Consider the following 51,332-nt stretch of genomic DNA (forward strand, 5'->3'; position numbering starts at 1 on the left):
CCTTGTGCTTGTTAACTCCTACTGCCTTTAGGGGCATGGAAATTATAGCTCCTTCTGGGAAATTTTGGATGGCTATACCAAGGGCTAGAACCATAGCTCCTGCCATTGTTACACTTCCGTGGCCATAGATTGCGCCTGCAAAGGATACTCCAACTGCCATTCCCTCTGGTATATTATGTATCACAACTGCAAGAACCATCATGGTTGTTTTTCTCAAGCTTTCGCTTTTCATACCTTCTGGTGCATCTGAGTCTATATGTTGGTGAGGGATTACTGAGTCTAAGAATAAAAGGAAGATTATTCCACCTATAAAGCCAATACTAGCTGGAAGCCAGGCCATCCTTTTCATTGCCTCTACCATATCCATGGCAGGAATTAATAAGGACCAAACGCTTGCTGCAACCATTACTCCTGCCGCAAAGCCCGATAGTCCTTTTTGTAGCTTATGATTTAATTCATCACGCATTATATAGACACAAGCCGCTCCCAGACTTGTGCCTATAAATGGTATCATAAGACCTAAAATACTTTTAGCGTCCATTTTTAATCCTATTGTTTGTCAATTTTCCAAATGTCATCTGCATAGTCTAAGATAGTTCTATCTGATGAGAAGAAACCAGCGTTAGCTATGTTGATTAGGCATTTTCTTGACCATTCTAGTTTGTTTCTATATTCCTTGTTGAGCTTTTCGTGTGCTTGAGCATATGATTTGAAGTCCTTTAGGAGGAAGTAGGTGTCCCCTCTTTGACCTTCTTGTGGCTTGATTAGTTCGTTGTAGATGTCAAGGAACATGTATGATTCGTTGTCCTTAAATTCTCCACTTACTAGGCTATCTACCACATCTTTGATGTCAGCATCTTTTGAGTAGAATTCAACTGGGTTGTAGGTATCCATTATTTCGTTTAACTCTTCTACTGTTGCACCGAACCTATAGTTGTTTTCTTCACCAGCATGCTCAAAGATTTCGATATTTGCTCCGTCAAGTGTTCCAAGAGTTAGAGCTCCATTTAGCATGAACTTCATATTTCCTGTACCAGATGCTTCCTTACCAGCGGTTGAGATTTGCTCAGATACGTCTGCTGCTGGGAAGAGTTTTTCTGCGTAAGTTACCCTGTAGTTTTCTACAAAGATTACCTTGAGCTTTTTGTTTACATCTGGGTCAGCATTTACTACCCTTGCTACTTCGTTGGCAAGTTTAATCATACCCTTAGCTCTGAAATATCCTGGTGCGGCCTTTCCACCAAAGATAAAGGTTGTTGGTGTGAAGTCCATGTCAGGATTTTTCTTTAGTTTGTGGTAGAGGTAGATTATGTGAAGGATGTTAAGGTGTTGTCTCTTGTATTCGTGGATTCTCTTGATTTGAATGTCGAATATTGATGTTGGGTCGATCTTAACACCTTCTTTTTCTAGGATATATCTAGCAAGTTCATTTTTCTTTGTTTGTTTGATATTCCACAATTCTTCTAGGACTTTCTCATCATCAGCGTATTTTTCAAGGCCTTTTAATAGGTCTAGTTGATATTTCCAATCTTCTGTGCCAAGTTTTTCTGTTATGAAGTTTGTTAGCTCTCTGTTTGAGTAAACTAGCCATCTTCTTGGGGTGATACCGTTAGTTTTGTTGTTAAACATTTCTGGTCTTAGTTTGTACCAGTGGCTAAAGGTGTCTGCTTTTAGGATATCTGTGTGAAGGGCTGCTACACCATTTACTGAAAATCCAACATAAATAGCGAGGTTGGCCATATGAATTTGTTCAAATCTATCAATCCTGTATGGGTCGATTTGATCTTCTGAATAGCCTTTTGCCTTAAATTCATCAACCAAAATATCGTTGATTTTTTCGATTATTTCAAGACATCTTGGGTTTACTTCAAGCATAATGTCCTTATCCCATCTTTCTAGGGCTTCTTGGAGGACTGTGTGGTTGGTAAAGGCAAAGACCTTTCTTGCTATGGCAAGAGCATCTTCAAAGAAGATTCCATTTTCGTCAACTAGAACTCTGATTAGCTCTGGGATAGCTATGATTGGGTGGGTGTCGTTAAGTTGAATAACGTGGTACTTGCTGAAATTTTCAAACTTTAAGTCTTCTGGGTAGTCGTTCTTGTATTTTTCTACCATATCTTGGATAGATGCTGAACAGAAGAAGTATTGTTGTTTAAGTCTTAAAACCTTACCAGCTCTTTGCATATCATTTGGATATAAAACTCTGGTAATATCTTCTGCACGGTTTTTCTCACTTACTGCCTCATCGTATTCGTAGTTGTTAAACTTAGCAAAATCAAACTCTTCAAATGGTTCTGATTGCCAAAGTCTTAGGGTATTTACAACGCCATTTTCAAAACCAACTACTGGCATATCGAATGGAACAGCCTTAACTTGTTGATCTCTAAATCTAACGATTTTTGCATCAGAATCAACCCTGATTGACCAGCCATCTCCATCCTTAATCCAGCTATCGCCTCTTTCAACTTGGAAGCCTTCTTCTATCTTTTGTTTGAAGATTCCTTCTCTATATCTAACTCCATAGCCAACTAGGTTAAGGCCTTGGGTTGCTGCTGAATCCATAAAGCAAGCTGCAAGCCTACCAAGTCCACCATTTCCTAGAGCTGCATCGTCTTCGTAGTTTTCAATTGCTTCAAAGTCGATGCCAATTCCGTTAAGAAGTTCCTTGACTTCGTCATAGATACCTAGGTTAATTAGGTTATTTCCTAGGGATCTTCCTACAAGAAATTCTGCTGAAAGGTAGTAAGCCTTTCTTTGGTTACGAGTTTTTCTCTTACAATCTCTCCACTCTTCATTAATCAATTCCATAATTGAATCGCAAAGAGCATCATATCTGTCCTTATCAGATGTATCTTCAAAAGATTTTAAGGTAATTCTTTGTAGGTTTTCGATATAGTTTTCGATAAACTTATTCTTTTTCAATTTGTCCATTATCATATCTCCCATATACTTTTGACATTTCTTTTATTCTTTTCGCCAACATTCCATCAAAATCTGCGTCAACCATTCTCCACTTCCAGTTTATTCCTATAGTTGAAGGGCTGTTTATCTTCGCCTCATTACCATAACCCAAGAAGTCCTGAATTTCAAACATGGCTATATCAGAAACAGAAGCCATGAGGGCTCTATTTATCTCCCAAAGCTTGTCATCATAATCTTTTAAGCCAAAATATTTGTCAATTAACTTTGTTAAATCTTCGTCAGCCACATCCAAAAATCCTTGGAGGGTATCGGAATCGTGGGTTGATGAATATACGACCGAATTTCTCGCATAGTTGTGAGGAAGGTAGTTACTGTCGAAATTTTCTCCAAAGGCGAATTGGATTACATTCATCCCTGGGAAGTTGTAGTGATTTTTCAAATCGTCAACTTCCTTGGTGATATAGCCTAAGTCTTCTGCTATAAAAAGGGCTTGTGGATAGGTTTCAATAATCTTATCGAATAATTCGTAAGGACGTCCCAACTGCCAAGTGCCATATCTTGCATTGTCATCACTAGCCGGTATTGCATAGTAGGCTTCAAAACCTCTAAAGTGGTCTAGTCTTAAAATATCGTAAAGCCTTAGGCAAGCCCCGATTCTTTTTACCCAAAAGTCGTAATCGCTTGCTGCCACCTTGTCCCAATCATAGACAGGATTGCCCCAAAGTTGACCATCTTCTGAGTAAGCATCTGGTGGAGCTCCTCCAACTATGATAGGCTCTTTTGTTTGTGGGTCAAGCTTTAGGATGTCGGAGTTGACCCAAGCATCACAGGAATCCATAGCCACATAGATTGGCAAATCTCCTATGATTTTGATTTTCTTCCTATTGGCATATTCTTTGAGTTTCTTCCATTGTTTGAAAAATTCATATTGGATGAAGATATAAAAGCCTATTAAATCTTCATTTTTTTCCTTAAATTCTTCAAGTGCCTTTGGGTCACGTCTTTTGAGTTCTTCGTCCCATTCTAGCCAGCTTACATCAAATTTCTCTCTTTTGATTGCCATAAAGAGGGCGTAGTCCTCAACCCAATAGCTTTCTTCTTGCCTAAAAGCCTCAATCTCTGGGCCTTTTTGCTCCTTGGCTCTTTCGTAAGCCTTCTCCAAGATTCTGTAGCGAAGGTTGTATTGGATGCCGTAGTCGACATATCTTTCATTGTCGCCAAAATTAAGGTTCTCAAGCTCCTCTTTTTCCAAAAGCCCTTCTTCTATCAACATATCTAGGTCGATAAAGTAGGGATTTCCTGCAAAAGATGAGAATGATTGGTAGGGGCTATCCCCATAGGATGTTTGTCCTAGTGGGAGGATTTGCCAATATTTAATCGCTGCATCTGATATAAAGTCGACTGCCTGATAGGCCTTTTTGCCGAAAGTGCCTATACCATAATTGGAAGGGATGGAAAATATTGGTAGAATAACACCATTTCCCCTTGCTAATCTTTTTTGTCTTTGCATATTACCTCTCTGTGAAATAAATTAATCCGCTATAAGTTCTAAACTGTCTTTGAAAATCTTCTAGGAAAAACCTATATATCCTGCCCCAGCTGGATACTACTAGTTCATGTTTGTTACCGACCCTATTAAGTTCTGTAATACAAACTCCGTGGTGACGAATAACATCAATATCGGTCGATAGCCAATTTATGAGTATAGGTGGGCTATCCTTTGCTAGAGCTTCTTCTATGAAGTCGATTTTCCTTGCCAAGGGTCTTTTGTTTATTAGGGTTTCAGTAAGGGTCTTACTCTTTAGGTCAAGTCCCATATCGCCCCTTACTCTATCAAGCCTCCTATCAAGGCTTTTGACTGTTGGAACACCATTGGCCCATGGTCTTAGCCTTTTAAAAAAATAGTATTGGTAATCATTATATAAGTCCATATCAATTTCTCCACCCTTATAGAAAAGGTAGAAATAAACATTGGTAAAGGCTGTAACCACACAAGACCTGTCCCTATAAAACTTGCTAACATTTTTTTGCTCAAGGGAATTTTGATAGCCCCCGTAGTGGGTAAGATTTCCCTCAACCACTGGCACAAATTCTCCAAAGCTTGACCTAGTTAACTTCATGATTGTCTATATCCTCTATTGTATATACCTTGTTTTTCTTTTTTTCTATTGTATCTTCTCCAATATTTTTCTCCCTTAGCCTATTATCAATAAACTCGTGGAAGAGGGTGTAGATAATAGAAGCTACTGGAATTGAAATTAGCATCCCCCAGATTCCAAACAAAGACCCACCAAGGGTAATGGATGCCAAAACCCAGACAGCAGGAAGCCCAATCTTATCTCCAGCCATGGCTGGATAAATAATATTTTCTTGGATTTGTTGGATTACTAGATCATAAATTATGAAAATCAAAGCCTTGGCAGGACTTTCCAAAAATATGATAAGAGCTGAAACCCCAGCTCCAGCTATTGGTCCAAATATTGGAATTAAGTCCGATACTCCAACAAAGATTGAAATAATCCCAGCGTTTGGAAGTCTAAGGACAAACATCCCAATAAAGGTTAGGACTGAGAGGGTTACTACAGCTATAAGTCTTGAATAAATGTAGTCCTTGAAAGTGTTATAAGATAGGGAAAAGACCTTGTTTAGGTAGTCCGCCCTCTTCTCACTCAAAAGAGCATACATAATCCTTGTCCCATTAGTCTTTAACATTGCCTTATACACCAAAACAAAAATTGAAAATACAAGGATAGTAAAGAAAGTAACAAGACTTGAACCAATTGAGTTTATGATATTGGTAGTAAAGCTAAAAATATTTGTCTTATCCCCTGATAAAAAATCTATAGCCGCACTTCTTATCTCATACCAGCCAAAAGAGTTCACATAATCATAAAATTTGCTAGCATAAGGACGACTTAGGGCATACTTGTTCATAGTTTCATAAGTTTCCCTCACAAACTCTGGCCACCTATTCAAGAAAGAGAAAATAACTGTGATAATCTTTGGTATAAAAATATTCAAGAAAAGAACAAAACCAGCTATTATCAAAACCCAACTTATAAATAAGGACAAGCCTACAAGCAGATGCTCATGCTTCTTGTCGGGGAAAAGGCGAGTCAATTTTCTTTCAAAAAAATTCATAGGTATACTTACTACATAAGCAATCATAGCTCCGATAATTAATGGCTGGAAGACATCCAAAACTTTGCTAATACCTTGTTTGATAATAGGGAAATACCATAAGGCAAAAAATAGGAAAACTCCGTAGCTGATAACCTTCAACAAATCTTGTGATTTTTTATCCATCTTTCCCATAACTTCCTCCATAAATATATCGTACAAGTATATTTTACCACAAAAATAACAAATAGGGGCAAGTTTAAAAATATTGCTTAAAAAAGCGATTTGTAATAAACTTAAGCTAAGGAGCTTATATGAAAACTTGTTATATAATTGGAGGAGGAGCCTTTGATGGTTTCTTTGATAAAATAGAAGAAAAGGACTTGGTACTTGCTGCTGATAAGGGCTACACCCTTGCCCAAAAGCAAGCAATCAAAGTGGACTATATTATTGGAGATTTTGATTCATCCAAAAAGCCAGAAGGTGTCAAGGTAATTGCCCTAAACCCAATCAAGGACTTCACAGACACAGTTGCAGCCATAGAGATGGCAAAAGATTTAGGCTATAAGAAAATCATCATCTATGGTGGTCTTGGTGGTAGGGAAAGCCACACGATTTCTAATATCAGAACCCTTTATAGGTACAAAAAACAGGGGATTGATATAAGACTAAGGTCCAAGAAAAAAGAAATTTTTGTCCTCAAAGAAGATTTTTTCTACAAATATCAGGGCAGTGACTTCTATGTTTCAATATTTTCCCTAGATAACGAAACCAAAATAAGCCTAGAAGGTCTTTTCTACGAACTAGACTCCTACCCTATGTCAATAGATGATTCCCTCGGTGTTTCCAACGAAACAGCCAAAGCTGATTTCAAAATAAAAGTCCACCAAGGTGCCGTTATTGTTGTCTTTGAGGATAAATCTTGTTAGGAAACTTTAGAATAATTAAAAACTCCCTCCAACAACTAATTTTTACTTATTAACCACTGAATTTATCATCCATAATGATGGTCTTGTATGTCAGTTATAGCATAAATTATTGATCAATTGCGTAAAAAGGAGCAAAGATAGTTTTAAGTAATTCAGATCCCAAAAATTCAGATGAAGCAGATGATTTCTTTGATGATATCTACTCGGATCATAAGATAAGAAGGGTTGCTGCCAGCAGAATGATAAACCGCAAGGCCGACTCTAGGGGAAAGATCAAAGAACTACTTATATCTAATTTTTAGCCTGCCTTCTCCCATGAGGGAATATAGACACAATTATTAGGAGAAAATATTTGAAAAGAGATTTTGACACTTGGCTATCAAATTTTAGACAAAGCATAGCAGATTATAAGTATTATATTGACTTTGACAAAGTCCATAGGAATGTTTCTAATATAAAGATCGAACTTAACATTTTAAATTCAATCATCGCTTCTAAAAATATTGAGGATGACTTTGAACACCTAATTTCTAAATATCCAGAAGTTATTAAATGCATCCCCATCCTTCTTGCAGTAAGGAGCCATGAAATTTACTGCCAAGATGCAAATGGTGGTATTTTGTATGACTTCAATTTAGCTAAAGCTTCCTCCATAAATCCTGATACTTACAAGTCTTATAGCTATTTTATGAAACAAACTGGTTTATTCGACCTATTAGAAAATCACATAATAAATAATCTTGTTGACTATGTAACAGGAGTTGAGACAGGGCTTGATTCCAAGGGACGTAAGAATAGAGGAGGCCATCTTATGGAAGATTTGGTTGAGGCTTTCATTATAAAAGCTGGATTTAAGAAGGATTATACTTATTTTAAAGAAATGTATATTCATGAAATCACCGATAAGTGGGGGATAGATTTATCGTCAATTTCTAACAAGGGAAAAACTGAAAAGCGTTTTGATTTTGTTGTGAAAACTCCCCAGATGATTTATGGCCTTGAAACTAATTTTTATGCGGGTTAGTGGTAGCAAACTGAATGAGACTGCAATAGGTTACAAAACTCTTGCCCTAGAAGCTTATGAAATCGATGGTTTTACCTTTGTTTGGTCTACGGATGGTAAGGGGTGGAAGGGTGCCCGTAATAACCTAGAAGAAACTTTTGATGTTATGGACCATATTTATAATATTAAAGACTTAGAAGATGAAATAATTGGTGAGGTTTTCTAATAATGACAAAAAAATTACCAAACGGGAGCCAGATGATTTCCAGTTAGAAATGACAACCATGTGGTCTTTTCCCAAACGTGGCAACTAGGCAACTCATGATGCAAAGTGGAGAGGGAATTGGTCGCCCTATATCCCCCGTAATATCTTACTAAGGTATTCTAAGGAAGGCGATCTAGTCCTTGACCAGTTTGTTGGTGGCGGAACTAGCCTTGTAGAGGCAAAGTTACTAAATAGAAATATAATTGGCGTTGATGTAAATGAGATTGCACTGGATAGGTGTAGGGAGAAAATAAATTTTGTTCACGAAGGAGCTAATGGAAGGGTCTATCTCCATAAGGCAGATGCCAGAAAGTTAAATTTTATTTCCGACTCCTCCATTGACCTGATATGTACTCATCCGCCCTATGCTAATATAATTTCTTACAGTGAAGATATAAAAGAAGACCTATCCTTATTGAAGGTAACAGACTTTCTTGAAGAAATGAAAAAAGTCGCTAGCGAAAGCTATCGAGTTTTGAAAGCAGATAAATTCTGTGCTATCCTTATGGGAGATACTCGCCAAAAAGGCCATATGATCCCTATGTCTTTTGAGGTTATGAAAATATTTCAAGATGCTGGTTTTAAACTTAAAGAATTAATAATAAAACACCAGCATAATTGTAGGGCTACAGTTTATTGGAAAACAAATAGTATAAAATATAACTTTCTTTTGATTGCTCATGAGTATTTGTTTATTTTTAGGAAATAAAATCTGCTCTTGAAAGTAGCACCATACCTATCTCAATTTTAAAAGAGGAGCTGGTAGCCTAGTTAAAGCTAAGCTATCAACTCCTTTTTTTCTTATTTTATTTTTTCCTTGTCCAGACTTTCAAGGTATTCTGTTAATTGTGGAATTATTTCTTCTATTGTGCCTGCTTCGAAGGGGCTTTTTATTCCTACTTTTTCGAGAGCCTCTTTGGTTGGGAGGCTGGCACTGATTTTGCAGAGGTCTAGGTAGGACTTCCAAGCTTTCTCGTGATCTTTTCTGTCTTTTATGAAGTATTGGAAAGCATTTACTTGGGCTATGGTGTAGTCGATGTAATAGAAAGGATTTGTGAAAACGTGGAGTTGTCTTTGCCACCTACCTCCATTTTCTAAGTATTCGTTACCATCATAGTCTAGGTGTGGGAGGTATTTTTTCTCAATCTCCCTATATTTTGCCCTTCTTTCAGAAGGAGTGGCTTGAGGATTTTCGTAGACAAATTCTTGAAATTCATCTATGCTTGCTCCATAAGGGATGAATTTGATGGCAGCTGCCACATGGTCGTAGTAGTATTTCTCGGAATCTTTGCCGAAGAAGTCCTCCATCCAAGGATGGGTGAAAAATTCCATGCTCATGGAATGAGTTTCAGCAATTTCCATGGTTAGGTCGTTGTTTTCTTCTGGATACATATCTCTTGTGAGATAGCCTTGGAAGGCGTGGCCTGCCTCGTGGGTTAGAACATCCACATCCCCACTTGTGCCGTTGAAGTTTGAGAAGATAAAGGGCATCTTTGTGATTGGAAGGCTTGTCATGTAGCCACCTGGAGCCTTGCCCTCCTTGCTTGTCAAGTCCATCATTGCCTTTTCTACCATGGCGTCGAAAAATTCCCCAGTTTCTTTTGAAAGTTCCCTATACATTTTTTGAGCCTTGGCTACAAGAACTTCCTCTCCTCCAACAGGTTTTGGATTTCCTGAAAGAAAACTTAAGGGTAGGTCGTAATATTTCATGTGGTCTATGCCGATTCTCTTGGCTTGGTCGGCATAGATTTTTTGGCTAAGGGGAACTAGGTGTTTTACTATTTGCTCCCTATATTTTTTTGCATCTGTAGCGTCCCAATCTAGCCTACCCATAACCTTATAGGCAACTGGAGTGTAGGTAGAAAAGCCGAGCTTTTGGGCAATTCTTGTTCTTATTTCTACCAAGTCATCATAAATTCTATCAAGCTCTTCAACGTGGTCGCTAAACCAAGCATTTAGGGCCTCAAAGGCCTCCTTGCGAGTTTGTCTGTCCTTATCTTGGGTGATGGCAGTAAGGGCTGGTATGTTTTTAATCTCACCCCTAAAGGAAATCTCTGCCCCACCAATCAACTTATAATATTCATTGACAAGCTTTGACTCACTTACCCTATCTTCCATGATTTATGGATCAAAGATGTCCGCTTGAAGCTTGTCCCTTTGGGTTATAGTCTTGCCATATTTTTCCTCAAAGGCAGGTCTATAGGCACTTTTTAGCCTTATAGTTTGTAGACGATGGTTAAGCTCGGTGATGCGAGGAAGGTTCTCATTGAATGAAGCAATCTCCTCTTCATAGAAGCTATCCTTGGTGTTTATGGTGTTTCTGATGTGGGCTATTGTATAGAGTTCGTTGAATTTTGCAAACTCTTGTTCAATTTTTTTGTGAAGGTCAAAAAACTCTTCCTCACTTGCTGAATTTTCAAGTTCATCTAGGAAGGTAGAAATCTTTTCGACAATCTCATCAAAATCCGGTCTTTTATATGCTAAATCTTTAAATTTCATAATTACTCCTTTTTTTATATATTATACACCTTCTTTGCTTTTCCTAGTATAGAAATCTTGATTTAGCTTGTTTATCATATCTTGCTTTATCCTTAATTAAATGTTTTAAGCTAATCAAAAAAGACCAGAACTTTCGATTCTAGTCTTTCTATTCCTCCCCCTTGCTGTCGAGAGCTTTGAGGGTGTCATCGTGCATTTTTTCCTTAGTTTTCTTATCTTCTTCTACAAATTGGGAGTAGAGAAGGTCGACTGTTATTGAGATTGGAAATTGGGGGCTTATGGCGTTACCGTGGTTGAGGTGCTTGAGGGAAGGGACTAGGACGATTTCATGGCAAAACTCCTTGTAGGATTCCCTAAATTGGGAGGTAATTAGGATAGTCTTTGCCCCTCTCTTGTAGGCTTCTTTGAGAAAATAGAGGACTTCCTTGGTTTCTCCACTGATGCTCATGCCGACAACTAGGCTATTTTCCTTATGAAAGACTGCCCTCATTTTCATTTGGTCGGTGTCGGTAACTGAGTCTATGTTTACCCCTATCCTCATAAATCTCAGTTCCATTTCATTGGCGGCAAGACCCGAAGACCCTTTGCCACAAACAAAGACCTTGCTCGACTCATCTAGGTAGCCCAAGATTCTTTTTATCTGATTTTCATCTACTAGGGAATAAGTTTTATTTAGCAATTCTTGGTAGGTTTTCAGAACTTGACTTACGCTATCTGTTATGTCCTCTTGCTTTTCAACAAAACTTTCCTTATATTGGTAAATAAATTCTCGGTAGCCCCTGAAGCCACACTTTTGGGCAAAACGAGAAAGGCTGGCTTCTGATACAAAAAGCTTTTCTGCTAGGACTTTGCCCGCAAAATCTCCCAACTTGTCATTGTGGATAAAAAAATCTGCTATGGTTTTCTCGACTGCCGTGAAATTTTCATAGTTGGATTCTATGGTTTCGACCACTGACTTTATATAGTAGGCCATCAGCAAAGTCCTTCTTTAATCTTAAAGTTATAAAAGGCTCCCATCATTCCAGCAGTGTTTTTGTGGTAGGCAAATTCTAGGCGAAGCTTATCAAAAATAGGTTTTTGCAAGAATTTCTCCAAAGGCTTTTCAATTCTTTCTCGCAAAAATTCTCCTTGGGCCATGATACCTCCACCAAGGACTATGGTGTCAGGATTTAGGACGTAGGCGATGTTGGCAAGACCTTGAGCCAAATATTCGCACATCTTGTCTATCTCTTCAAGGCAAATCACATCGCCATTTTTTGCCAAGTCAAAAATCATCTTGCCATTAATCTTGCTTACATCCTCTCCCTTTCTCCTTGCAATATTTTCAAGCAAAATCCTAGTTGAGGCTAGGTTTTCAAACCTTTCATCTCCGATTCTCATATAGCCTACTTCCATGGCAGAGCCACCAACTCCTTCGAGAACCTTGCCCTCTATTATGGCACATCCTCCAATCCCTGTTCCTATTGTAAGCATGACCATGATTTTGCTAGCCTTGGCAGACCCTGACCTATATTCAGCAAGACCCGCACAATTCACATCATTTTCAACTTGACAAGGCAAGGCGAACTTCTCCCTAATGGCCTTTTTGAAATTGATGCCTGTGTAGGCAGGGATCAGGTCAGAAGCGTAGGCTATCGACCCATTTTTTGTATCAACCATGCCAGCAGTTGAAATGGCAACTCCTCCACACTCTAAAGGCTTAAGCTTTGATGTGTAGGTTGCTACAAGGTCTATGACCTTCTTTAGGATAGCCTCTCCACCTCTATGGGCCTCAGTTTTCATCTCGTGTTTTTCTATGATTTTTCCTTCTTCATCCACCAGCCCATATTTGATGGCAGTTCCGCCTATATCAATTACTATGTATTTTTTCATAACTTCCTCTTCATATGGCAAAAGGGTCTTTAACCAGACCCTTGATTTTGCTTAAATTTTAATTTTGAAAATAGCCTTTTTTATCTTCTCTTCCTTGCCATGAGCAAGGGCTGTCATATGGCCATCGTTTGGAAAACAAATTAGGAAATCTCCTTCTTCTAAGGTAACTAGGGAATTTTTCTCACCCTCTAGCTTTTGGTAGTCATCTTCTTTGATATAATCGCCTAGGTTCATGTTCCCGATGAAATTTAGGGCTATATCTTCCCTACCATCTAGCATTATGTGCAAATCCAAGTAGTCCTTGTGGGCTTCCCAAAACCTATTTTCAGGGCTTGTAGTTTCATATTCAACTATGTTTACAAAAAGCTCATCTCCCCTTATAGGATGACTGCCCTTGGCGAAGTCTTTTAGGTCGTTTTCTTTATAATAATCAAAACACTCTTTTATTTTTTTATCTAAAAATGAGTATTCTTCAAGATTAGATATATTTGCAAATATCATTTTCTTCTCCTATTTCAAGTTGTAGATAGTAGAGTTATTAGGTACATCTGGATTGATGCCTTTAACTTTATTATAAATTATTGAGGCCAAAAGTCCAACTACTAGGGATACTGCTATTGAGATTATTGAGTAAGACCAGAAGGAAATCTTGGCTGGGTCTACAAAGTATTTGATATAAACCATCACGCATGAGGCTGCGACAAAGGCAAGGCTTGCTCCAAACTTGTTGGCAACTTTTGTAAAGACTCCTAAGATGAAGGTTCCTACAAGGATACCTAGTACAAGTCCCATAAAGCCGTTGAACCATTCATAGGCTGATTTTACACCACCTTGAGCCAATACCATAGCAACAACTATGGCAAAAATTCCTACTATGAGTGAAACATTTTGTCCTATCTTTGTTTGTTTTTCAAGGCTTATTTCTTTCTTGTTAAGTCTTGCTTGAATATCCATTGTCCAGCTTGATGCAACTGAGTTAAGACCTGTTGATAGGGTTGATTGGGCAGCTGCATAGATGGCTGCAAGGAGCAAGCCAGTGATTCCAACTGGTAGCTCGAAGGCTATCCATGAGGCAAAAATTTGATCTTGTTGGGCTGCTGGTGGTAGAGGGTTGCCTTGAACTTGGTAGAAGACATAAAGACCTGTACCTATGAGATAGAAAACTGTTGCTATAAAGATTGACAAGCATCCATTAGCTATCATCATCTTATTTAGTTGTTTGGTGTCTGTGGTTGTTGTAAATCTTTGAACAATATCTTGGCTTGAAACATAGGAACCGATTGTATTAAGGCCTGCCCCAAATATCAAGAGGAAGATTGAATCTCTAAAAATATTTGCGTCAAATACTGGTTGATCCGCTGCCAAGAACTTACTGCTAGAGCTTAGCTCGTGGATTACTGCTCCAAAACCACCATTTATATGGCAAAGAAGATATATTAGACCAAAGCTTACTCCAATTAGAAGCACTGAACCTTGGATGAAGTCTGTCCACAAAACAGATTTCAAGCCCCCAGTATAAGAGTAAATTATAGCTATCACTCCCATTATAATAATCAAAATGTTAACGTTTATTCCCATAAGTCTAGAAAGCACCATACATGGTAGGTACATAATAATTGACATACGACCTACTTGATAGATTATAAACATTATAGCACCAAGAACCCTTAGCCCCTTGCTTTTAAACCTAATTTCTAGGTAGTGGTAGGCAGTATCTATATCAAGCTTGCTATAAATTGGCAAGAAATACTTGATAGTAAAAGGAATGGCTATAAGCATACCTAGTTGGGCAAACCACATTATCCACGTTCCTGCATAAGAGTTTCCTGCAAGAGATAGGAAAGAAATTGGACTTAGGAGGGTTGCAAAGATAGAAACAGAAGTTACCCACCATGGCACTGTTCCATCACCCTTAAAGTACTCCTTGCCCTTCATTTCTTTTTTGGAGAAATGAAGGCCTGCAAAGAGAACTGCTGCCAGATATACAACAAGTATAACTAAATCAATATTTGTAAATCCCTGCATATAGGTCTCCTTCTTATCCTAGAAACTTGCTTTTAGCATCTCTAATCATTGCCGCGGCTTCTTTAACTATCTTATCATCAGCATCAATTAGGCTAGCTAGTGGCTTTCTTACTCCACCTATATCCAAGTTTTCATTTTCCCTTAGGATTGCCTTGATAACTGCATACATATTTCCATGAGCTGAACACATCTTATAGATTATCTCATCAACTGCATATTGGACTTTTTGAGCCTTATCCCAGTCTTTTTCCTTTAGGCACTTATCCATCTCTAGGATTAACTCAGGCATAGCTCCATAAGTTCCTCCGATAGCACCCTCAGCTCCTATAAGTCTACCAGAAATAAATTGTTCGTCTGGGCCATTAAAGATAATGTAGTCCTCTCCTGCTTGTTGCTTGAACATTTGGATATCTTGAACTGGCATTGAAGAGTTTTTAACTCCTATAACCCTAGGATTTTTTCTCATTTCTTCAAATAGAGAAGCTGTTAGGGCAACCCCTGCTAGTTGAGGAATGTTATAGATTACAAAATCAGTATTTGGGGCAGCAGATGAAATATCATTCCAATAGTCTGCTATGGCATATTCTGGAAGTCTGAAATATATAGGTGGGATTGCTGCAATAGCGTCAACTCCGAGGCTTTCAGCGTGTCTTGCAAGCTCCATAGAATCCTTAGTGTTGTTGCAAGCAACGTGAGCAATAACTGTAAGTTTGCCCTTAGCTTCCTTCATAACATTTTCTAAAACGATTTTCTTATCTTCAACACTTTGGTAAATACATTCACCTGAAGATCCGTTTACATAAACTCCCTTAACTTTCTTATCAATAAAATATCTAGTTAAGTTTCTAACTCTTTCTGGGCTAATTTCTCCATTTTCATCGTAGCAAGCATAAAATGCTGGAATAACTCCCTTGTATTTGTCTAAATTTCTCATAATTTCCCTTCCTTAGCTTAAATTTCTTCAATCTTATCAACAAACAACTTGGTAATAACTTGAGGTCTTGTAATAATAGAACCTACTACCACACTATAACAACCCAATTCTAGGACTCTTTTCGCCTTTTCTGGAGTTGAAATATTACCCTCAGCTATGACCCTTGCTCTAACCTTTTTGAGAATTTTCCTAATTATCTCAAAATCATTTGCCTCTATCTTATCCCCCCTAGATTGGTCAGTGTAGCCAACTAGAGTAGTCCCAACAAAATCAAACCCAAGCTCATCAGCATGGATTGCCTCATCGACTGTCGAACAATCTGCCATAAAAAGTTGGTCTGGATACTTTGCCTTAACTTCCCTAAAGAAATCATCAAGGCTAAGGCCAGCTGGTCTTAGGTCTTTTGTAGCATCCATAGCTATAATATCAACTCCTGTAGCAACAAGCTCATCAACTTCCTTCATAGTTGGAGTTATGTAAACCTTTGAATCGTCGTAGTCTTTCTTGACAATTCCAATTATCGGAAGGTCGACTTCCTTTTGGATTTCTTTTATATCGGCACTTGTATTTGCTCTAATGCCCCTTGCTCCTCCAAGCTTGGCGGCTCTTGCCATCCTTCCCATAATGAACGAAGAATGGAGAGGTTCATCTGCTAGAGCCTGACAAGAAACTATAAGTTTGCCCTTGATAGTTTCCACTTTATTTTCCTTGGTCATTGTAACCTCCTTGTTGGTTAGAGTATATATCATTTTGAATTATATTTCAATGATTGTAGCTTATATAGAAACTACTTTCATAAAGTGCCAAGTAATGATATTGTTTTCCTGTTTTCCTTTTAATTTCTATCCTAAGTTTTGAAAGTAGTTTTAGAAAAAAATCTCAACTGAAATTTTTCCGAAGAAATTTTCACAAAAAAAATATCCCTCAACCAAGCTAAGTTGGGAGGGATATTTGTCCTAAACATCGAAAAAGCCTTTTTTGTATTTTCTCCTTGCTAAAAGGTAGAAGATTAGGCTTAGACCTAGGATTAGACAATAACATCCAAGGCTTGCAATAATTACATTTCCTTCTGTAAGTTTGGCTAGGAGGATAAAAAGTCCAACTAAAAGTCCAATAAAAATCATGGACAGGAAGTAGAAGCCTAAAAACTTTAAGTTGCCTTGGCTTAGGTCTTTCGGATTCTTCCAATCGGTTTTTATACCTAGGGTTGATAAGTAAAGCCCAACAATTGTGCCACTTAGGCTTGCTAGGAAAAGTCCCCCAAAAATACAAAGGCTATTGACCAGACCTAGTTCTAGGACGTAGCCTACAAGGAGTGCCAAAACAAGGTTTGTGATGGTTGCTACAGTCATAGCCGCCATAAATCTCGCCCTCATGTGGCTTTTGTAATCAATCGGCATGGTTTGAAAAAGGTAGAAACCCTTGCCTTCCCTAGATAGGGCATTTGTTGCTGTTGACCCATTTATCCAAACTATTAAGCCGAAGGGAAAAGCACCAGCAAGGCACATTATCCTAGTCCAAGGTGCATAGAGCATAGACTTATCCATTTCTGTTAGGATTTGCTTACCAACAGAAAAACTCATCATTCCAAAAATCATAAGCATGAGGATTGGCGTGTAGAGAAACATTATATTACTGGTCAGAATCTTTAAATCTCTTTTGTAGATTGCCTTAAATTGGCTAGAACTCTTAAAGCTAGTTTTTCTTGCTTTCTTAGGATTTTCTTGACCGATTTTTGCTTCCATCTTGTCAAAGACCGCTTGGTAGTAGCATTTGTCGGCGAGCTTGTAGGATATATAAATTATTACTCCTGCCATAAGCCACAAGCCTAAACTTGCCCCGAGTCTTTGACCTATACTTCCACTGAGGGATAGGCCAAAAAGTTTGGCGTTAAGAAAAATCGTACTCACCTTGCCCACCTTAATGAGACTTTCTGAAAGACCGCTTGTAAAATTCCCCCTGCCAGAGCCCGCCATGCTTCCTGCATTGAAGGATAGGTAGTAAATCATACCAATTACAGCTAACATTACTACATATCCAAGATTTTTGAAAAATTTCTTGTACTTGTTAGCTCTTGTAAACCTCTTAATAATCAGGATAAGGAGAGCGAGCAGAGTGTAGGAAATTGCAAGCATGGGAAAGAAATTTACAAGTCCCAAAATAAGGGTAGGAAGGTCGAAAGAATTTTCTCCAAAATATACTAGCAAAGTAAGGATAAAGAACAAGAAATAGTCGATAAATCCTAAGACTCCACCAAAAATTTTGCCAACAAAAAGTTCCCCTTGATTTATAGGAAGGCTTTGATAGTTAGCCACAAGCTTGTCTGTGAAAAAATCTCCCATAATTCTTGGTCCATAGAGGGAAATCGTAATAAGACTTGTGAGAATACCAAAACTTGTAAAAAACATCTCTATTTGTCCACTCGCAAAATAGGCTTTTCCAGCAATTTTCATCACATAATAGTATATACCACCAAAAACTAGGTAAGAATAAAGGATAAGAAGCAACCTAAAGAGGTAGTTTTTGGGAAGGTTGGCGACAGTCTTCTTGGGAGAATATGGAAAAAACTGTTCCTTTAAGGCGTATTTAGTTATTGTTTTTATATTTTTATTCATCGGTAAGCTCCAAGAAAACTTCTTCCAGACTTCCCTTGTTTCTAGCAAGCTCCCTTATCTCGGCAAAGCTACCACTAGCGATAATCTTTCCCTTATTAATTATGGCAAGTCTATCGCACAATTCTTGGGCGATTTCCATAACATGAGTTGAGAAAAATACGATTTTCCCCTCATCTGCCCTCTGTCTTAGGATTTTTTTTAGGTTGTAGGAGGACTTGGCATCAAGACCCACCATAGGCTCATCCAAAATCAAAACAAAGGGATCATTAATCAAGGCACCTATAAGGGCAAGCCTTTGAGCCATACCATGAGAATATGAAGAAATTTGCGTATCCATAGAATCTCTTAGGTCAAAGAATTCTAGGTAATATTCTAGCCTTTGCTTGCGAGTTTGGCTATCAATGCCATAAATATCAGCCACAAAATTTATATATTCCTTGCCCGAATAATTCTCAAAAAGGTCTGGATTATCAGGAACATAGGAAAATTGCCTCTTGTAGGTTAGGGGATCTTCCTCAAGACTTTTGCCATTAATAGTAATCTCTCCCCTGCTTTTGGAATTAATACCGACAAGGGACTTGATGGTTGTGGATTTGCCGGCCCCATTTGGCCCCAAAAATCCAAATATTTCACCATCTCTTACCTCAAAGGAAATATCATCTACCGCTTTTTTGCCATTGGCGTAGGTTTTAGAAAAATTTTTTACTTCAATCATAAGACCTCCTTATTCGCTAGTTAGTCTAGCTTTTTTGTTCATTTGCCTGGATAAATACTATTGATAAAAAATAGGACTCTTGCAAGGCTTGCAAAAGTCCAAAAACTTATCTCAAAGACTTAACTAAGTTTGAAATAAATTTGAAATGGATATCTTTGGCATCTCTTGCTATGTCAAAGAGAACCATCTCAGTGTTCACAATTACTGCACCCATATTTTCAAGACTCCTTAGGGCTGTAGCTTTCAAGTCTTCAGTAAAAGAAGCTACCGCATCTTCCACAAGGAAAACTTCAAGCCCCATATCCAACAGACTCCTCACTGTTTGATAGATACAAATATGACCCTCTGCCCCAGTAACTAGGACTTTTTTTATTCCATTTTCTTTGATAAAAGCTACAACCTCTGGAATAGCTGCATCAAAAAGGCTTTTGGCGAAGATTTTCTCCTCACTGATTTCAGCAAGTATCCTCTCATCACTTCTTCCAAGTCCCTTTGGATATTGCTCTGTGGCAAGGTAGTTCATCTCATATTCCTTGAAGGCCTTGATGAGAGCTAGGGTATTGGTCGTAGTCCTTTCGCCATTTTCCATAGTTGTCATAAGCTTTGGTTGCTCATCTACCACCAAGAGTAGGGTCTTGGTTTTATCTTGGTAGATATCATCCTTTAGGTCATTTACATAAAATTTACTAGCTAGTTTTCTTGACATAAGTCCCCCTGTCTATAATCATTTTCTTTCATTTGCTTATCTATACTAGATAATATACCCGCCTTGTTTTTCGACCAATCAGGGTAGGCGATTTTTTCCCTGACTCCATCTCCAGTTAGCCTATTTACAACAACTTCCTTGGACAAATGCCTAAGCATTTCTACACAAATATTGACATATTCATCCTTGGTCATGGTATAGGCTAGGTGATTTTCTTCAAAATATCTTAGAAATTTGCTGGATTTTTCTAGGTAGAGGTTGTGGATTTTGATTCCCCAAATCCCCCTACCATTGATATAGGCAATATCCCTTAGATAATCATCCATACCTTCATAAGGAAGACCAACAATAACATGGACTAGAGTCCTTATCCCACGGCTTCTAAGCCTTGCTAGTCCCCTATCAAAAGCCTCGTGGCTGTAGCCCCTTTGGATAAGAGAGATTGTCCCCTCATTGACACTCTGCATACCGAGTTCTACAACAAGAAAAGTCCTCTGATTTAATTCATCAAGTAGGTCAACAACCTCATCATCTAGGCAATCTGCCCTAGTCGCAAGGAAAAGCCCCACCACCTTTTCTTCATCAAGAGCCTCATAAAATAAGGTCCTCATCCTCTCAAGACTCCCATAAGTCGAGGTGAAATTTTGGAAGTAGGCAAGGTAGCCTTCCTCCCTCCCCCTTTGGGAAAGCTTTATCTTCTGCCTATTGATTTGCTCTTTTATAGAAAGTTTGGCAAAAGTCCACTCGCCACTTCCCCTAGCTGAACAATAGATACAACCAGATTTTCCCAAAGTTCCATCCCTGTTGGGGCAGGTGAAGCCCCCATCAAGGGGAAGTTTTAGGATTTTTTTCTTAAATTTTAGCTTGAGATAGGAATCCAAATCCCTATAACGTTTTTTGTTAATTTCCATGTCCATATTATAACATTTTTCAAAGATTTTTTTAATATAGCTAAAAAAAGTTAGAGATTTTGCCAATTGATAAGTAAGCCAAAAGGCCTATGCTTTACAAGTCATAGCCTCTCATCGCTTCTTATAATTTTCCTCCTAAGCAAAGACCCTATAAAAAACTAGGACCTGCTAGAGCTTTGCCATACCTAATCTTTGGAACTTGGTATTTAAAAATCGGCACAAGGTCTCCCTTTATGCCGATTATTTTTTATGGAAATGATTGGCTACTAAGAGTCTCTCGGAATTTTTTCCTATTGGTCAATATTTAGTTGCCTATATTCGTAGTCTGTATCTTTAGCTACTGGTTCGTAGGTTACAAAGCCCTTGTAGGTATTAATCCCTTTAATCAATTCAGGAAATCTCTCGCAAGCTCGCCTTAGTCCCAAATCGCAAATCGCCTTGGCGTACCTAGTTGTGGCATTGGAAAGGGCATAGGTCGAAGTCATGGCCACAGCTCCTGGAATATTGGCTACAGCATAGTGAATTACACCATACTCTACAAAAGTTGGCTGGCTATGGCTAGTTGGTCTTCCCTTGGTAAGGTCGGTTGACCCACCTTGGTCGATTGCAACATCAACAATTACATAACCTTCCTTCATTTGCTTGACCATCTCTTCCTTGATAAGTTGAGGTGCACGAGCTCCAGGAATGAGGACTGTTGATATAACAAGATCGGCATTTCTTACAGCCTCTTCTATATTGAGGGGGTTGGAATAGAGGGTTTCAATCTTGTCTGGAAAGATATTGTGAAGCTCTGTAAGAGCATCAATATTTACATCAAGGACAGTAACCCTTGCTCCCATGCCCACAGCAATTCTTGTCGCAGCAGTTCCAACCGTGCCCGCTCCCACAATCACAACATTGGCAGGACGCACACCAGGGACGCCTTGAAGGAGAATTCCCCTACCTCCCTTAGGCTTTGTCAAGTATTGGGCTCCCTCCTGAACTGCCATTCTTCCTGCAATTTCTGACATTGGGCGAAGAAGTGGGAGCTTGCCATCAACTTGCACTGTCTCAAGGGCAATTCCAGTTACCTCATTTTTGATAAGCTCATCAGTAAGCTCTTCATTACTTGCAAGGTGGAGGTAGGTATAGAGGATAAGTCCTGGTCTAAAATACTTATACTCCTCTTTCATAGGCTCCTTGACCTTGTAAATCATCTCTGCCTTCTGCCAAATATCGCTAGCCTTGTCGCAAATTTCAGCTCCCGCTTGCCTATAATCATCATCGCTAATACCGGAGGCGACTCCAGCACCAGTTTCTATAAGAACTTTATTATTAGATTTGACAAGTTCAGCAACTGCCCCAGGAATTATAGCCACCCTGGACTCTTGGTCTTTAATTTCTTTAGGTATTCCTATAATCAAAATTTTTCCTCCTTTATTTAGCTATTACTTTAAATATATACCCGAAAAAGCTTATTTTATTTATAGCTAAAGTGGTATAATGATTTTATGATTAAATTAATTGCAATAGATGTGGACGGCACACTTGTTACTCCACTCAAAAAACTAACCAAAGAAAATATCCGTGCCATTGAAAAAGCAAAACAAAGGGGCATCCATATAGCCCTCGTAAGTGGTAGACCCTTCCATAGTATGGTAAGGCTAAACAAGGCTCTTGGGCTTGACAAGAAGGGGCACTTTACTATCTGTCAAAATGGATCTTACGTCTTTGATAACCTCAGCCAAAAACCTATGTTTGGTACCTATCAAACTCCGTCAGACCTTATTAATATCGAAAAGATGCTTGATGGCTACAAGTTAGAACTTTCCGCCATGGATGCCTTCAACTTTTATTCCAAAAGGCAAATCCCAAACCTCTACACCATCATAGATGCAAAAATCAACAATATGCCAATCAAGACAGTGAAGTTTGAGGATTTCCCAAAAGATAAGACCTTCGGTAGGTTTCTAATCCTTGGTGGAAGTTGTGAGCTTAAGAGATTTATCAAAAATATGCCAGAAGAACTCAAAAATTCCTACTATCCTGTCCAAACGGCTCCATTTTTGATAGAAGTGATGAACAAAAACACCAACAAGGGCTATGCTATCTCCCAAATGGGCGAAAGACTCGGCTACAAGATGGATGAAGTTATGGCAATAGGTAACGAAAAAAACGACATTCCTATGCTAGAAGCAGCAGGTTTTGCTGTAGCAATGGAAAATGCCGTTGATGAGCTTAAAATTCACGCAGATTTCATAACCAAGTCCAACCGCAAATCAGGTGTCGCCTACGCCATAGAAAAACTCCTAGCCAATAACCTTCAAAAATAAGATGACCCCAAAATCCAGCCTAGGGATTGGGGTCATCTATCTTTATCTTTTGAGGCCTTTATTCCTAGGACTTTGTCTAGTCGCTTCTCTCAGTTACCAGCAATTATTGTATCTTTCACCGACAAATCCTAGGTTCTAACTTATGAAATGGATTATGAGTCCTAGGGCTAGCTTCAATATCGCTCTTTTTGCCCAAATCTAAGAAGTAGTTACAATTCTTTCAATTCCTGGTATTTCTTTATATCGTAGGCATACTTTCTGCTGGTTGCTTCTAATCTTCTTATTATTTTTTCTACCGACCTTTTGGCCTTGCTGATATCCTTGGCTTTAAGGCGAAGATTGGTTCTAAAGGCTATGTCTGCAAGTTTTCCTCTAACCTTAGAGTATTGGGTGATTTTTGTTGGTAGGTAGAGGAGCTTGGCTAGGTTTTCGTCAAAGATTAGCAAGTCTCTGTGTAGGTTTAGGATTGCTTCTTGGCTTTTGTCTAGGTTTTTGTTTACTGAGCTTGCCTTACTTTCTCTGATAAGGTTGCCTACAAGGTTGCCCCTAAGCAGAGAAAGACTTGTAAAGTCAGATTTCTGCCTTACCTTTATTTCTGCTGTCCTTAGGAGTCTTAGGACTGACTTTGCTTTTATTATCATCTTGTCTGTTTTGACCTTGTTTTTGCCAATATTTTCGTATTTTGTCCTTAATTCTGTCATTTTTCCCTCCAGTGGAATATTTACTTTATTTATACCCATTTCCTCGATTTTTTAAAGTTTGTCTTTGTGGTGGTCTTTAAGTATAGTTATGATGTATAGATAAAAGGAGAATTGTATGGCTGAAGTTTTATATTATAATCCAATAGACTTGGATAAGTACGATAAATTTAAGAAAATTGCAGAAGAAAAGGGAATCGATATTATTGAGGTTGGCAAAGACAACCTTGATGAGAAAATCGGCTACCTACTCGGGATTTCTGGTTTTGATGATAGCCACGAGCCTAGGATAGAAGAAGACTGCGACCTTGACTTTGACTTTGTTTTGTTCAATGGTTTTGATAACCAAGAACTTTTTGACTTCCTTGATGAACTCAGAAACAATGGAGCAAACGTCCAACACAAGGCTGGCATTACTGATAATAATGTGAAGTGGACCTTGAGGGAACTTCTCATAGAAAATGACAAGGAAGCAAAGACTATGGGTCTAGTCCACAAGATTAACCAATTGATTGACAAGGCTGAGGGACTTAAATCTTTGCATGGTGAGGATAGGAAAGTGCAAAGGATTATTGATGAAATTCTAGCATATTTTAACGATTCATCAATTTTTGAGATTGAAATTGCTAAAAAACACTACCTTAGCCTTCTTGATGAAGTCCTTAGGTTTGAGAAGGAGCACCAATAGCTAGGAACAAGTTAGTTAATTTCTTTATCTTTTTGGACTAGGCCTAGCTTAAAGCTTGGTCTTTCTAGTTAACTATTCTTGATAAGTGGCAAGGTCTCTTGCTACCAAGCTAACTAGCCGGCCTTTTGAGACATGCTTATTAAATATCTTTGCCATAAAAAATAAAGCCCGACTGTCGGGCTTTTAGTGTGCTTACTTATGAGAATGATAACATTCTCTTATCTCCGCTTACAAGTTTTCCTACTTGTTTTTCATCAAATAGAGCGTAATCACCTATAATTGAGTGTTTTAGGGCGGATAGGGCTATGGCAAAGTCTAGTGCCTCGTGGATTTCAAAGCCATTGGCGTAGGCATGGATTAGCCCTGCGGCAAAGGCATCCCCTCCCCCAATCCTATCTACTATATCAAACTTGTAGCTAGCTGATTTTATGTATTCTCGCCCATTATACATCCCCGCTGCTAGGGAATTTACTGAGGCAGAGAAGGAATCTCTAATTGATGAGATTGTATACCTAATTGCATACTTGTCGTGGACTTCTTTAAGGATTTGACTTAAAACCTCGTGGTTAAAGTCTCCCTTAAAGCAAGCGTGTCTTGTTGGAAGAACTCCTATGAGGATATCGACCATGGCTAGGACTTGGTCATAAAATTCACAAGCTTCATCAAGGCTCCAAAGACTGGACCTATAGTTTAGGTCAAAGACGATTTCTATTCCCCTCTTCTTGGCTTCCTTGATTGAGTGAAGGACTAGATCCCTGCCTTCTTTGGAAATGGCGGCTGTGATGCCTGTAGTAAAGTAGATATCACAATCCCTAAAAATCCCATCCCAATCAAATTCCTCGACTTTTGCCTTGGAAATAGATGAATTTTTTCTATCATAAACTACCTTGGGCGATCTTAGGCCTACACCTTTTTCAGCATAGTATATGCCTAGTCTTTCTCCTCCCCTTACTATGTAATCAGTATTTATACCAAAACGGTCGATGTTATTTAGGGCCGCCTGACCCATCTCATTTTCAACAAGTTTAGTAACATAGGTAACTTCATCTCCTAGGTTGGCAAGGGCTATGGCAACATTTGCCTCTGCCCCACCAAAGATTGCTTCAAACTTGTCAGTTTGGATGATTCTTTCAAAGTTAAAAGGCGAAAGCCTGAGGGTCAATTCTCCAAATGTTACAATTTTCTTTTTCATACTCTCTCCTTTAAGAAAAAGGGGCAAAAAGCCCCTCTGTTAGATTAGACCAGCCTTGAGTGGAAGCAAGAGTGAAGTCATTGGTAGGTAGGTTACTAGGAGAAGTCCTATGAGGATTGCTCCGTAGAACTTTAGCATATATGGCATAACCTTGGCAAGACTTGTATCTCCTACCTTGATGGCAACAAACAAGGTGTTACCTACTGGTGGTGTAATATTTCCTATACATAGGTTGTAGACAATCATTAGCCCAAATTGGACTGGGTGCATACCAAATTCTGTCGCTATTGGCAAAAATAAAGGTGTAAAGATTAGGATAGCTGGTGTAACGTCCATAAAGGTTCCTGATATTAGAAGGATAATGTTCATAATTAGGAGGATTACAAACTTATTTTCTGATACTGAAAGGATGGCATGACCAACCATTTGTGGGATACCAGTAAAGGCCATAACCCAAGAAAGGATGTTTGATACTCCTATTAGGAAAACTACAATAGCACTCATCTTGGCTGAATCTACTGCAATTTTCCATACCTTTTTCACATTAAGGTTTTTGTAGACAAAACCTAGGATTAGGGAGTAAAGAACTGATATAGCAGAACCTTCTGTTGCTGTAAAGACTCCTGCTACGATTCCTCCAATTACTACTATTATTAGTCCCAATGATGGCAAAGCCCTGAGGGTTGCCTTGCCTAGATTGCCAAAGGAAAACTTTCCTTCATTTGCCTTGTAGCCCTTCTTCTTGGCTATGGCTATAGCTACAATAATACAGGCTGTTGACCAAATTATACCTGGCACATAACCTGCTAGGAAAAGAGCAGCTACTGATGTTCCTCCTGATACTAGGGAGTAGGTAATTAGGGCGTTTGATGGTGGTATCAAAAGTCCTGCTGGAGCTGATGAGCCGTTGGCGGCAGCAGAAACAGCCTTGTCATAGCCTTGTTTTCTTTCGCCATCCTTTACCATAGAGCCTACTGCGGCTGCTGCTGCTGAGGCAGAGCCTGAAATCGCACCAAAAAGAGCGTTGGCTCCAACATTTGTTACAAGAAGGGCTCCTGGAAGTTTACCAAGAATTGCCATGACAAAATCAACTAGCCTTTTGGCTATTCCACCCTCGTTCATAAGGTTACCTGCTAGGATGAAAAATGGAATCGCCGTTAGGGTAAAGGAACTCATTCCAACAAAGGTCCTTTGGGCAGCAGTTAGGGTTGCTACATCTGCTGGAACTGTTGAAAGTATCGTTACGATTGACGCTATACCTATGGAGAAGGCAATAGGCACTCCTGTTGCCAAAAGTATAACTAAGGATATTATAATTATCGCTAGGGCATTAGCACTCATTTGTTGCCTCCTTCATATTTCGCTACTTCTTCCGTATCATTTGCCATATTTGAGGCAATTTCTTCTGTAGACTTTGCCCTTACAAATTTAACCTTGCCCTTTAGGATGTCGGTGATATTTAGTAAGGTGTAGATGATATTGATTAGTCCTGTTATTGGAAGTGGGATGTAGAAATATCCTACAGGCACTCCCAAAGATGAGGTCATCTGACCTAGGGCAAGCTTGGTTATAGCAAGGCCACCCATGGTTAGGACTGTGATTGAAAAAACAAGTAGCATAAGCTCTGAGAAAATTGCAAGCACCTTTTGGACTTGAGGGCTTCTTTTTTCTACAAGAACTGGGATGTTCATATGGCCTTTTTCGCTTACAACAAGGCTTGCACCAAAGAGGGTTGACCAAGCAAAAAGATAGGCAACAAGCTCTTCTGACCAAGTTGATGGCTCATTTAAGATGTACCTTGTGAAAACCTGCCATACGACTAGCAAAAACATGACAAGAAGGCTTGCCCCTGCAAGAACCTTCATTATTTTATCTAAAACTTTTCTCATATTAACCTTCCTTAGCTGGGAACTGTTTGTTGTACTTTTGGATAGCCTCATAAAAAGGAATAAGCTTTTCATTTCTCTTTAAAACTTCTTGGGTAAGAGGGCTTACAGCATCGACAAAGGGCTTTTGGTCTGGGTAGATAAACTCAACGCCAAGCTCATTTTCTGCCTTATCCTTAGCCTTGCTAACAGCCGTTTGCCATTCCTTTCTTTGAACTTCATTCAAGATTTTAAAGCCCTCATCAAAAACCTTCCTATCTTCTTTTGGCAGGCTTTCTAGCCAGTGGTAGTTGGCAATAACAATATCTGGTACCATTTGGTGCATATCATAGGAATAATACTTACACACTTCCCCATGGCCATTATCAGTTAGAGCCATCTCGTTATTTTCTGCCCCATCAATGATTCCTGACTGGAGGGCTGTATAAACTTCCCCAAAACCCATAGGAGATGCAGAAGAGCCCAACAAGTTCATCATCTTGACATTGGTTGGAGATTGCTGCACCCTAATCTTTAGCCCCTTTAGGTCGGCTACAGAATTAATTGGCTTATCCTTGGTATAAAAAGACCTAGACCCAGCATCTAGCCAACAAACTCCCTCAAAACCTCCATCTCTAGTAGATTCAAAAATCGGCTTAACAATAGATGGATCGTCCATAACATGGTGGTAGGCCTCACTTGAGGCAAACAAGTATGGCAAGTTAAAAATCTCCCACACATCATTAAAAGTTTCCAAAATCGCATTGGAGGCTACACAAATATTTATAGCCCCAGTTTGAGTTAACTGCACCATATCTATTTGCGAACCCAAAAGCTCTGATGGGTAGACTTGTACGTCATACTTATCCCCCAAATTCTCTTCAACATACTTCTCGAAAGCGAGAAGTCCCAAGTGGGTTGGGTGGTTTTGTGATTGGTTATGGCCTACCCTAATAATAGTCTTCGCAGGCTTTGTTTCATTTTTCTTAGCACAAGCCCCAAAAACAAGAGCAAGAACAAGAACCATCAAAATTGATCTAAATTTTCTACTCATAATTTCCTCTCATAACTTAAATAGTTTCCTTCTCTACAAGCTCAGCCTTAATCATGATATCAGTCCTTGGAGTTTGATTATCCATAATCTTAAACAAAGACTCACAAGCAAGCTCGACCTGTCTTTCAATCCTCTGATCTATTGTAGTAATCCTTTGGTTGGTAAACTCTGTCGCATCAATATTATCAAAGCCTATAATAGCAAGATCCTCTGGAACCTTAAAACCCCTGTTCACAAAAGCCTTATAAAAAATAACTGCCAGACTATCAAGCTCAAATTGGATGGCATCAAAGCCTCTTTTTCTCACAAAATCAATCAAAAGTCCCATATCAGCCCTATAATCCTTAAGCTTGTACTCAACAAAATCAGCCTTTGGATAATACCTATACAGAGCCTCAATAAAACCTGCCTTCTTTGCCACATAGGATCTTGTCTGATATCCTGTGTCCAAAGAAACATAAAGAGGTTTCTTGTAACCCTTCTTAGCGAAAAGGCTTACCGCTTGATCCATCGCATCAATCTCATCTATATAGACATTTACAATCCTCGAAGACTTCCTCACTGGACTAACATTGAGCATGGCCATGGGGATATTCTCACTGACCTCGATAAGGGTATCATAGAATTCTTCTTGCTCATAGGTTGACCCAACTCCGATTATAGCCTCCACCTGATTTTCAATAAGCAAATCAAGATAGGCCCTCTTCTTCTTTAATTCATCAGTTGTAACACACAAAAGTGTCGAATACCCTGAAGCTTCAAGCCTTTTCTCAAGCTCGTAGGCTGACTGGGACTCAAAATACTTCCTAATATCAGGTACCATAATCCCCACAAGCTGGCTTGACCTTTTAGCCAAAGACCTTGCTATCCTATTAGGGGTGTAGCCACTTTCCTTGATAACCTTTTCAATCTTGTCCCTCGCCTTCTTGCTCACATTCTTTTGCTTATTAATAACACGAGATACGGTAGCAGTAGAATAGCCAGTGGCCTTGGCAATGTCGTAAATATCCAAATTTCTAACCTCCTTTCTGTAGAAATTGCCTGTCAAATATTAAAATAAAGGCAGATTTTGTAATCGCTTACATTTTATAATTCTATTGTATAAAATTGTTTTCACTTTGTCAAGGGTAAAGATGAAAGTTTAGAAAAATCTTAGCCTAAGCGCAACATTTTTGAAAATAAGATTAAGCTTGTGCTGGCAAATGATTTAGCTAATTCATCTTATCCTTTTTCATTAAGCTTATTAGTTAGCTATAAGCTCACAAAAAAAGAGCCTTAAGGCTCCTATTAACTGCTATTCGTATTTTTTGGCGATTATATATATTGGCAAAAAGCCTAACACCAGAAAAATCGCCATAGCTATGACAGCTTTAATTCCTTGGATGAATCCCAAAAGCGGGTAGACTGCCATCATCAATATGACCCAAACTCTGAGGTATTTGAGAATTGGTTTCCAGTTTTTGTTGTTAAAATACACCCCAACCATATTCATCCTAAAAATCCCATCACTTACAAAGGAAATCTTGTTGGCATCGTAGTAGGATGGGAGGCGATCATCTGCAAGCAACCAAAAGTAGCTTGAAAATACAAGGCCCAGGATTCCAGATGTCAAAAAATTATTGATATTTAGGCCAAAATATTTGTAAAGGATGAAGTATTCTCCACCAACAAGACTGAGTATGATGGCGAGGGTGCCAAGTTTTTTCATACTAATCTTTGCTCTTTTAAGCTCTTTTTCTTCATTGATTTCCACGATTTTTTGGAGGAGACCTTCGGTCTTTGGATCTTTCATGACCTCCTCCTCACCCTCAATTAGACTTACAAGGCTTACTTGGAGAATTTCTGCTAGGGGCATAAATAGGCTTATGTCTGGCAGAGACTGACCCCTCTCCCACTTGCTTACTGCCTGGGCGGAAACATAAACCTTCTCAGCTAGGTCCTTTTGGGTCATATTTTTTTCTTTTCTCTTTTGGGCTATAAAAGCTCCAAATTTTTCTTTATCAATTTGTTTCATAAGACCTCCTTTGCTCATATTATAGGAAATTTCTAACTATGCGTCAATAAACTTGCAGTTGATAAGACCTAAACCCTTAGTTTAATCGGCTATTTTGTAGGCTTTTGCCTAGCTTTTTCCCATAAAAGCAAGTCTTCTAAAATTCTCTTCCTTAAAAAACCAGCCAATGCTTATCTTATTTTTCCTAATCCTAGCCAGACGATTGGTATTTTCAATCGCCCTTAGTAGGGTATTCTCGCCATATTTTTCTGCTAGCTTTACGAGACCTTGCCTATAGGGGTCAAAGGATTCGTCCTTTTTTACACCTTTTTGCCCTTGCCAAAGCTTGCTTAGCTTGGCTATGAGGACATCTTCCTCATATGAAGCATGTTTTTCTTCCTTTGGACTTACTGGTTCTTTATTTCCTTCCACCCTCTCGTTTACCTCAGTTTCCCAACGACTGATTGACCCATTTTCCATAACTGGATATCTTTTGATATATCCTTTTTTGATAAGCTCGCTAAGACCCGACCTAAAGGCGACCTCCCCTTCCTTGGAAGTTGTAATAAGTTGGTCTATATAAATCACCCAACTATCTGGCAGGCTTAGGATGTAGGTCAAAATCCCCTTAGCCTTAAAAGAAAGCTCGCTATCTTTGAGATAGGCGTTGTCTATAATAGTGAAATTGCTTGTTTTTTCTGTGCGATTAATAATCATATCTGCCTCCTAAGCTTATATAGAAAAAAAAGAACCTTCTTCCCGATTACCTAGAAGGACGAAAGAGGGTTTAAGAGATGATTTTTTCTTTTTTGGATAAATTATCTTTGCTAAAGTATTTTCGTAAATCTTTAAACAAAATCCACAGGAAATGCCTATTCTTAAAGCTCGCTAGGAGTAAAAAGCTAATCTTTGGGCTACTTACAATAAAAAAAGCCCCAAGGGCTTAGAGTTTGGGAACTTAGCATGACCCAAGGAGCAAGCAAGCTAGGCTTAAAAACCTAGCCAAACTTATTGATAGCTATCACGCACTCTGGATTAGGCTATTAGCTTCTCACATCTTTCCTAGGGACTTTTTATTTTATATTAACTGCACCGACAGCTTGCCTTGCTTTAGCTTCTTTCTCATTGACTAGGTCAAGACCTGTAATTGTTTCGCTGTTGGTAATTATCACGAGAACATCGGTATCCTTGCCATTTTCTTTGATGAAGTCGACATCCATTATGGCGATTTTATCGTCTTTTGTTACCTTATCTCCTTCCTTGACAAATAGGCCAAAACCTTGACCCTCTAGGGCTACAGTGTCTATGCCCATGTGGACAAGAACCTCAAGTCCATCCTTGCTCTTGATGCCAAGGGCGTGTTTAGTTCCTGCAACCATCACAACTTCCCCATCAACTGGTGCATAGATGTCATTTGACCTAGGCCTTACTGCAAAACCATCTCCCATTAGCTTGCCACTAAAGACAGGGTCATTGACAGCTTCTAGGTCGATTAGCTCTCCATCTACAGGAGCAAAGATTGACGCTCTTTTATCTGCCTTACAGGCTTCTTCTTGAGCCAATTTTGGGCTAGACTCAGTCGGAACTTGCCTAGGACTTTCTAGATCTGCTCCCTTTGGAGCAAGACCCTTCTCAAGCAAATCTTCCACAGATGCCTTTACATTTGGTACGGTTGTTCCATAGACAACTTGGACGCTATTACCTTGAACTACTATGCCAGATGAGCCAGTTGAGGCGAGTAGGTCCTTTGAAACCTTCTTTCCATCCCTTACCTTAACCCTTAGTCTTGTAGCACAATTTGTTACATCTTCTAGGTTGTCTGCGCCACCAAGACCAGCAACAATCTTGTAGGCTCTTTTTTGCTTGTCATCAAGCTTGTCAAAGGATTCATCCTCCGAAATCTTTGTATCTTCTTCTGCTAAAGCCTCACGGCCTGGTACATTCCAACCTAGCTTGTTAATGCCAAATTTGAAGATTATATAATAGACTACTCCAAAACCTAGACCTATGGCTAGGAGAGGAACCCAATTGGTGATTCCATTTCCTGGAAGAACTCCGTAAAGGATAAAGTCGATGATTCCTCCTGAAAATGTTACTGCAACTCCTGTATTAAGAAGGTAGGCTAGAACTCCTGAGATACCAAAGAGCACACAGTGAACTCCATAATAAAGGACTGGTGATGCAAAAAGCATCGGGAACTCGATTGGTTCAGTGATTCCTGTCATAAAAGAAGTAAGAGCAGATGAGGTGTAGAAACCCTTCATATCCTTTTTCCTTGATGGGTCGCTTGCCTCATACATAGCCTTACATGCTGCTGGGATACCAAAGAGCATTACTGGGAACATATATGCAAAGTGGGCTGCTGCGTGGGCATCAATAGGAACCCCTGCTGCAAGTTGGGCAAAAACTATGTTTTGGGCTCCAACTACTGTTTGTCCATTTACAACTGCTGTTCCACCGATGGCCGTTTGCCAGAAAGGCAAATAGAAAACGTGGTGGAGACCAAAAGGAATTAGGGCACGGTAGATATATACATAAAGGAAAATACCAAAAATACCCATTCCTGAAATCACCTGACCCATTGAAGAAAATCCTGCAGAAATAATAGGCCAAACAAAGGTCATGATAAGACCTAGGATAATACCTGCTATTGATGAAATTATAGGAATAAAGTGAGTTCCTGCAAAGAAAGACACTGCCTCAGGTAGCTCGATTGTGTTGTACTTATTGTGAAGATTTGCCACAATAATACCGAGAATAATACCACCCATAACTCCCAAATTCATTGTCTTGTCAAAACCTAGGTAGGATGTAACTAGACCTTGGGTTTGGCTTAAAGCTTCCACATCCCTAAATTGGTTAAGACCTGCTGTCATGGCTGCATACATTACAAAATAGCCAATAATAGCAGAAAGAGCTGCTACTCCCTTTTCTCTTTTGGCAAGACCACTTGCTACAGAAATACCGAACAAGAGTCCCAAATTGCCAAAAACAATACTTCCAGCACTCGCAAATACAGACAAAATTCCAAAAAGAATTCCGCCCTCATGGAGCACACCCCCTAAATTATACATATCTATAACGCTCGGATTGGTAAAGGATGACCCAATTCCAAGCAAGAGTCCAGCTATTGGCAAAAGTGAGATTGGCAACATAAAGGTTTGACCAAGCTTTTGCAAGGTAGCAAATACCTTGTTTTCGCCAGCTTTTTCACGAATTTCTTGTTTTGTCTTAGCTTTCGACATAATACCTCCTAAAATAGTTATAACACTGATTATATGCGTTTTAGCCCATATTTACAAGACGTATCTTCCTTGACCCTAGAGATTTTTCCCAAGCTCCTCTCTCAAGTAGGAAACCTTCGCCCTAAGGTCAGTAAGCTCCTGAGTTTTCTCCTTTAGCTCAGACCTAACCCTAAGGTCGGTGAAGATATTGTCAAAATAGAGGTCAAATAAATTATCATAAAAACTATCTGAAAGCTCATCAGGTAGGTCTATATCAACATCCTTAAGCTCTTTTTTAAGTCTCACTAGGCTAGGCTTGATGGCGTAAATCTTTTCATTGGCCTTTCTCATCTTAGACCTTTTCATAAAACTTGCCAAGAAATCTCCACCAAAAATATCCCGCAAGGCCCAAGTAGATGCCGAAGACAAATAAGAAAGAGCCTCATCTATATTTACCAAAAGCTCATCACAAGCTGAAACTGCCTCCGCAATTTCCTTCCTATCTCTCATAAAATCCTCCTTAGCTAAAATTTCTTACTATATATTTACCCAAAATAAAACCACCCCCAAGGATGGTTGAAAATTATTGCCAGCCTAAAAGCTAGACCTTCATTAAAAACTTTAGGACATCCTCCTAGGCTAGGATTTTTTCTAAGATAATAGTCTCAAACTCCAAAATAAAACCTCAACAGACCTAGAATAAGGATATGAACTGGATAAAATAGGTAATTAAGCAACTTATATTGCTTGCCCCTCTTGCCATTGTAGGTTAAAGTCAGTGAGAAACCAAGGAAAGAATAAACTTCCTTAATAATTGACAAATAACCAAAAGTTGCAGAAAGAACAGGCCTATCGTAGAAGATATAAAAGAGGTAGGCGAGAATTATGGCGTGGTAGTCATAATCTAAACTCAAAACCATGGCAAGAAAACCGAAAGCACAAACTAACCCAAGAGAAAGCACATACCAAGCGATTTTATGAGAAATCTTTTCCCTAAGAACATCAATTGTCCAAATAGTTACTAGGCAAAGAGCCAAGGTGAACATCATATTGTTCCAATAAGGGTCAAAAAAGACCTTGGATGTAAACAAATCGAAAGGTACTTCGGAAATTGCTCCAAAAATCAACAGATTAGCCAGATACCTAGCCCTATTCTTAGTCTTGAAAAATCCTTCCACCACAAAAAATATAAAAATCGGAAAGGCAATCCTACCTACCACCGACAAGAAATTCGACAAAACCAGCAAAAACCCGCCACCATCAAGCTTTGGTGTAATAAGCGCATTGTTGACATGGTCAATAAGCATCGACAAAAATGCTATATACTTTAACTGGGCACCATCAAGCACTTGCACCCTCCTAAGCCTAGAATCTTCAAAACGACCCTCAAGCTTTGCCGAAGTCCAAGCCCAAGACTTAGTCATATCCGCCTTCTTTTTCCCATCTCTCATTAATTCCTCCTTTGCTAAAACTTTCCTATCCTCTACTTGTCCAAAGAAAAACCATCCCAAGGATGGCTAAAATTCCTTGCTTAATCCCCATCAAATCCATCAAAAACTTTAATGCCAAGAACTGCCAAGCCAAGAGCAAGAGCCCCCATGCCAAACCTAGCAAAACCAGCCAAATTGTCAGCAAAAAATCTCCTGTTGTCCTTGTGGAGGTCATTTATTTTATCTGCTAGATCAATCATTTTATCTATAAACTCTTTCCTATCCTCTGGCGACAAATCATCCTGGTGGAGCTGGTAGCTAAGCTCGTCAATGATTTTCTCATAGACCATAACCACCTCCTTCTCAGAATCTTCCACCTTGTCCATACTAACTTCGATAATTTCTTTTAGATTGACAAGAACCTTATCAGCAAAACTAGTAAAATTTGGGAACTGATCAATTATTTTAAGCACAACTTCCCTATCTAAGTTAGGAACCATGGCCACAAAGTTAGCAATTTTTTCCTTGGACACCTGCCTAAATTCCTTAATATTAAGGATTTGTTTGACTTTTTCTTCTGAAATACGCCTTCTTTTCATAACTTTCTATCCTTCCTAGATTCCAACAAAAACATCTACGATTTTTCTGATTTTTTCTAGCACCTTCTCCTTATAGTTCTTTTAGTTTTTTATTTTATTATATCATATGAAGCTAGGAGAGGGCAGGTAAAAAGCAGGCTTCATATCTTTATCACCTGCTTTGTTTCTTTCTAAGATTTTCTTACAAGCTCCTAGTAGAGGGCCTCGGCTATTTGCAAGTAGGAGTCTTTAAATATGGAATTTTTGCTTACAACTAGGGAGAAGTCGTGGACTAGGTTGAAGTCGTCTAGGTCGACTAGCCTTATATCGCCCGCTTCTAGGTCCTTTTTTACGCATGATTCAAAAAGAAAGCTTATCCCACAGTCTGCCTTGACTAGGTCAACTATGGCATGCATATTGTTTATTTCGATAATATTGGTAAAGTCCTTGATGTCAATATTGTCCATGTTGAGGAAGTTGTTGAGGATGGCAAGGGTGCCAGAGCCTTCTTCCCTTATGATTATTCTTTCGTCTAGCAAGTCGGTTAGCTTTTCGATAGGCTTGGCAAAGTGGTGATTCTTGTGGCATATGCAGACCACCCTATCGCTTTTATATTTTTGGATGTAGTATTCCTTGCTTGTCAAAAATCCTTCGATGATTGCAAGGTCAATCTTGCCCTTGTCAATATCTCTTAGGATTTCGTCGGTGTTCTCGTAGTAGATATGAAAATCGCAGTAGGCTTTGGCCTTAATTAGTCCTATGACTTTGTCCAAAATCAGAAATTCGCCCACAGACCTAGTAAAGCCTAGGGAAATTTTTTCGCCCTTGGGCTTTTTTTTGCCAACTAGCCTCATAAGCCTTTGCTCATCATTTGCCATAGAGATTAGGGCAGATTTGAGGATTTGCCCTTGGTCGGTCAGGCACAAGGCCCTCTTTTTCCTACAAAAAAGCTTGCAATTGTAGTAATTTTCTAAATATTTGATGTGCATGGATATGGCAGGTTGGGTTAGGTTGAGGCTTTCTGCCGCCTTTGTAAAGTTCATAAACTTGCACACTTCCAAAAAACTTTCTATTCTAAAGTCTAGCATTTCTTCCTCCTTTTTTTATCATAACAAATTATTATTGTATAGTAAACATTTATAATTTTACTTTATATCTATCCCTTGATATAATAGACAAAGCGAAAGGAGCATTTATGACAAAATCTATAGAAAAATACCTTAGAGGACTCATACTCTGCCTTATAATTGCAACAATTTCCCAATACATAGGCAAAAAAGTCCCCCTAGTTGGCCCAGCAGTTTTTGCCATCCTTATCGGTATGGCTTTGGGTCAAGTTATTAAAGAGAAGAAAGCCTATATGGCTGGAGTGAGGTTTACTTCAAAGAAAATCCTTCAATATGCAGTAATCCTCCTCGGATTTGGTCTTGACCTTGGTCTAGTTTTAAAGACAGGTAAGGAATCTCTTCCAATCATCCTATCAACCATATCAACTTCCCTAATTATAGCCTACCTCGCCTACAAGTCTGGACTTATTAAGGGCAAGATTGCAACCCTTGTAGGAGTTGGCTCATCCATATGTGGAGGTTCTGCCATAGCAGCAGCTGCCCCTGTTATTGACGCTGATGAAGATGAGATTGCTCAAGCTATTTCAGTAATTTTCTTTTTCAATATCCTAGCTGCCATCTTATTCCCAAGCCTAGGTCGTATGATTGGTTTTTCTACAACCGATGGCCACGCCTTTGGTATATTTGCAGGATCAGCAGTCAATGACACCTCATCAGTTACAGCTTGTGCCTCAACCTGGGATACTATCTTTAATCTGGGCAGTCAAACACTTGATAAGGCTGTAACAGTGAAGTTGACAAGAACCCTTGCCATAATCCCAATATGTTTGGGTCTTGCCTTTATCAGAATGAAAAATGCTGAGGAAGAAGCTAACAATAAAATTTCAATCAAGCAAATCTTCCCTTTCTTTATAATCTATTTTGTCCTTGCAAGTTTGATTACAACTATTGCCCTTGCCAAGGGAGTTGACCTTGAGTTTTTCAAACCTTTCAAGGACCTATCCAAGTTTTTCATTGTAATGGCCATGGCTGCCATAGGTTTTAATAGTGATATAGTCAAACTTCTAAAATCAGGAGCTAGACCTCTCGCTCTTGGTGGCTTGTGTTTTGTCGCAATCACATCTATAACCCTCATCCTCGAAAAAGTTCTTGGAATTTTGTAGGCTACTTAAAGCCAAAGAATAATCGAATACTAAAACACCCTCCTAGCTGGTAAAGCCTTTAGGAGGGTGTTTTTATTGAGGGTATTTATAAACTAATAGTCTAATTTTTTTTATGGTTTAGCTTACTTCTAAGCTTTCAATATATGCCCCCTTTTTCCTTTGGATTGTCTAAGAAGATATTTGGGGCAGAGTTTGCCTTTGTCTTTTGCAACGGACAACCACCCTCTCTCTTCCACCTAGGGTACAAGTGAATAAGCTTAGGTCCCGATTTCCTTCCACAAGGTCACTTGCTTGCTCTGGCCTAAGTTTTCCTACATCTTCGACCTCATAGATAAAGTGATTGTCGTTCATATCTACAAATTCAACCTTATCGCCTTTATCAAGCCTATGAAGATTTCCAAAGTGAGCCTTATAGTTATGGGCAAGGATTATCATGTTATTTTCATATACACTTCCCCTGTATCTTGCTGGAGATATCCTAATCAAGGGATAAGACCATTCACTAAGGATGGGCAAGTCTAGGGAAAGTCTTTCAATTCTAAGATAGCCTATATAGGCTAGGCCATTAATATTTCTTGTGGGCATCTCCATCTTTGGATTTTCAATATACTTATTTTGAGAACAAGGGTTTTTGCAAACTTTTTCTTTAAGTTCTGTTACTATTTTTTGCGTCCTTACTTTCGCCTTATAATCTTCTCTAAGATTGTGGGTCAAAAAGAAAAAGGCTAAAAAGATGCAAGCTCCTCCAAAATAAAAATATATATTCTTCCTAAACATTTCTTTTTTTCCTGATTAGAGCAAAGCCTGCTCCTAGAAAGACTATTCCGCCTACTGCTTTTATTATCTTAGTTCCCTCGCCACCTGTTGTTGGAAGTTCACGACTTGGTGGGGCTTTTACTTGGACAACTGGATGAGGGAAGGATTTTTCTCCTCCCTTATAGTAAACTACAGAATTCTTATTGGCAGAAAATCCTGACTTGCCCGAACTTGTATCATTTCCCTTGTAGTCTGTATCCATATCTCCTTTTGCGTCATAACCATTCTTTTGGTAGTCCTCTTGGGCTTTCTTGTTAGTTTTGATATTATAAGAAAGAACATATTTTGTATTTCCTTCTAATTTATAATTAGGATTAAAGGTCAAAACAACTTTTTTATTAGACTTGTCATAGACCAAGCTATTGATACATCTATTAGAACCATCTCCATTTTGCAAAGTTTCATTACCATTTTCCCAAAGAATTGTTTCTTCCCCTGTATCTTTATTGACTTTAACAACTTTAAAGTCTGCCTTATCGGCTAAAAGCTCAACTCTATCACTTAAGGGATCTTCTATCCTTACCTCTGTTACAGCAGCCTCAATAGCATATTTTAATTTAGAGACTAGCTCTCCTGTATTGCTTTTAACTCCAATATAAGATCCTTTTCCCTTGTCTGCCATGTATTTGAGAACTTCTGGACTTTTTGATTCTGAGAGGCTATCTTCATTTATATCTTCAGATACCCCCACAGCGTGGGTGATTAGATTTGGATGTCTCCTATAAAAGCCATCCAAAAATTCTTTAGTATAAATTTTTGAGTTTCTAACAGTTTTCGAACTGTTACGACCATCCTCACGACGGTTACCATCACTGTCAATCCAAAAAGTTGGGACCCCATCGCTAATAAAAATCATAACTTGCCTTCTACCTTTTTGTTCTTCAGATTTTCTTAACAATTCTTCTGCCATCATAAGACCCGCTTGGTAGTTTGTCCCCCTATGTTCAGCCTTAAAATCGAAATCTATTTTACTATCAAGGCTATGGGACCAACCTTTAATAGTTTTCGCATCTTCATGGTAAGTATATCCGTCTTCTCTTTTTGTATTTTCATTTCTTGTGTATCCATTGAAATATAGGAAGGCAACCCTATTTTGATCATTTTGCTTCAAGAAATTTTCAACTAAGTCAGTATTATTTATCATCCCAAGCATGGCATCCTTACGACTCATAGCTTCACCATTCCAGCTCATGTCTTCTTTTTTCATACTGGAAGAGCCATCTAATACAAATAACAAATCTACAGCTTCGTTTTTCTTGAGTCTTTCTCCTTCAACATCAAGATACAATCTATAAATATCTTCTAGTTGATTTTTATACTTTTGATCTTCTTGAATATCCGTATCCTGATTTTTAACATTATCACCGAGATAATCAATTTGCTCATGGACTGTAATTTTTGGTTTTAGCGTGTCTGGAACTTCTGGGACTTCTGGTTCTTCAGGTTCATTGTGCTCTTTGGTATTTGTGATATAGTATATATCCGACTCATGTTTGTAATGATTGTCGGTTGATTTTTTAATATTACTCTTATAGCCTTTGACCTTGACCTCAGAGATACTATAGGTAAAATTGTAGATTTCTTTTATTTTAAAATCTTCTGGAATATCTTCAGGAAAAGCCCCTCCTGCATCTTCTATTAAGTGATTCTTATCATCCCTATAGTAATCTTCGATGATCCTCTCTTGCGAATGTTCGTCTGGAATATCCTTAAATCTTCCTTTCCAATCAATGGATTCAGAAAGTTCAATAGAATCTGTGTAGAGATTTTTTATTTCTATGTCCCTTGTTTTTTTTCGCCCCCTATGATTATAATATCTAATCCTAACTGTATAATTCTTAAAAAGCTTCACCTCTATAGGGTCATGAGCCTCATTCCCGCCTTTCCATGATTTAATTACTTTTATATCCTTGTAATGATCATGGTGACTGGAATGAGATTTAGCAACCCTCGCTGATCTAAGAAAACTAGACCTAGCCACATTTTCTTTTTTTGTATCTTTGGCAGGGACATCATCCTTATATGCTATAGCTTCAAGCGACCTAGCCTTTGGCTTATCTTTTTGTAAGAATAAAGCAAAGTTGTCTTCTTCAGACGTGTTTTTAACAGCAAACCTTAGTAAGGGCGCCTCATTTTCTTCATTATCTTTTTTGATTTTGATAAGTAGTCTTATTTTTTTATTTTCTGGATTTTTGTTTGTTAATGTTAAGTGTCTTAGCTTTTCGTCTTCATCAAAGCTTTCATCCTTTATTGTAAGAGACTCATCTTCAAGGGAATATGAGCCCTTAATCCTCCTTAATTCTTCTAGGAGACTTTGAATTTCTTCTATATTATCTTCTTTTTCATTTTCTCCAAGATAAACTTCTAGCCTGCTTAGGATATCTTGTATCCTATCAATTTCTTCTTCTGTAAATAAGTTTTTAACTACTTCTAGCTTCTCATTAGCATACAAATTTATCTCATCAATTCTTTTATCATCCCTAGCCTCTAAAACTAAGTCTTGATAGCCCTTGTATTTTTCATTTTTATTAGCTACTAAATTTGTGTACTCGTTTTCATTCTTAGCTTTAATAATTTTTAGCTTCTTATCCTCGCCCTGGTCTTCTGATTTAGATGTTTTTTCTCCTTCATCCTCTTTTTCAATCAAATTATAGGATTTATTAGCAAGGATAGCTTTATACTTGTCTATGAGCTTCACATCTTCTTTGGACAAAGACGCTTTTTCTGTATCTTCTAGATTTTCATTAGAAGGATTATCCTCATTTTCACTTTCTCCATTATAGATATTAGGGTCACTTTGATTAGAATCTAGTTGATTTGACGCCAAGAGCAAGTTATTGTTCAAATGATTCTTCCTTAATAGACTTTGGCTTACACATTTTTTCATACTAGCATGATTATAGGCTTTGGGAAAGACACTTTCATTACAAGCTTTTGCCAGTGCGAATGGAGAATTAGAAACTAGCATTACTAACGCCAAAAATATACTAAAAATTTTTGATATTCTTTTTTTCATTCCTTAGTTCTCCTTCCTTTTTCTTTGATATATCCTATTACAATACTAATAATCCCCATGCCCGATAGAAAATATACAGGCCACCATAATTGTCCAGTTTGTGGTAGCATAGGCGGTTTTTTAGGAGGATTGTCTGGTGGAGTATAAGGAGGGGTGTAAATATTTGTAATAACAAAGCTATTCTCGTAATTTTTAACTTTTACTTGGTATCTTTTTCTATCGACATTTTTCTCAACCACTGTCCAAGAGATGCTAGAATCAAGGTTCTTCCAAACATAAGTCCAATTATTATCTTTGTTTAGCTTTACACTCTCTTTTGATTTTCCATTGCCCAATAGTTCCACTTCTATAAAGCTTGGCCTTTTGTTTTCATAACCATTATCATCCCAAACTTTCAAAACATCTAGGTCTATTTTTTTTCTAAGAAGCTTTTCCTTGCTAAATTTAGGGTATGCGGTTGATTTGTCGAGATATTTGCCAGTTTCCTCATCCCTTTCTGGAAGTAAAACAAAAAACGGATTAGTTATATACTTGTAGGACTTGGTAAATAAATCTTCTCCAACAATAAGATATAGACCCTTCGTTACTTTCACATTCAATAAGCCCTTATCGTCTGTTTTTCCCTTGTAAAATGCTTTAATCTTGTCTTTTTTTATATAGCCTTTTAGGGTATTGGCATATTCATTCCACTTTATTTCGTTAGCTTGCCCATCTCCTATAGGATATTTCCTAAAGTCTTCACTCAAGCTTATATTGTTGTTTTTATCAATATTTCCTATTTTGTATATACTAAATTCAGCATCCTTTATGCCATAACTTCCATCAGTATAAGATATTGTAAAATCTATTTGTTCTGGAGAATTAATATTATTACTTGCGTAAATATTTTGAAAATTAGAAATAAAGCTAAATAGCAATACAAAAAGACAAACTAGCTTGCTTTTATTTAGTTTATTCATTTATTCCTCCTCCATTTCATAAGTATGCTTATCGCTATTTTTCTTTTAAGCTTTTCTCTTTTCTAAGATCTATGATGTCTTTTATCATAGAAAGGATGATTATAATAATCGAAGCAAATATTGAAACTAGTTTTATCATAGTTAGGAACATATTTTTCTTAACTTCTTCTTTGGCCTCTCTTCCCTTTGAGCTTTGTGGTGGATTGATTCTCTCTCCCCTAACTAGTAACCTATGAGTATTGATTCCATAAGGCGTACATGTGAACAAAGTTACATAATCTTTTCCTTCAAAAACCTTTAGGGGTTCTACATTTTTAGGCAGAACCGTTTCCTTATTTATTACCTGATAATATAGGTCTTCGCCAAGAATTGACACAATAAATTGATCTCCGACTTCTAGCTTGTGCAAATCTGTAAAAAGTTTTGCACTTGGCAAACCACAATGAGTTGACAAGGCTGCATGAGTTGACGCTCCACCAAGGGGCAAGGATGTACCAGGTAAGTGACCCACCCCCTTTTGGATGACTCCTTCATTTACCCCATGATAGATGGGAAGGTAGACACCGATTTTTTCAATTTTTAGGTAGCCCATCATCCCATCATTAAATGGATTCAAATTTTCTTTGTAATCTTTAACTAGATTCGGATAATAAATAGCATCTTTTTCTTCAAAAATCTTTCGATTGTATAAATTAGCCTCATCTTTGATTTTTTGAATGTCAATCTTGGCAAATTCATCTAAAGACTTTTCGTAATTTATAATCCCCCTGCTTTGGGTAAAATTATTTACATAATCACTTACATTAGGGTAGAAAAAAATAATGAAGCCTATTACAAGTAAAATTTTCAGAAAAATAGCTTTCTTTTTCTCCATAATCAATCTATGGGAAGGATCTTAATTCCTCCTCACCATTACCTTTCTTGCAATTTAATTTTTCCTCTAATAAGGCTAAATCCTGCATAAAGAATAACTAGTCCACCAACCAAGGCGAATAACTTAGTTCCTGCTCCACCCACTTTAGGTAGTTGGGTACCTGAACTGTTCTCTACATCGGATGTTGCTTGCATATTCACTTCTGTGTCTGCTTCACTAGATCCATCTTTCAAGACAACTTCCACTTCTTCAGTAAGTAGGTTGTATCCGTCTGGTGCCTTTGTTTCTTTTAATTTATAAGTTCCAGCCTTTATTCCTGTAAATTCTAGTTCACCCTTATTATCTGATGTTAAAACTGTTGCTTGTCCTAATTCATCAACCCATGTAACTTTCTTTTCATTATTTGTAGTATCTAGCTTGTAGAATTTTCCTTCAGAGTTTTTAAGAACAAATTGTGCACCCTCAAGTTTTTTCTCCTTATCGCCTTTTGCATACTTCAAAACTTTGATTTTTCCTGAATATACTTTCACCTTTTCATCAGGAGTATTATCTTTTTTGCTTTCATCTTTAGGATCATTAGAAAATTCCAAATGAGCCTTATTTTCTTGGCCTTGATTACCTAGATCAAAGTCCTTGTTTACCTTTGTATCGTAAGTAAGCTTTATTTCTTGACCAACTATAGCAGAACTTTTTTTCACAAGCTCTAATATATTGAATGTAACACTTAAATCCTGACCACTTACAGCCTTTGTAATATTTGCTGTATTATCAACTCCACCAATTGTAACTTTGATGCTATTTTCGTCAATACTTAGACCCTTTGGAAGGCTATCTTTTAAAACATATTCATACTTCTTATAGCCAGTTGGATCTGGAACTTTTCCTGTAATTGTGAAGCTTACTTTCTCTCCATAGTCTGCAGATTTTTTATCAGCTTCCTTTTTGATTGTTGGATAAATTCCCTTTACCTTAACTTCACCATCAGGCTTAGTAGATGTTAAAGAAACGATAGAACTTTGACCCGTGGCAGCTTCAGATGCTCCTTCTGGATGAACTAAATAATAACCAAGAGGCAAATTAGAAAATACTAATGATGCTCCAGTTGCAGTTTTGACATCTATTTTAGTCTTGTTAGGCATCTGTCCCATAGCAGTTTTTGCAAATTTTGCCACATTATCCTCAGTAATGTTTATATACTTAACCTTCCCATTTACTACAATAGGATTAAGACTGTTACTTTCATTATTTTGATCAACTATAAACTCTTTACCATTTCCTTCAGTGAAAAAATCATTCCATTCATCTGCTATAGTATAAGATACATTGTCATCTTTGTAAGTTAAGTCAAATATCTTATAAATTCCATAAGTCTTATCCTTAGTTGTTCCATTAACAGTTATCGAACCATTGCCTGTTGCGAAAGCGTTATTTATTCCCATACTTGTCAACAAAAGAACAAGGGCAAGTATCATTTGAAATATTTTTTGAATCCTATTTTTCATATATCCTCCTTAAAATTTATTTTTATACTAATCTTCTTAAAACATTTCATTTCTTAATAGCCTTAACTCGTATTGCCATTAACATATATCTTCTTCATAACTTCCTCCTAATTGATAAGTTCGAAAATTAATTGTCTATGTCCTGTATTATAAAACATTTGAGAAATTCAGTCATTTTTTTATATATATTTCTTTTTTACCTTAAAAAGTTAGTTTTTTAATTGCTTTTTTAATCAAATTATGTGATAACGATTATGTGTATCATTCGATAGTGATTGTATGTATCACTTAATAGTTTTTGGAGTTATATTATGTTAGTAAATGGACAAGATAAAAAAATGATGAATTTGATGACTCACTTATATAGATATAACAATGAGTGGTTAAATATTAGAAATCTTATGCATTATTTAGGGGTTTCCAGAAAAACATTATATTCCTACCTAAACAACTTAGAGCTCATATTTTCAGATCTAGTAGACTTTAATTATTGCGGATCAATGATAAAGTCAAGCTTTGATTCTAAATTTGGACTTCTAACAATGCAGAGAACTTTTCTAAATAAGTCTTTAATTGTAAATATATTAAAACTTACATTTTTCCAAAAAGATATTAATAAACTAGACCTTGCTATAGACCTTAACGTGAGCGAAACTTCGATATACAGAAGCGTAAAATTTTTAAACGACTCTTTGGAAGGTGTCTATAAGCTAAACTATTCTTACTCATCCCTACAATTTGTCGGTCAAGAAGAAGAAATAAGAAAATTCTTTATTAATTTCTTTATAGAAACAAACCCCTACCCTAACAACTGGATTTTTGATGACTCATTAGATCAGGAGTCTGTAAAAATCATAATCCGTAATTTGGCACCATATATCAATGGGAAGATGTATTACGCACATTTTGAATACATTAAAATAGGTTTAGCTGTATCAATTATAAGATTAAGACATGGACATGAGTTAGAAACAGAGGAAAAAAATGCCAAACTACTCAAAATAGTTAGAGATTTTTCTAAAAATAAAGATATAAGCAAATTTCTTGAAAAGGAATTCCCACACTCAGAAGACAAAGTAGAAGATATTTTGTACCAAATCTTAGCCTACTTTTTTACCGACGACTTCTTATTCTTTATAGAAAAACCAGAAGAGATTTTTCTTGCTTGCTCTGATTCAAATAAGCTCTATAAATTTTATGACAAAAGCATAACTTATTTAATCAACAAGTATAAGCTAACTGTAAGGGACAAAAAAGGACTCTATAGGTTGATATTCACCTACTTTAAATTCAAGATATCTAAAGTTGAAGGAGTTGACTTCTTTGTAGACCATTCAGAATACTTTTTAAATTATGTAAAGTTCTTCAATGTAGACTTCCACAATGATTTAGCACGAATATTAAAAGACTACTTGGATATATTTCATCCAAAGTCTAATTATAAATTAAGGGACTTACTTTATACAACCTACACCCTTTGGCCTGACCTAATACCCCAACTAATAAAAACATCCATGAGACCCAAGGCCTTAATAATAAGCCACGACGACCATTACTATACAAAATCCCTAGAAAATATAGTAAATCTTTGGTTTGAAAATGTAATGGATGTCCATACCTTGGATGAATGTGAAATTGATTTTGAAAAAATAAAAGACTCAGCCTACGACATCATAATAGCAGATTTTGTAATAAAAGATGATTTGGGCGATAAGATTATCTTTTCTTTTGAGCAATTGCCTCTCATAGATGAGATTTCAGACCTAGTCTTTAAAATTCAACATAAAAATATAGAAAATATAATAAAAAAATATCCCGAAGAATTTGAAGGATTTAGGAGAATATTGGGCTATTGAAGGCGAAAGTAGTCTAGCTTTTAAGGCTTTAACTTTATTTTCATATCCCTAAACCACTAGCACACTAAAAGACCCCAGCCTAAGACTGAGGTCTTTATTATTTTTAATTTTGTTACTTTAAGTCTAGCTAGAAGTAGTTCTCGAAAAGGAGTTATTTTTGTAGAATCTCTTCTTAATTATTTCCGCAAATAAGGCGTAGACAATGGATATGGCAAGCATTGAGGTAAGGACCTTAACAGGTAGGACCCTTAAGCCTAGGTAGGAGTTTATAGGACTGTAGATAATCCCAACCAAGCACAAGCTTACACATATTATGGATAGAATTAGCTTCTTACTAGCCTTGCTTTTCATCACTGGTCTTGCAGTTCTTACTATTAACATAACTACCATAGCAGAGATTACGGATTCAAGCATCCAAGCCGTTTGAAAAAGTTTCTCATCCGCCTTAAAAATAACCATCATCACAAAGAAGGTAACATAGTCAAAAAGAGAAGACGTTATGCCAAAAACTATCATAAATTTTTTGATAAATTTCATATCCCATTTAACTGGACTCTTAAGCCAAGCTTCATCTACAGAGTCTGATGCGATTTGCAAGGAAGGAAAGTCTGTAAATAAGTTAGTAAGGAGAATTTGCTTTGGGAGGAGGGGCAAAAACTTTAGGAACAGGCTCGCCCCTGCCATAGAAAACATATTGCCAAAATTGGCACTAGTTGCCACAAATATATACTTCAAAGTATTGATGAAGGTTCTCCTGCCTTCTTTTATTCCAGAAAGCAAAACTTTCAAGCTATTTTGCAAAAGGACAATGGAGGCAGCATCTTTGGCTGTATCAGCGGCTGTGTCGACTGATATGCCAACATCGGCTTCTTTGATAGCAGGTGCATCATTTATCCCATCGCCCATATAGCCAACAATCTCGCCAGCTTCTTTGTAGGCTCTGATTATTTTTTCCTTTTGGTTGGGACTTATTTCAGCAAAAATATCAATATCCAAAACCTTTTTGTTTAGTTGGCTTAGAGAATAGGAGCTTAAATCTTCACCAACCAAGATTTTATCAGGATCAAGACCTATTTGACCTCCAATATTTTTGGCAATTTCTTGATTGTCCCCTGTTATCATCTTTAGGGATACTCCAAGGCTATTCATTTGCTCTATAACTTCTTTTACATCTTCCTTCAAGGGGTCTATAAAGAGCAAGAAGCCCTTAAAAATCATATCGCAAGCCTTTTTATCATCAAAATTAGAAGCCTCGCTCAAATCTTTATAGCAAAGACCCAAAACCCTGTAGCCCTGACTTGAAAAATCATCAAATATGTCAAATATTTGCCTTCTAATCTCTTCAATGTTTCCAAGACAACCATCAGGCTTTTCATAAGACTTACATATCTTTACAATACTTTCAAAGGCACCCTTGCTAACCATCAAGGTTTTTCCTGAAAATTCAGAGTCAGTCTTTGCTATTACACTCAAGATTTTATTTTCAAAAGAATAAGGGATTTCCAAAATTTTCTCATAGGCAGAAAAATCATCTTTATTAGCACTCAAAATAGCCTCATCAATTGGATTGGCATAACCTTCTTGAAAATATGAATTAATAGTCGCAAGCTTTTGCAAAAGTTCTGATTCTTCTGCCCTCCAATCTAGGGTCTTATCAAGCTTGACCTTACCCTTGGTAATTGTTCCAGTCTTATCAGAGCACATAATGGTCATAGAACCAAAATTCTCTATTGCATTTAATTTTTTAACTATAACCCCTTGCCCAGACATTCTCTTGGCGCCTTTCGACAAATTTACACTAATTATAGCTGGCAACATTTGAGGAGTTAAGCCTACAGAAAGAGCCAAGGCAAACATAAAAGATTCTAGGAAAGGCTTATGCAAGGCAATATTAAAAATAAATATCAAGCCGATTAGGATACTTGTAACACGAACAATCAAATTACCAAAATCCCTAATCCCCTTCTCAAAATCCGTATCAGCATCCTTTTGGCTAAGGGATGAAGTTATATTGCCAAACTCAGAATCCTTTGCCAGATTAACCACAACTGCCCTAGCCGACCCGCTAATAACATGGGTGCCCATCCAAAGGGAATTTTTTCTTTGGGAAAGACTGGTCTTGGCAGGTATTTTTGCTGGAACCTTTTCAACAGGGAAAGTCTCACCCGTAAGGCTTGACTCATCAGTAGTAAGAGCATTGCCAGAAATAAGCAAGCAATCAGCAGGTATCATATCGCCTGTTTTAACCCTAATGATATCCCCAAGAGTCAAGCTAGAATTATCAATTTCTTGAAAAGAGCCATCCCTTAAAACACAAGAAGTAACACTTACCGAAGAAAGGAGCTTTTTTACAGCATCCTTAGCCCTACTTTCGTGCAGATCACTTAGAATCGAAGAAATCATAATGATAATCAAGATAATAATGCCATCTGAATAATCCTTCATAAAAATCGACAACACAGCTGCAAAAATCAAAATCATAGTTATGGGACTCTTAAATTGAGACAAAAAAATCATAAAATTAGACCTAGATTTCTTTTGACTAAAAACATTCTTCCCATAAGTTTCAATTCTTTGGTAGGCTTCCCTAGTCGATAAACCATCATCACTTGTCTTCAATTGCTTAAAAACATCATCCTTATCATATGCCCAAAAATCTTTCATAAAAGCCTCCTAGTCCCTTTAATATATACCATAAAAAAATAAAAAGCAATAAAGAAACTAAGCTGACCCCACAAAGTTTTACCTAATGCCAGAGTTAGAACTAAACTAGCGCTGGTATTTCTTTAATTTTGAATTCTGGACTATATTTTGCCATTAAAAAACTGACCTTCTTTAGTTAGTTTTTTGGTCTAACTTTTGGGGGTCAGTTCAACATTTGAGTCGGTTTTAGATTAGATCCTCATGTCGCTACGATCCTCAAGATGACAAGGTGTTACATAGCTCATTTGGACAACTTCATTAAGGATGACAATGGCACTAACTTCGCTATTATCTCAGGACGCATTGCCCTAGTTATTCCTAGCCCTCCCCAAACTTGTCATTGCGAACGAAGTGAGGATGAATCTGACTAGTAAATCTCGAAGTCAAACAAAACTAAGACATCAAGGCCATAGCCTCACACCAAGACAATTCTTCCTTATATCCAATTTCCTACATCCAAAAGCCCGAGCATATGCCCGGGCTCTGTCTTCATAATATTCTTTCAAATATTATCTATCATCATCTTTTTTTCTTTTGCTTGCAAATAATCCGCCTACAGCTGTTACTAATGTTGCCATAACTACTGTCAATGACTCAACTCCTGTCTTAACATTCTTATTAGCATCTTTAGCATTAATCTTACTCTTATCTTTGCCAACAGAAGGTACTTTTACAGAGTTACCTCCCTTAGCTTTTTCAAATATTAGCTCGCTATTAGCTATGTGGTTAGATGAGCCGTCAGCATATTTCAATACTGCATTTCCTTTTGCGTCAACTTTTACGTCTGCTGCCTTTGGATTTGCCTTCATAAGCTTGTCAGCTACTTCTCTTCTTTCCTCATCTGTTAGATTATTCTTATCAACTACGCCTGTCTTTTCGCTTGGTAGTGTAGCTGGATTCTTATCAGCATCTGTGCTTTCACTTGGCTTAGAACCATTATTCTTTTCAACTACAGTATCACTGCCTTGGATAGTATTCTTTGTTCCGTCTGGGTAGATTAGAGTAGCATTTCCTATAGCGTCAACACTTACGTCTATTGCCTTTGGATTTGCTTTCTTAACTTCTTCTTTTACCTTTTCTTTTTCTTTATCAGTAAGATTTTTAGAATTTTCCACCTCAGTAAGAGTAGGTTTTTTAGCTGGATTCTTCTCGGCATCTGTTTGACCCTCACCAGCTTTTCCTTTAACAGTTTCAGATCCTGAAATTGTACCAATTACTTTGCCATCTTTATCTGTTACAGTTACTGTTCCGTCATCTGCTACAGTTACTTTTGCATCTTTTGGTAAATCTTTGTTTGCATCTTTAACTGCTTTTTCTACAGCAGCTTTTTCTTCGTCTGTTAACTTAGATGGGTCTTTTACTGCAACTGGTTCTGCTGGTGCTACGATTGCGTCAGCTTTCTTAACAGTTTGTGCTGGTGTTAATTTACCAAGTTCTTTGCCATCTTTATCTGTTACAGTTACTGTTCCGTCATCTGCTACAGTTACTTTTGCATCTTTTGGTAAATCTTTGTTTGCATCTTTAACTGCTTTTTCTACAGCAGCTTTTTCTTCGTCTGTTAACTTAGATGGGTCTTTTACTGCAACTGGTTCTGCTGGTGCTACGATTGCGTCAGCTTTCTTAACAGTTTGTGCTGGTGTTAATTTACCAAGTTCTTTGCCATCTTTATCTGTTACAGTTACTGTTCCGTCATCTGCTACAGTTACTTTTGCATCTTTTGGTAAATCTTTGTTTGCATCTTTAACTGCTTTTTCTACAGCAGCTTTTTCTTCGTCTGTTAACTTAGATGGGTCTTTTACTGCAACTGGTTCTGCTGGTGCTAC

Annotated in this window: 45 protein-coding genes and 1 pseudogene; 8 read left to right on the forward strand and 38 right to left on the reverse strand. The window is 37.8% G+C overall.

Going from position 1 to position 51,332, the window contains the following annotated elements; all coding sequences use genetic code 11:
* From Q0W95_RS01525 to Q0W95_RS01545, 5 genes are all read right to left on the reverse strand, one after another.
* The coding region (locus Q0W95_RS01525) for a ZIP family metal transporter (protein WP_297789039.1) at positions 1-541 on the reverse strand (541 nt) is incomplete at its 3' end.
* A gap of 8 nt (positions 542-549) precedes the next feature.
* Positions 550-2,931 (reverse strand): glycogen/starch/alpha-glucan phosphorylase, encoded by a 2,382-nt coding sequence (locus tag Q0W95_RS01530; RefSeq protein ID WP_297789042.1) that lies wholly within the window; start codon positions 2,929-2,931, stop codon positions 550-552.
* The gene (malQ, locus tag Q0W95_RS01535) at positions 2,909-4,432 is read right to left on the reverse strand and encodes a 4-alpha-glucanotransferase (protein ID WP_297789047.1); all 1,524 of its coding nucleotides are present in this window, start codon (positions 4,430-4,432) and stop codon (positions 2,909-2,911) included. The genes Q0W95_RS01530 and malQ overlap by 23 nt, the downstream gene beginning before the upstream one ends.
* Position 4,433: 1 nt before the next feature.
* Positions 4,434-5,042, reverse strand: coding sequence for a hypothetical protein (locus Q0W95_RS01540; protein WP_297789050.1), 609 nt, complete (start codon positions 5,040-5,042; stop codon positions 4,434-4,436).
* Complete coding sequence (locus tag Q0W95_RS01545) at positions 5,029-6,237, reverse strand: AI-2E family transporter (protein ID WP_297789053.1); 1,209 nt, start codon at positions 6,235-6,237, stop codon at positions 5,029-5,031. Before Q0W95_RS01545 ends, Q0W95_RS01540 begins: the two co-directional genes overlap by 14 nt.
* 119 nt (positions 6,238-6,356) lie before the next feature.
* Between Q0W95_RS01545 and Q0W95_RS01550 the strand changes: the two genes are divergently transcribed.
* From Q0W95_RS01550 to Q0W95_RS01565, 4 genes are all read left to right on the forward strand, one after another.
* Entirely contained in the window at positions 6,357-6,971 is a 615-nt protein-coding gene (locus Q0W95_RS01550; RefSeq protein ID WP_297789057.1) for a thiamine diphosphokinase, read from the forward strand.
* Positions 6,972-7,323: 352 nt separating this feature from the next.
* Positions 7,324-7,995, forward strand: coding sequence for a type II restriction endonuclease (locus tag Q0W95_RS01555; RefSeq protein ID WP_297789060.1), 672 nt, complete (start codon positions 7,324-7,326; stop codon positions 7,993-7,995).
* Entirely contained in the window at positions 7,964-8,200 is a 237-nt protein-coding gene (locus Q0W95_RS01560) for a DpnII family type II restriction endonuclease (protein ID WP_297789063.1), read from the forward strand. Before Q0W95_RS01555 ends, Q0W95_RS01560 begins: the two co-directional genes overlap by 32 nt.
* A 142-nt stretch (positions 8,201-8,342) precedes the next feature.
* Positions 8,343-8,948: a DNA methyltransferase gene (locus Q0W95_RS01565; RefSeq protein WP_297789169.1), complete on the forward strand. Its 606-nt coding sequence runs from the start codon at positions 8,343-8,345 to the stop codon at positions 8,946-8,948.
* A gap of 92 nt (positions 8,949-9,040) precedes the next feature.
* On the opposite strand, the gene Q0W95_RS01570 is transcribed toward Q0W95_RS01565, so the two are convergent.
* The 13 genes from Q0W95_RS01570 to ald all read right to left on the reverse strand — a co-directional run bounded on the left by Q0W95_RS01570 (position 9,041) and on the right by ald (position 21,922).
* Entirely contained in the window at positions 9,041-10,357 is a 1,317-nt protein-coding gene (locus Q0W95_RS01570) for a M3 family oligoendopeptidase (RefSeq protein WP_297789065.1), read from the reverse strand.
* A gap of 3 nt (positions 10,358-10,360) precedes the next feature.
* Positions 10,361-10,738 (reverse strand): hypothetical protein, encoded by a 378-nt coding sequence (locus Q0W95_RS01575; RefSeq protein WP_297789068.1) that lies wholly within the window; start codon positions 10,736-10,738, stop codon positions 10,361-10,363.
* A 148-nt stretch (positions 10,739-10,886) separates the two neighbouring features.
* Positions 10,887-11,711 carry a MurR/RpiR family transcriptional regulator gene (locus Q0W95_RS01580; protein ID WP_297789070.1) on the reverse strand — a complete coding sequence of 275 codons (825 nt, stop codon included), beginning with the start codon at positions 11,709-11,711 and terminating at the stop codon, positions 10,887-10,889.
* Positions 11,711-12,610 (reverse strand): ROK family protein, encoded by a 900-nt coding sequence (locus Q0W95_RS01585; RefSeq protein ID WP_297789074.1) that lies wholly within the window; start codon positions 12,608-12,610, stop codon positions 11,711-11,713. The genes Q0W95_RS01580 and Q0W95_RS01585 overlap by 1 nt, the downstream gene beginning before the upstream one ends.
* A 51-nt stretch (positions 12,611-12,661) precedes the next feature.
* Positions 12,662-13,111 (reverse strand): YhcH/YjgK/YiaL family protein, encoded by a 450-nt coding sequence (locus tag Q0W95_RS01590; RefSeq protein ID WP_297789077.1) that lies wholly within the window; start codon positions 13,109-13,111, stop codon positions 12,662-12,664.
* 9 nt (positions 13,112-13,120) lie between these two features.
* Positions 13,121-14,635 (reverse strand): sodium:solute symporter, encoded by a 1,515-nt coding sequence (locus Q0W95_RS01595; RefSeq protein WP_297789080.1) that lies wholly within the window; start codon positions 14,633-14,635, stop codon positions 13,121-13,123.
* Positions 14,636-14,648: 13 nt separating this feature from the next.
* A complete protein-coding gene (locus Q0W95_RS01600; RefSeq protein WP_297789083.1) occupies positions 14,649-15,569 on the reverse strand; it encodes a dihydrodipicolinate synthase family protein in 921 nt (306 codons plus the stop codon).
* Positions 15,570-15,586: 17 nt separating this feature from the next.
* Positions 15,587-16,285, reverse strand: coding sequence for an N-acetylmannosamine-6-phosphate 2-epimerase (locus Q0W95_RS01605; protein ID WP_297789086.1), 699 nt, complete (start codon positions 16,283-16,285; stop codon positions 15,587-15,589).
* A gap of 240 nt (positions 16,286-16,525) precedes the next feature.
* On the reverse strand, positions 16,526-18,184 hold the full coding sequence (locus tag Q0W95_RS01610) for a hypothetical protein (protein ID WP_297789089.1): 1,659 nt from the start codon (positions 18,182-18,184) through the stop codon (positions 16,526-16,528).
* Positions 18,177-18,899 carry an ABC transporter ATP-binding protein gene (locus Q0W95_RS01615; protein WP_297789091.1) on the reverse strand — a complete coding sequence of 241 codons (723 nt, stop codon included), beginning with the start codon at positions 18,897-18,899 and terminating at the stop codon, positions 18,177-18,179. Before Q0W95_RS01615 ends, Q0W95_RS01610 begins: the two co-directional genes overlap by 8 nt.
* 106 nt (positions 18,900-19,005) lie before the next feature.
* Positions 19,006-19,605 (reverse strand): isochorismatase family protein, encoded by a 600-nt coding sequence (locus Q0W95_RS01620; protein WP_297789094.1) that lies wholly within the window; start codon positions 19,603-19,605, stop codon positions 19,006-19,008.
* Positions 19,590-20,522, reverse strand: a complete 933-nt coding sequence (locus tag Q0W95_RS01625; protein ID WP_297789098.1) for a TIGR01212 family radical SAM protein — start codon at positions 20,520-20,522, stop codon at positions 19,590-19,592. The genes Q0W95_RS01620 and Q0W95_RS01625 overlap by 16 nt, the downstream gene beginning before the upstream one ends.
* A gap of 284 nt (positions 20,523-20,806) precedes the next feature.
* Complete coding sequence (gene ald, locus Q0W95_RS01630) at positions 20,807-21,922, reverse strand: alanine dehydrogenase (protein WP_297789101.1); 1,116 nt, start codon at positions 21,920-21,922, stop codon at positions 20,807-20,809.
* Positions 21,923-22,009: 87 nt separating this feature from the next.
* Between ald and Q0W95_RS01635 the strand changes: the two genes are divergently transcribed.
* Positions 22,010-22,831, forward strand: coding sequence for a Cof-type HAD-IIB family hydrolase (locus Q0W95_RS01635; protein ID WP_297789104.1), 822 nt, complete (start codon positions 22,010-22,012; stop codon positions 22,829-22,831).
* A 209-nt stretch (positions 22,832-23,040) separates the two neighbouring features.
* On the opposite strand, the gene Q0W95_RS01640 is transcribed toward Q0W95_RS01635, so the two are convergent.
* Positions 23,041-23,532 (reverse strand): hypothetical protein, encoded by a 492-nt coding sequence (locus Q0W95_RS01640; protein ID WP_297789107.1) that lies wholly within the window; start codon positions 23,530-23,532, stop codon positions 23,041-23,043.
* 115 nt (positions 23,533-23,647) lie between these two features.
* Here Q0W95_RS01640 and Q0W95_RS01645 point away from each other — a divergent pair, with 115 nt between their 5' ends.
* Entirely contained in the window at positions 23,648-24,217 is a 570-nt protein-coding gene (locus Q0W95_RS01645) for a DUF3783 domain-containing protein (protein WP_297789109.1), read from the forward strand.
* Positions 24,218-24,413: 196 nt separating this feature from the next.
* Here Q0W95_RS01645 and Q0W95_RS01650 read toward each other — a convergent pair whose 3' ends face one another.
* From Q0W95_RS01650 to Q0W95_RS01705, 12 genes are all read right to left on the reverse strand, one after another.
* Positions 24,414-25,409, reverse strand: a complete 996-nt coding sequence (locus Q0W95_RS01650) for a sugar kinase (RefSeq protein ID WP_297789113.1) — start codon at positions 25,407-25,409, stop codon at positions 24,414-24,416.
* A gap of 39 nt (positions 25,410-25,448) precedes the next feature.
* On the reverse strand, positions 25,449-26,750 hold the full coding sequence (locus Q0W95_RS01655) for a TRAP transporter large permease subunit (RefSeq protein ID WP_297789115.1): 1,302 nt from the start codon (positions 26,748-26,750) through the stop codon (positions 25,449-25,451).
* Entirely contained in the window at positions 26,747-27,298 is a 552-nt protein-coding gene (locus tag Q0W95_RS01660) for a TRAP transporter small permease (protein ID WP_297789118.1), read from the reverse strand. Before Q0W95_RS01660 ends, Q0W95_RS01655 begins: the two co-directional genes overlap by 4 nt.
* A gap of 1 nt (position 27,299) precedes the next feature.
* Entirely contained in the window at positions 27,300-28,328 is a 1,029-nt protein-coding gene (locus tag Q0W95_RS01665; protein ID WP_297789121.1) for a TRAP transporter substrate-binding protein, read from the reverse strand.
* Between the two features lie 16 nt (positions 28,329-28,344).
* Entirely contained in the window at positions 28,345-29,340 is a 996-nt protein-coding gene (locus Q0W95_RS01670; RefSeq protein ID WP_297789124.1) for a LacI family DNA-binding transcriptional regulator, read from the reverse strand.
* Between the two features lie 282 nt (positions 29,341-29,622).
* The gene (locus Q0W95_RS01675) at positions 29,623-30,342 is read right to left on the reverse strand and encodes a helix-turn-helix transcriptional regulator (RefSeq protein ID WP_297789127.1); all 720 of its coding nucleotides are present in this window, start codon (positions 30,340-30,342) and stop codon (positions 29,623-29,625) included.
* Between the two features lie 108 nt (positions 30,343-30,450).
* Entirely contained in the window at positions 30,451-31,038 is a 588-nt protein-coding gene (locus Q0W95_RS01680; protein ID WP_297789130.1) for a hypothetical protein, read from the reverse strand.
* Between the two features lie 356 nt (positions 31,039-31,394).
* Positions 31,395-33,566 (reverse strand): PTS transporter subunit IIABC, encoded by a 2,172-nt coding sequence (locus Q0W95_RS01685; protein WP_297789133.1) that lies wholly within the window; start codon positions 33,564-33,566, stop codon positions 31,395-31,397.
* A gap of 75 nt (positions 33,567-33,641) precedes the next feature.
* Complete coding sequence (locus tag Q0W95_RS01690; RefSeq protein ID WP_297789136.1) at positions 33,642-34,055, reverse strand: hypothetical protein; 414 nt, start codon at positions 34,053-34,055, stop codon at positions 33,642-33,644.
* A 155-nt stretch (positions 34,056-34,210) separates the two neighbouring features.
* The gene (locus Q0W95_RS01695) at positions 34,211-34,969 is read right to left on the reverse strand and encodes a TraX family protein (protein ID WP_297789172.1); all 759 of its coding nucleotides are present in this window, start codon (positions 34,967-34,969) and stop codon (positions 34,211-34,213) included.
* A gap of 107 nt (positions 34,970-35,076) precedes the next feature.
* On the reverse strand, positions 35,077-35,574 hold the full coding sequence (locus tag Q0W95_RS01700) for a hypothetical protein (protein ID WP_297789138.1): 498 nt from the start codon (positions 35,572-35,574) through the stop codon (positions 35,077-35,079).
* A gap of 191 nt (positions 35,575-35,765) precedes the next feature.
* The gene (locus Q0W95_RS01705) at positions 35,766-36,641 is read right to left on the reverse strand and encodes a LysR family transcriptional regulator (RefSeq protein ID WP_297789141.1); all 876 of its coding nucleotides are present in this window, start codon (positions 36,639-36,641) and stop codon (positions 35,766-35,768) included.
* 107 nt (positions 36,642-36,748) lie between these two features.
* Here Q0W95_RS01705 and Q0W95_RS01710 point away from each other — a divergent pair, with 107 nt between their 5' ends.
* On the forward strand, positions 36,749-37,783 hold the full coding sequence (locus tag Q0W95_RS01710; RefSeq protein WP_297789144.1) for a putative sulfate exporter family transporter: 1,035 nt from the start codon (positions 36,749-36,751) through the stop codon (positions 37,781-37,783).
* Between the two features lie 168 nt (positions 37,784-37,951).
* Here the strand turns inward: Q0W95_RS01710 and Q0W95_RS01715 are convergent, their stop codons facing one another.
* Genes Q0W95_RS01715 through Q0W95_RS01735 form a run of 5 tightly spaced genes read right to left on the reverse strand, consistent with a single transcriptional unit; the run spans position 37,952 to position 44,950 of the window.
* A complete protein-coding gene (locus Q0W95_RS01715) occupies positions 37,952-38,560 on the reverse strand; it encodes a sortase (protein WP_297789147.1) in 609 nt (202 codons plus the stop codon).
* Entirely contained in the window at positions 38,553-41,615 is a 3,063-nt protein-coding gene (locus Q0W95_RS01720) for a VWA domain-containing protein (protein ID WP_297789150.1), read from the reverse strand. The genes Q0W95_RS01715 and Q0W95_RS01720 overlap by 8 nt, the downstream gene beginning before the upstream one ends.
* Complete coding sequence (locus Q0W95_RS01725) at positions 41,612-42,574, reverse strand: Cna B-type domain-containing protein (RefSeq protein ID WP_297789153.1); 963 nt, start codon at positions 42,572-42,574, stop codon at positions 41,612-41,614. The genes Q0W95_RS01720 and Q0W95_RS01725 overlap by 4 nt, the downstream gene beginning before the upstream one ends.
* Before the next feature lie 34 nt (positions 42,575-42,608).
* Positions 42,609-43,448, reverse strand: a complete 840-nt coding sequence (locus tag Q0W95_RS01730) for a class C sortase (RefSeq protein ID WP_297789157.1) — start codon at positions 43,446-43,448, stop codon at positions 42,609-42,611.
* 38 nt (positions 43,449-43,486) lie between these two features.
* Entirely contained in the window at positions 43,487-44,950 is a 1,464-nt protein-coding gene (locus Q0W95_RS01735; protein ID WP_297789160.1) for a SpaH/EbpB family LPXTG-anchored major pilin, read from the reverse strand.
* Positions 44,951-45,261: 311 nt separating this feature from the next.
* Between Q0W95_RS01735 and Q0W95_RS01740 the strand changes: the two genes are divergently transcribed.
* Positions 45,262-46,806, forward strand: a complete 1,545-nt coding sequence (locus Q0W95_RS01740) for a helix-turn-helix domain-containing protein (RefSeq protein WP_297789163.1) — start codon at positions 45,262-45,264, stop codon at positions 46,804-46,806.
* A 123-nt stretch (positions 46,807-46,929) separates the two neighbouring features.
* Here the strand turns inward: Q0W95_RS01740 and mgtA are convergent, their stop codons facing one another.
* Positions 46,930-49,470 carry a magnesium-translocating P-type ATPase gene (mgtA, locus tag Q0W95_RS01745; RefSeq protein ID WP_297789166.1) on the reverse strand — a complete coding sequence of 847 codons (2,541 nt, stop codon included), beginning with the start codon at positions 49,468-49,470 and terminating at the stop codon, positions 46,930-46,932.
* 548 nt (positions 49,471-50,018) lie between these two features.
* Positions 50,019-51,332 (reverse strand): annotated as a pseudogene (locus Q0W95_RS01750) (hypothetical protein); the annotation flags it as partial.

Source organism: uncultured Anaerococcus sp., assembly GCF_947253225.1.
Lineage (GTDB): Bacteria > Bacillota > Clostridia > Tissierellales > Peptoniphilaceae > Anaerococcus.

Bases quoted from the DNA above. Each gene is read 5' to 3' on its own strand.
- Q0W95_RS01530 (WP_297789042.1), bottom strand. From the start codon at position 2,931: ATGGACAAATTGAAAAAGAATAAGTTTATCGAAAACTATATCGAAAAC.
- malQ (WP_297789047.1), bottom strand. From the start codon at position 4,432: ATGCAAAGACAAAAAAGATTAGCAAGGGGAAATGGTGTTATTCTACCA.
- Q0W95_RS01540 (WP_297789050.1), bottom strand. From the start codon at position 5,042: ATGAAGTTAACTAGGTCAAGCTTTGGAGAATTTGTGCCAGTGGTTGAG.
- Q0W95_RS01545 (WP_297789053.1), bottom strand. From the start codon at position 6,237: ATGGGAAAGATGGATAAAAAATCACAAGATTTGTTGAAGGTTATCAGC.
- Q0W95_RS01550 (WP_297789057.1), top strand. From the start codon at position 6,357: ATGAAAACTTGTTATATAATTGGAGGAGGAGCCTTTGATGGTTTCTTT.
- Q0W95_RS01560 (WP_297789063.1), top strand. From the start codon at position 7,964: ATGGCCTTGAAACTAATTTTTATGCGGGTTAGTGGTAGCAAACTGAAT.
- Q0W95_RS01570 (WP_297789065.1), bottom strand. From the start codon at position 10,357: ATGGAAGATAGGGTAAGTGAGTCAAAGCTTGTCAATGAATATTATAAG.
- Q0W95_RS01575 (WP_297789068.1), bottom strand. From the start codon at position 10,738: ATGAAATTTAAAGATTTAGCATATAAAAGACCGGATTTTGATGAGATT.
- Q0W95_RS01580 (WP_297789070.1), bottom strand. From the start codon at position 11,711: ATGGCCTACTATATAAAGTCAGTGGTCGAAACCATAGAATCCAACTAT.
- Q0W95_RS01585 (WP_297789074.1), bottom strand. From the start codon at position 12,610: ATGAAAAAATACATAGTAATTGATATAGGCGGAACTGCCATCAAATAT.
- Q0W95_RS01590 (WP_297789077.1), bottom strand. From the start codon at position 13,111: ATGATATTTGCAAATATATCTAATCTTGAAGAATACTCATTTTTAGAT.
- Q0W95_RS01595 (WP_297789080.1), bottom strand. From the start codon at position 14,635: ATGCAGGGATTTACAAATATTGATTTAGTTATACTTGTTGTATATCTG.
- Q0W95_RS01600 (WP_297789083.1), bottom strand. From the start codon at position 15,569: ATGAGAAATTTAGACAAATACAAGGGAGTTATTCCAGCATTTTATGCT.
- Q0W95_RS01605 (WP_297789086.1), bottom strand. From the start codon at position 16,285: ATGACCAAGGAAAATAAAGTGGAAACTATCAAGGGCAAACTTATAGTT.
- Q0W95_RS01610 (WP_297789089.1), bottom strand. From the start codon at position 18,184: ATGAATAAAAATATAAAAACAATAACTAAATACGCCTTAAAGGAACAG.
- Q0W95_RS01615 (WP_297789091.1), bottom strand. From the start codon at position 18,899: ATGATTGAAGTAAAAAATTTTTCTAAAACCTACGCCAATGGCAAAAAA.
- Q0W95_RS01620 (WP_297789094.1), bottom strand. From the start codon at position 19,605: ATGTCAAGAAAACTAGCTAGTAAATTTTATGTAAATGACCTAAAGGAT.
- Q0W95_RS01625 (WP_297789098.1), bottom strand. From the start codon at position 20,522: ATGGACATGGAAATTAACAAAAAACGTTATAGGGATTTGGATTCCTAT.
- Q0W95_RS01635 (WP_297789104.1), top strand. From the start codon at position 22,010: ATGATTAAATTAATTGCAATAGATGTGGACGGCACACTTGTTACTCCA.
- Q0W95_RS01640 (WP_297789107.1), bottom strand. From the start codon at position 23,532: ATGACAGAATTAAGGACAAAATACGAAAATATTGGCAAAAACAAGGTC.
- Q0W95_RS01645 (WP_297789109.1), top strand. From the start codon at position 23,648: ATGGCTGAAGTTTTATATTATAATCCAATAGACTTGGATAAGTACGAT.
- Q0W95_RS01650 (WP_297789113.1), bottom strand. From the start codon at position 25,409: ATGAAAAAGAAAATTGTAACATTTGGAGAATTGACCCTCAGGCTTTCG.
- Q0W95_RS01655 (WP_297789115.1), bottom strand. From the start codon at position 26,750: ATGAGTGCTAATGCCCTAGCGATAATTATAATATCCTTAGTTATACTT.
- Q0W95_RS01660 (WP_297789118.1), bottom strand. From the start codon at position 27,298: ATGAGAAAAGTTTTAGATAAAATAATGAAGGTTCTTGCAGGGGCAAGC.
- Q0W95_RS01665 (WP_297789121.1), bottom strand. From the start codon at position 28,328: ATGAGTAGAAAATTTAGATCAATTTTGATGGTTCTTGTTCTTGCTCTT.
- Q0W95_RS01675 (WP_297789127.1), bottom strand. From the start codon at position 30,342: ATGAAACAAATTGATAAAGAAAAATTTGGAGCTTTTATAGCCCAAAAG.
- Q0W95_RS01680 (WP_297789130.1), bottom strand. From the start codon at position 31,038: ATGATTATTAATCGCACAGAAAAAACAAGCAATTTCACTATTATAGAC.
- Q0W95_RS01685 (WP_297789133.1), bottom strand. From the start codon at position 33,566: ATGTCGAAAGCTAAGACAAAACAAGAAATTCGTGAAAAAGCTGGCGAA.
- Q0W95_RS01690 (WP_297789136.1), bottom strand. From the start codon at position 34,055: ATGAGAGATAGGAAGGAAATTGCGGAGGCAGTTTCAGCTTGTGATGAG.
- Q0W95_RS01695 (WP_297789172.1), bottom strand. From the start codon at position 34,969: ATGACTAAGTCTTGGGCTTGGACTTCGGCAAAGCTTGAGGGTCGTTTT.
- Q0W95_RS01700 (WP_297789138.1), bottom strand. From the start codon at position 35,574: ATGAAAAGAAGGCGTATTTCAGAAGAAAAAGTCAAACAAATCCTTAAT.
- Q0W95_RS01705 (WP_297789141.1), bottom strand. From the start codon at position 36,641: ATGCTAGACTTTAGAATAGAAAGTTTTTTGGAAGTGTGCAAGTTTATG.
- Q0W95_RS01710 (WP_297789144.1), top strand. From the start codon at position 36,749: ATGACAAAATCTATAGAAAAATACCTTAGAGGACTCATACTCTGCCTT.
- Q0W95_RS01715 (WP_297789147.1), bottom strand. From the start codon at position 38,560: ATGTTTAGGAAGAATATATATTTTTATTTTGGAGGAGCTTGCATCTTT.
- Q0W95_RS01720 (WP_297789150.1), bottom strand. From the start codon at position 41,615: ATGAAAAAAAGAATATCAAAAATTTTTAGTATATTTTTGGCGTTAGTA.
- Q0W95_RS01725 (WP_297789153.1), bottom strand. From the start codon at position 42,574: ATGAATAAACTAAATAAAAGCAAGCTAGTTTGTCTTTTTGTATTGCTA.
- Q0W95_RS01730 (WP_297789157.1), bottom strand. From the start codon at position 43,448: ATGGAGAAAAAGAAAGCTATTTTTCTGAAAATTTTACTTGTAATAGGC.
- Q0W95_RS01735 (WP_297789160.1), bottom strand. From the start codon at position 44,950: ATGAAAAATAGGATTCAAAAAATATTTCAAATGATACTTGCCCTTGTT.
- Q0W95_RS01740 (WP_297789163.1), top strand. From the start codon at position 45,262: ATGTTAGTAAATGGACAAGATAAAAAAATGATGAATTTGATGACTCAC.
- mgtA (WP_297789166.1), bottom strand. From the start codon at position 49,470: ATGAAAGATTTTTGGGCATATGATAAGGATGATGTTTTTAAGCAATTG.